Source organism: Streptomyces sp. NPDC028991, from assembly GCF_055564775.1.
On record NZ_JBVHVP010000014.1, the window covers coordinates 134810 to 191058 of the forward strand.

52 protein-coding genes (1 of these 52 cut by a window edge) are annotated in these 56249 nt (G+C 71.2%); 15 read left to right on the top strand and 37 right to left on the bottom strand.

Annotation, left to right across the window (positions count from 1 at the left end; translation table 11 throughout):
- Positions 1-164: 164 nt before the first annotated feature.
- Positions 165-1592 (bottom strand): hypothetical protein, encoded by a 1428-nt coding sequence (locus tag ACZ4V1_RS25355; protein WP_468339902.1) that lies wholly within the window; start codon positions 1590-1592, stop codon positions 165-167.
- 317 nt (positions 1593-1909) lie between these two features.
- Here ACZ4V1_RS25355 and ACZ4V1_RS25360 point away from each other — a divergent pair, with 317 nt between their 5' ends.
- A complete protein-coding gene (locus tag ACZ4V1_RS25360) occupies positions 1910-3736 on the top strand; it encodes an endonuclease/exonuclease/phosphatase family protein (RefSeq protein WP_468339904.1) in 1827 nt (608 codons plus the stop codon).
- A 22-nt stretch (positions 3737-3758) separates the two neighbouring features.
- On the opposite strand, the gene ACZ4V1_RS25365 is transcribed toward ACZ4V1_RS25360, so the two are convergent.
- From ACZ4V1_RS25365 to ACZ4V1_RS25375, 3 genes are all read right to left on the bottom strand, one after another.
- A complete protein-coding gene (locus tag ACZ4V1_RS25365; RefSeq protein ID WP_468339906.1) occupies positions 3759-4466 on the bottom strand; it encodes an antibiotic biosynthesis monooxygenase in 708 nt (235 codons plus the stop codon).
- A 196-nt stretch (positions 4467-4662) separates the two neighbouring features.
- Positions 4663-5193 carry a DUF3618 domain-containing protein gene (locus tag ACZ4V1_RS25370; RefSeq protein ID WP_468339908.1) on the bottom strand — a complete coding sequence of 177 codons (531 nt, stop codon included), beginning with the start codon at positions 5191-5193 and terminating at the stop codon, positions 4663-4665.
- Positions 5190-5609 carry a phage holin family protein gene (locus ACZ4V1_RS25375; RefSeq protein ID WP_375923385.1) on the bottom strand — a complete coding sequence of 140 codons (420 nt, stop codon included), beginning with the start codon at positions 5607-5609 and terminating at the stop codon, positions 5190-5192. Before ACZ4V1_RS25375 ends, ACZ4V1_RS25370 begins: the two co-directional genes overlap by 4 nt.
- A 155-nt stretch (positions 5610-5764) precedes the next feature.
- Between ACZ4V1_RS25375 and dapA the strand changes: the two genes are divergently transcribed.
- Complete coding sequence (gene dapA, locus ACZ4V1_RS25380) at positions 5765-6691, top strand: 4-hydroxy-tetrahydrodipicolinate synthase (RefSeq protein ID WP_468339911.1); 927 nt, start codon at positions 5765-5767, stop codon at positions 6689-6691.
- Here the strand turns inward: dapA and ACZ4V1_RS25385 are convergent.
- From ACZ4V1_RS25385 to ACZ4V1_RS25440, 12 genes are all read right to left on the bottom strand, one after another.
- Positions 6676-6906: a hypothetical protein gene (locus ACZ4V1_RS25385; protein WP_468339913.1), complete on the bottom strand. Its 231-nt coding sequence runs from the start codon at positions 6904-6906 to the stop codon at positions 6676-6678. The genes dapA and ACZ4V1_RS25385 overlap by 16 nt on opposite strands.
- Before the next feature lie 310 nt (positions 6907-7216).
- Positions 7217-8206, bottom strand: a complete 990-nt coding sequence (gene dapD, locus ACZ4V1_RS25390) for a 2,3,4,5-tetrahydropyridine-2,6-dicarboxylate N-succinyltransferase (protein ID WP_468339915.1) — start codon at positions 8204-8206, stop codon at positions 7217-7219.
- 109 nt (positions 8207-8315) lie between these two features.
- Positions 8316-8855, bottom strand: coding sequence for a TetR/AcrR family transcriptional regulator (locus ACZ4V1_RS25395; RefSeq protein WP_468339917.1), 540 nt, complete (start codon positions 8853-8855; stop codon positions 8316-8318).
- Positions 8855-9175 carry a DMT family transporter gene (locus ACZ4V1_RS25400; RefSeq protein WP_468339919.1) on the bottom strand — a complete coding sequence of 107 codons (321 nt, stop codon included), beginning with the start codon at positions 9173-9175 and terminating at the stop codon, positions 8855-8857. The genes ACZ4V1_RS25395 and ACZ4V1_RS25400 overlap by 1 nt, the downstream gene beginning before the upstream one ends.
- Before the next feature lie 111 nt (positions 9176-9286).
- Complete coding sequence (locus ACZ4V1_RS25405) at positions 9287-9619, bottom strand: metal-sulfur cluster assembly factor (protein ID WP_468339921.1); 333 nt, start codon at positions 9617-9619, stop codon at positions 9287-9289.
- Positions 9616-10086, bottom strand: coding sequence for a Fe-S cluster assembly sulfur transfer protein SufU (gene sufU / locus ACZ4V1_RS25410; protein WP_468339923.1), 471 nt, complete (start codon positions 10084-10086; stop codon positions 9616-9618). The genes ACZ4V1_RS25405 and sufU overlap by 4 nt, the downstream gene beginning before the upstream one ends.
- Before the next feature lie 17 nt (positions 10087-10103).
- Positions 10104-11360 (bottom strand): cysteine desulfurase, encoded by a 1257-nt coding sequence (locus tag ACZ4V1_RS25415; RefSeq protein WP_468339925.1) that lies wholly within the window; start codon positions 11358-11360, stop codon positions 10104-10106.
- Complete coding sequence (sufC, locus tag ACZ4V1_RS25420) at positions 11357-12121, bottom strand: Fe-S cluster assembly ATPase SufC (RefSeq protein ID WP_121746395.1); 765 nt, start codon at positions 12119-12121, stop codon at positions 11357-11359. The genes ACZ4V1_RS25415 and sufC overlap by 4 nt, the downstream gene beginning before the upstream one ends.
- A 7-nt stretch (positions 12122-12128) precedes the next feature.
- Positions 12129-12446, bottom strand: coding sequence for a non-heme iron oxygenase ferredoxin subunit (locus ACZ4V1_RS25425; protein WP_003976896.1), 318 nt, complete (start codon positions 12444-12446; stop codon positions 12129-12131).
- Positions 12443-13627, bottom strand: coding sequence for a Fe-S cluster assembly protein SufD (sufD, locus tag ACZ4V1_RS25430; RefSeq protein ID WP_468339927.1), 1185 nt, complete (start codon positions 13625-13627; stop codon positions 12443-12445). Before sufD ends, ACZ4V1_RS25425 begins: the two co-directional genes overlap by 4 nt.
- Before the next feature lie 60 nt (positions 13628-13687).
- Complete coding sequence (gene sufB / locus ACZ4V1_RS25435) at positions 13688-15109, bottom strand: Fe-S cluster assembly protein SufB (protein WP_121746398.1); 1422 nt, start codon at positions 15107-15109, stop codon at positions 13688-13690.
- Positions 15106-15864, bottom strand: coding sequence for a helix-turn-helix transcriptional regulator (locus tag ACZ4V1_RS25440; protein ID WP_468339930.1), 759 nt, complete (start codon positions 15862-15864; stop codon positions 15106-15108). Before ACZ4V1_RS25440 ends, sufB begins: the two co-directional genes overlap by 4 nt.
- A 160-nt stretch (positions 15865-16024) precedes the next feature.
- On the opposite strand from ACZ4V1_RS25440, the gene ACZ4V1_RS25445 reads away from it, so the two are divergent.
- The 4 genes from ACZ4V1_RS25445 (at position 16025) to ACZ4V1_RS25460 (ending at position 19827) form a co-directional block, all read left to right on the top strand.
- A complete protein-coding gene (locus tag ACZ4V1_RS25445) occupies positions 16025-16813 on the top strand; it encodes an AAC(3) family N-acetyltransferase (protein WP_468339932.1) in 789 nt (262 codons plus the stop codon).
- Positions 16814-17055: 242 nt separating this feature from the next.
- Complete coding sequence (locus ACZ4V1_RS25450) at positions 17056-17979, top strand: ABC transporter ATP-binding protein (RefSeq protein ID WP_468339934.1); 924 nt, start codon at positions 17056-17058, stop codon at positions 17977-17979.
- Entirely contained in the window at positions 17976-18749 is a 774-nt protein-coding gene (locus ACZ4V1_RS25455) for an ABC transporter permease (protein WP_468339936.1), read from the top strand. Before ACZ4V1_RS25450 ends, ACZ4V1_RS25455 begins: the two co-directional genes overlap by 4 nt.
- Before the next feature lie 55 nt (positions 18750-18804).
- On the top strand, positions 18805-19827 hold the full coding sequence (locus tag ACZ4V1_RS25460) for a COX15/CtaA family protein (protein WP_468339938.1): 1023 nt from the start codon (positions 18805-18807) through the stop codon (positions 19825-19827).
- Here ACZ4V1_RS25460 and ACZ4V1_RS25465 read toward each other — a convergent pair.
- From ACZ4V1_RS25465 to ACZ4V1_RS25480, 4 genes are all read right to left on the bottom strand, one after another.
- Complete coding sequence (locus ACZ4V1_RS25465; protein WP_468339940.1) at positions 19782-20519, bottom strand: nucleotidyltransferase domain-containing protein; 738 nt, start codon at positions 20517-20519, stop codon at positions 19782-19784. The two genes, ACZ4V1_RS25460 and ACZ4V1_RS25465, sit on opposite strands and share 46 nt — an antisense overlap.
- An 18-nt stretch (positions 20520-20537) precedes the next feature.
- Positions 20538-21644: an amidohydrolase family protein gene (locus tag ACZ4V1_RS25470; RefSeq protein ID WP_468339942.1), complete on the bottom strand. Its 1107-nt coding sequence runs from the start codon at positions 21642-21644 to the stop codon at positions 20538-20540.
- 99 nt (positions 21645-21743) lie between these two features.
- Positions 21744-22097, bottom strand: coding sequence for a hypothetical protein (locus ACZ4V1_RS25475; RefSeq protein WP_468339944.1), 354 nt, complete (start codon positions 22095-22097; stop codon positions 21744-21746).
- An 86-nt stretch (positions 22098-22183) separates the two neighbouring features.
- On the bottom strand, positions 22184-23152 hold the full coding sequence (locus tag ACZ4V1_RS25480; RefSeq protein WP_468339946.1) for a heme o synthase: 969 nt from the start codon (positions 23150-23152) through the stop codon (positions 22184-22186).
- Between the two features lie 359 nt (positions 23153-23511).
- Here ACZ4V1_RS25480 and tkt point away from each other — a divergent pair, with 359 nt between their 5' ends.
- From tkt to pgl, 5 genes are read left to right on the top strand one after another with little or no spacing between them, the layout of a single operon-like run.
- A complete protein-coding gene (gene tkt, locus ACZ4V1_RS25485; RefSeq protein ID WP_468339948.1) occupies positions 23512-25599 on the top strand; it encodes a transketolase in 2088 nt (695 codons plus the stop codon).
- A gap of 35 nt (positions 25600-25634) precedes the next feature.
- A complete protein-coding gene (gene tal / locus ACZ4V1_RS25490) occupies positions 25635-26753 on the top strand; it encodes a transaldolase (protein WP_468339950.1) in 1119 nt (372 codons plus the stop codon).
- A gap of 4 nt (positions 26754-26757) precedes the next feature.
- Positions 26758-28281 carry a glucose-6-phosphate dehydrogenase gene (gene zwf, locus ACZ4V1_RS25495; protein WP_468339951.1) on the top strand — a complete coding sequence of 508 codons (1524 nt, stop codon included), beginning with the start codon at positions 26758-26760 and terminating at the stop codon, positions 28279-28281.
- Positions 28278-29336 carry a glucose-6-phosphate dehydrogenase assembly protein OpcA gene (opcA, locus tag ACZ4V1_RS25500; RefSeq protein ID WP_468339953.1) on the top strand — a complete coding sequence of 353 codons (1059 nt, stop codon included), beginning with the start codon at positions 28278-28280 and terminating at the stop codon, positions 29334-29336. Before zwf ends, opcA begins: the two co-directional genes overlap by 4 nt.
- The gene (gene pgl, locus ACZ4V1_RS25505) at positions 29333-30115 is read left to right on the top strand and encodes a 6-phosphogluconolactonase (RefSeq protein WP_468339955.1); all 783 of its coding nucleotides are present in this window, start codon (positions 29333-29335) and stop codon (positions 30113-30115) included. The genes opcA and pgl overlap by 4 nt, the downstream gene beginning before the upstream one ends.
- Before the next feature lie 187 nt (positions 30116-30302).
- Here pgl and ACZ4V1_RS25510 read toward each other — a convergent pair whose 3' ends face one another.
- A complete protein-coding gene (locus tag ACZ4V1_RS25510) occupies positions 30303-31133 on the bottom strand; it encodes a helix-turn-helix transcriptional regulator (RefSeq protein ID WP_468339957.1) in 831 nt (276 codons plus the stop codon).
- Positions 31134-31253: 120 nt separating this feature from the next.
- On the opposite strand from ACZ4V1_RS25510, the gene ACZ4V1_RS25515 reads away from it, so the two are divergent.
- Entirely contained in the window at positions 31254-32318 is a 1065-nt protein-coding gene (locus tag ACZ4V1_RS25515; RefSeq protein ID WP_468339959.1) for an aldo/keto reductase, read from the top strand.
- Between the two features lie 69 nt (positions 32319-32387).
- Here the strand turns inward: ACZ4V1_RS25515 and ACZ4V1_RS25520 are convergent, their stop codons facing one another.
- The 5 genes from ACZ4V1_RS25520 to ACZ4V1_RS25540 form a co-directional block, all read right to left on the bottom strand.
- Positions 32388-33227, bottom strand: coding sequence for a carbohydrate ABC transporter permease (locus tag ACZ4V1_RS25520; protein ID WP_468339961.1), 840 nt, complete (start codon positions 33225-33227; stop codon positions 32388-32390).
- Between the two features lie 24 nt (positions 33228-33251).
- The gene (locus ACZ4V1_RS25525; RefSeq protein ID WP_468339963.1) at positions 33252-34616 is read right to left on the bottom strand and encodes a carbohydrate ABC transporter permease; all 1365 of its coding nucleotides are present in this window, start codon (positions 34614-34616) and stop codon (positions 33252-33254) included.
- Between the two features lie 6 nt (positions 34617-34622).
- Positions 34623-35951 carry an ABC transporter substrate-binding protein gene (locus tag ACZ4V1_RS25530; protein ID WP_468339965.1) on the bottom strand — a complete coding sequence of 443 codons (1329 nt, stop codon included), beginning with the start codon at positions 35949-35951 and terminating at the stop codon, positions 34623-34625.
- Positions 35952-35987: 36 nt separating this feature from the next.
- Positions 35988-37610 carry a glycoside hydrolase family 13 protein gene (locus ACZ4V1_RS25535; protein WP_468339967.1) on the bottom strand — a complete coding sequence of 541 codons (1623 nt, stop codon included), beginning with the start codon at positions 37608-37610 and terminating at the stop codon, positions 35988-35990.
- Positions 37611-37793: 183 nt separating this feature from the next.
- The gene (locus tag ACZ4V1_RS25540) at positions 37794-39065 is read right to left on the bottom strand and encodes an ABC transporter substrate-binding protein (RefSeq protein ID WP_468339969.1); all 1272 of its coding nucleotides are present in this window, start codon (positions 39063-39065) and stop codon (positions 37794-37796) included.
- Positions 39066-39212: 147 nt separating this feature from the next.
- On the opposite strand from ACZ4V1_RS25540, the gene ACZ4V1_RS25545 reads away from it, so the two are divergent.
- The 3 genes from ACZ4V1_RS25545 (at position 39213) to ACZ4V1_RS25555 (ending at position 43025) form a co-directional block, all read left to right on the top strand.
- Complete coding sequence (locus ACZ4V1_RS25545) at positions 39213-39728, top strand: PadR family transcriptional regulator (RefSeq protein ID WP_468339971.1); 516 nt, start codon at positions 39213-39215, stop codon at positions 39726-39728.
- Positions 39729-39760: 32 nt separating this feature from the next.
- Positions 39761-40516 carry an ABC transporter ATP-binding protein gene (locus ACZ4V1_RS25550; RefSeq protein ID WP_468340019.1) on the top strand — a complete coding sequence of 252 codons (756 nt, stop codon included), beginning with the start codon at positions 39761-39763 and terminating at the stop codon, positions 40514-40516.
- A 64-nt stretch (positions 40517-40580) separates the two neighbouring features.
- Positions 40581-43025: an FtsX-like permease family protein gene (locus ACZ4V1_RS25555; RefSeq protein ID WP_468339973.1), complete on the top strand. Its 2445-nt coding sequence runs from the start codon at positions 40581-40583 to the stop codon at positions 43023-43025.
- 32 nt (positions 43026-43057) lie between these two features.
- On the opposite strand, the gene pgi is transcribed toward ACZ4V1_RS25555, so the two are convergent.
- The 11 genes from pgi to uvrC all read right to left on the bottom strand — a co-directional run.
- The gene (gene pgi, locus ACZ4V1_RS25560; RefSeq protein WP_468339975.1) at positions 43058-44734 is read right to left on the bottom strand and encodes a glucose-6-phosphate isomerase; all 1677 of its coding nucleotides are present in this window, start codon (positions 44732-44734) and stop codon (positions 43058-43060) included.
- Positions 44735-44850: 116 nt separating this feature from the next.
- The gene (locus ACZ4V1_RS25565; protein WP_003976875.1) at positions 44851-45186 is read right to left on the bottom strand and encodes an RNA polymerase-binding protein RbpA; all 336 of its coding nucleotides are present in this window, start codon (positions 45184-45186) and stop codon (positions 44851-44853) included.
- A 208-nt stretch (positions 45187-45394) separates the two neighbouring features.
- The gene (gene secG / locus ACZ4V1_RS25570; RefSeq protein ID WP_468339977.1) at positions 45395-45631 is read right to left on the bottom strand and encodes a preprotein translocase subunit SecG; all 237 of its coding nucleotides are present in this window, start codon (positions 45629-45631) and stop codon (positions 45395-45397) included.
- Between the two features lie 136 nt (positions 45632-45767).
- Positions 45768-46544 (bottom strand): triose-phosphate isomerase, encoded by a 777-nt coding sequence (tpiA, locus tag ACZ4V1_RS25575; protein WP_468339979.1) that lies wholly within the window; start codon positions 46542-46544, stop codon positions 45768-45770.
- A 5-nt stretch (positions 46545-46549) separates the two neighbouring features.
- Entirely contained in the window at positions 46550-47761 is a 1212-nt protein-coding gene (locus ACZ4V1_RS25580; protein WP_468339981.1) for a phosphoglycerate kinase, read from the bottom strand.
- Between the two features lie 211 nt (positions 47762-47972).
- Entirely contained in the window at positions 47973-48980 is a 1008-nt protein-coding gene (gene gap, locus ACZ4V1_RS25585) for a type I glyceraldehyde-3-phosphate dehydrogenase (protein ID WP_386323045.1), read from the bottom strand.
- Between the two features lie 227 nt (positions 48981-49207).
- On the bottom strand, positions 49208-52162 hold the full coding sequence (locus ACZ4V1_RS25590; protein WP_468339983.1) for a M14 family metallopeptidase: 2955 nt from the start codon (positions 52160-52162) through the stop codon (positions 49208-49210).
- Between the two features lie 233 nt (positions 52163-52395).
- Positions 52396-53385, bottom strand: a complete 990-nt coding sequence (gene whiA / locus ACZ4V1_RS25595; protein ID WP_468339985.1) for a DNA-binding protein WhiA — start codon at positions 53383-53385, stop codon at positions 52396-52398.
- A complete protein-coding gene (locus ACZ4V1_RS25600) occupies positions 53376-54467 on the bottom strand; it encodes a gluconeogenesis factor YvcK family protein (RefSeq protein WP_468339987.1) in 1092 nt (363 codons plus the stop codon). Before ACZ4V1_RS25600 ends, whiA begins: the two co-directional genes overlap by 10 nt.
- Complete coding sequence (gene rapZ / locus ACZ4V1_RS25605) at positions 54464-55480, bottom strand: RNase adapter RapZ (RefSeq protein ID WP_468339989.1); 1017 nt, start codon at positions 55478-55480, stop codon at positions 54464-54466. The genes ACZ4V1_RS25600 and rapZ overlap by 4 nt, the downstream gene beginning before the upstream one ends.
- Positions 55477-56249, bottom strand: the end of a protein-coding gene (gene uvrC / locus ACZ4V1_RS25610) for an excinuclease ABC subunit UvrC (RefSeq protein WP_468339991.1). It continues 1339 nt past the right edge of the window; only the last 773 of its 2112 coding nucleotides appear in the window; the start codon falls outside the window, past its right edge; its stop codon occupies positions 55477-55479. The genes rapZ and uvrC overlap by 4 nt, the downstream gene beginning before the upstream one ends.

The window sequence follows — 56249 nt, forward strand, 5'->3', positions numbered from 1 at the left end:
AAACCACTGACATACACCCCCATCCCCTCCTCCCCCCCCCCCCCCCCTCCCCCCCCCCCCCCCCCCCCCCCCCCCCCCCCCCCCCCCCCCCCCCCCCCCCCCCCCCCCCCCCCACGCCCGAGGACCGGCGTCAACCGGGCTCCGCCCGGTGTGACTGCCCGGCGTCAGCCGCCCTGCTGCGACCGGGCCTTGAACGCCGCCTTGCGGGCTTCCTTCGCGACCTTCTTGTCGGGGTGCAGCCGCCCCATCGCCTCCAGCACGTCCGGCGTGGCCGGGTGGGCGACCCGCCACACCGTGTCGAAGAACCCGCTGTGCTGCCGCGCCAGCCCCTCCACCAGGGCACGCAGTTCCTCGGAGTTCCCCTCGGCCGCGAGCTGTGCCGCCACGGTGTCGATGGTCAGCCAGAAGACCATCTCCTGCGGCGGGGCGGGAACGTCCCGGGCGCCGTGCTCGGTCAGCCAGACCCGGGCCAGCCCGCCCAGCTCGGCGTCGTCGAGGACTTCCCGCAGCGCGGGCTCCGCCTCGGCGCCGACCAGGGACAGTGCCTGCTGGCAGCGCAGCCGGCGCAGGGGCGCCCCGGAGTCCGAGCCACGCGCCGCCGCCAGCAGTTCGCGGGCCGCGGTGAGGGGGCCCCGCCCGGCCAGCCACAGTTCGGTCTCGGCGTGGGCCGCGGCCGGCGGGAAGGGTGCCGTGCCGTCGAGCAGCGCGTCGGCGCCCTTGTCGGCGAGGTCGCCGACGGCGGGTGCCTCGAAGCCGGCCTCCAGGAGCCGGACGCGCAGTCCGTACAGGCCGAGCGGGGTGAGCCGCACCATGCCGTAGCGGGCGACGTCGGTCTCGTCGACGGGCGCCGCGGGCTCCTCGTCCGCGTCGGCCATCAGGTCCTCGTCGACCGGCTGGTACTCCACGAGGCCGATGGGTTCGAGCAGCCGGAACTGGTCGTCCAGCCGCATCATCGCGTCGGACACCTGCTCCAGCACGTCGTTGGTGGGCTCGCCCATGTCGCTGGGCACGATCACGGACGCCGCCAGTGCGGGCAGCGGCACCGCTGCGTCGCCGGGGCGGTCCTCGCCGACCGTGAGCAGGTAGAGGTTGCCGAGCACGCCGTCGAGGAACTCCGCCTCGGCCTCCGGGTTCCAGTCGAGGGAGGACAGGTCGACCTCGCCGCCCTCGGCCATCGCGTCGACCAGGTCGTCGAGGTCGGGCACGCTCGCGTCGGCGAGCACCGCCTCCAGGGCGGTGAGCCACAGTCCGAGCACGTCCTGCGGGGAGCCGCCGGTGAGCGCGGCGAGGTCCTCACCCGCCGCGACGGTGCCCGCCTCCTCGTCGGTGATCTCGACGAGGCCGGTGTCCACGGCGATCCGCCACGCCTCGCTCGCGTACGCGGCGGCGTCGTCCCCGCTCAGCCCGAGCTCCTCGGCCGCCGCCGGCAGTTGCTCCTCGACGAGCCCGCCCCCGGCGTCGACGCGGGTGTCCGGGCCGGCCCAGCGGGCCAGCCGGGCGGCCCGGGACAGCACCGGCGCGGACAGCGCGTCGCGGGCCAGCTCCGCTTCGGGACGCAGCCGTGCGGGCGGCAGGGTGGAGCTGTCTGACATCGGCTGTTTCTCCTCGCGCGCCTTGACCGCCGTACGGCCATCCGGGCGCCGTACGGCTCAACAGCTCAGCCTAGACGGGTTTCCACCCATGCCGCCCGGTTCATCTCCCCGACGGGTGGAGTACATGGCCGAAACCTTGACAACTGGTCTGGCCAGGCAGGAGATTGACGCGCGTAGAAAGCGGGGGGACAAGTGTTCACCCAGGCTCACAGTGCCCTGCGGCCCCTCGCGTCCCACCCCATTCCGTCGCGCCCGTCATCGCTCCATCCGCCCCACCCTCGTCCCGGCGCTCTGTACTCGTCCCCGGAGGGATCCCGTTGGCCAGCAAGTCCTCCGCGCGCCTCGCCGCGCTCACCGTCGCCGCAGTCTGCTCGGCGGCGTCGACCATCGTCCTCACCTCACCCGCGCACGCCGACTCGGTGCGCGTCCACGACATCCAGGGCAGCACCCGGCTGTCGCCGTACGCGGGCAAGCAGGTCACGGACGTGGCCGGAATCGTCACCGGAGTCCGCGGCTACGGCAGCTCCAGGGGTTTCTGGATCCAGGACCCGAACCCGGACGCCGACCCGGCCACCAGCGAGGGCGTCTTCGTCTTCACCGGCTCCGCCCCGAAGGTCGCCGTCGGTGACGCGGTCACGGTCTCCGGCACGGTCTCGGAGTACGTCCCGGGCGGCACCTCGTCCGGCAACCAGTCGCTGACCGAGATCACCCGCCCGACGTTCACCGTCGTCTCCGGCGGCAACGAGGTCCCGGCCGCGACGACCGTCTCCGCCCGGTCGGTGCCGCGCGCGTACGCCCCGGAGGGCGACGAGGCCGCGAACGGCTCGGTCAACGGTCTGACGCTGCGGCCCGGCACGTACGCCCTGGACTACTACGAGTCCCTGGAGGGCATGAACGTCCGGGTCGCCGACGCTCGCGTGGTCGGCGCCACGGACCCGTACACCGAGCTGTGGGTCACGGTGAAGCCCTGGGAGAACGCCAACCGCCGCGGCGGCACGGTGTACGGCTCCTACGACTCCCAGAACACCGGCCGGCTCCAGATCCAGTCCCTCTGCAAGCCGGCCGACTTCCCCGACGCCAACGTGGGCGACACCCTCGCCGGGACCACCGCGGGACCGCTGGACTACAACCAGTACGGCGGCTACACGCTCGTCGCGAGCGAGATCGGAGCCCTGGAGAGCGGGGGCCTGGAACGCGAGTCGACGCGCCGGCAGAGCAGCCGGGAACTGGCGGTGGCGACGTACAACGTCGAGAACCTCGACCCGTCCGACGACACCTTCGCCGCACACGCCGAAACGATCGTGCGCAACCTCAAGGCGCCCGACATCGTGTCCCTGGAGGAGATCCAGGACAACAACGGCGCCACGAACGACGGCACGGTGGCCGCCGACGAGACGGTCGGCAAGCTGATCGACGCGATCGTCGCGGCCGGCGGCCCGCGCTACGACTGGCGCGGCATCGACCCCGTGGACGGCGCGGACGGCGGCCAGCCCGGCGGCAACATCCGCCAGGCGTTCCTGTTCAACCCGGAGCGGGTCTCCTTCACCGATCGCGGGGCCGGCGACGCGACCACCGCGACCGGGGTGACGAAGGTGCGGGGCAAGGCGGCCCTCACCCACTCCCCCGGCCGCGTGGACCCGGCGGACCCCGCCTGGGAGGACAGCCGCAAGCCGCTGGCCGGCGAGTTCGTCTTCCGCGGCCGGACGGTGCTCGTCATCGCCAACCACTTCGGCTCCAAGGGCGGCGACCAGAGCCTGACGGCCCAGTACCAGCCGCCGTCGCGCAGTTCGGAGACACAGCGCCACCTCCAGGCGAAGGCCGTGAACACCTTCGTCAAGGACGTCCTCGCCACCCAGAAGAACGCGGACGTCATCACCCTGGGCGACATCAACGACTTCGAGTTCTCGCGGACCACCCGCGTCCTGGAGGACGACGGCGCCCTGTGGTCGGCGGTCAGGTCGCTGCCGCGCAGCGAGCGTTACTCGTACGTCTACCAGGGCAACAGCCAGGTCCTCGACCAGATCCTGGTCAGTCCGTCGGTCCGGTGGGGCGGGCACCTGTCGTACGACAGCGTGCACGTCAACGCCGAGTTCCACGACCAGATCAGCGACCACGACCCGCAGGTGCTGCGGTTCCGTCCGTAACCGGTGCCCGGTGGGGGCGGGTTCAGCGGGGCACGAGGCCGAGGGCGTGGTCGTAGCGGCTGACCCCGCCACCGCCGGTCAGACCCGGCCAGTTCCGCACCCGCTCCCACTGCGCCGTCGCCGAGCCGATGCCGTCGCCCGGTGCGGCGAGGGCGTCGATGTGGGCCCGGGCGCTCTCCCACTCGGCGTAGTTGAGGACACGGGTGCCGTCGGTGCTGAGGTGGAAGTGGGCGGAGATGCCGCCGGGGTGCGGCTCCGGCTCGCTCTCCAGGGCCTCGAAGACGGCGTCGACCCAGGCGCGCTGCCGCTCGGGGTCGGGTCCTTCGAATTCGACGTCGACGATCACGATGCAGCCCGGGACGGGCGCCGTCCCGTTCTCCCGAGTGCTACTGCGGTAGCGCCGGTACCTGCCGAGGCCCAGCCGTTCGATGCCCGGCACGGCGGTGTCGATCTCGTCGACGCGCTCCTGCCGGCGGGTCTTGACGAAGGCCTCGTACGCCTGCTCGCTCGCCCACTGCGAGTGGTGCAGCAGCGTGCTGCCGTCGTGGCCGGTGTAGACGTGGTAGCCGAGCAGGTCGTCGCCGGGCCAGGGACGACGCTCCCAGGTACGGGCGATGGCATCGACGGTCTGCCGCTGCCGTTCGGGCGTGCCCACCCGCCAGGTGCTGAAGAAGGGGGCCTGGACGTCGGGGCGGACGAGTTCGGGGTGGGCGTCGGTACGGCGGGTCATGCCGGTCTCCACTGATCGGTGGTCGTCGGGTGCACGCACCACTCTCCGACCTCGACCATGGTTGAGGTCAAGCCGGGTCAAGCCTTCTCGGGCGGCGGCCGGTCTCCGTTCCGGCGGTGCCGGTACGACGCCCGCGACGAGGGGCCCCGGGTGCCCGGGGCCCCTCGTCGCACCGCGTCGCCGGCCGACCGCGTCGTCAGCAGTACCCGTGATCGTGGCGGCGCCACAGCACGCCCGCCGCGACCAACGCGCCCGCCGCCGCCCCGACGGCCAGTACCGCGCGGGGATGCCTGAGCCCGGCCTGGACCGCACCGCGCGCCCGTCCCGGCACGTGCCGCTCCGCGGCGTGCCCGGCCCTGCCCGCCTTGTCCTGCACGGCGTGCCCGGCCCGGCCGGCCTTGTCCTGCGCGGCATGTCCCGCCCGACCGGCCTTGTCCTGCACGGTGTGCCCGGCCCGGCTCGCCTTGTCCTGCACGGTGTGCCCGGCCTGCGCGGCGGAACTGCGCAGCTGCACGGTCATGGCGCCGGCCTTGTCCCTGAGGTCGGCGGCCCGGGCTTTGGCACGGCCCTTCACATCCGCCTTCCCCGCCAGCTCCTCCACGGTGTCGCCGAGCTGGCCGCGGGTCTGTTCTATCTGCTGCCGCAGTTCGTCGGGCCCCTTGGCCCCGCCGACCGGCTGCGCGGTGGAGCCGGTCCTCGTACCGTCACCGCTTGTCGCGTCGGTCATCGATGCGCCCTTTCCCTGATCTGGTCCACGTCGGCCCTGACGCTGCCGAGGGTCTCCTCGGGTTTCGGCGGCACGGCGCGGCGGAGCTGGGCGCGGCCCATCATCGCCAGTACGCCCGCGATCACGAAGAGCACCGCCGTCACGATGAGCGCCGCGGCCCAGACGGGCAGCGCCAGCGAGAGCGCGGCGGTGGCCGTACCGGCCAGTGCGAACAGGCCGACGTACGCGATGGCGCCCGCGGCGCCGAGCATCCCGCCGCCGCGCCCGGCCCGCTTGCCCTTCTCGGCCAGCTCCATCTTGGCGAGGGCCACTTCCTGGCGCACGAGCCGGGAGAGCTGTTCGGTGGCCTGACCGACGAGTTCACCCACGGAGTGCTGTTCGTCGTGCACAGGCCTCGTGTGCATGGTCCCGGTCACGGTTCCGCCTCCTCTCGGTTCGGAGCACCCCGGGTACCCCCGGCCGACCGGCGCTACCCCTGTCCTCGCCCACCGCCGACGACGCAGCATCCCTTACACATACCTCGTAGCAGAATTAAGTGGAGCTACACAGTCGGGCCGCCGACACTACTCCCATGACCGCATTCGACGACCGCCCCTCCCCCGCGCCCTTCGGCCGCGCCCTGTGCGCCATGGTCACGCCCTTCACCGAGGCCGGCGCGCTCGATCTCGACGGTGCCCAGCGGCTCGCCGGCCGGCTGGTGTCGCGGGGCTGCGACGGCCTGGTGCTGTCCGGTACCACGGGGGAGTCGCCGACCACCACGGACGCCGAGAAGGCGGCGCTGGTCACGGCGGTGCGGGAGGCGGTCGGGGACCGGGTGCCGCTCGTCGCCGGGGTGGGCACGGCCGACACCCGGCACACGGTGGAGCTGGCGCTGGCCGCGGAGAAGGCGGGCGCGGACGGCCTGCTCGTGGTATCGCCGTACTACAGCAGGCCCCCACAGGACGCCCTGGAGGCGCACTTCCTGGAGGTCGCGGACGCCTGCGGGCTGCCGCTCGCCCTCTACGACATCCCGGGCCGCACCGGCACCCGCATCGAACCCGACACCCTCGTCCGCCTCGCCGGGCACCCGCGGATCGTCGCCGTCAAGGACTGCTCCTACGATCTGCTCGGCACCCAGAAGGTGCTCTCCCGGACGGATCTGGCGTACTACGCGGGCTGCGACGAGCAGGTCCTCGCCCTGTACGCGATCGGCGCGGCGGGGTACGTCAGCACGGTCGCCAACATCGTTCCAGGACTGTTCCGGACCGTCCTCGACGCATTCGACGCGGGCGACACCGGGCGGGCCGCCCTGCTCCAGCGGCGGGCGACCCCGCTCGTCGAGTCGATGACGGCGGCGGGCCTGCCCGGCACGGTCACCGCGAAGGCCCTCCTCGGTGCGCTCGGCCTGCCCGCGGGCCCGGTCCGCGCACCGCTGCGGCCGGCGGACGGCGCGACGACCGACGGGTTGCTGGCCGCGTACGAGGAACTGGTCGCCGCCACCGGTCAGCTCCAGGTGTAGCCGTCCCCGAAAAGCAGGGTGTGCTCCAGTACGTCCTCCGCCGGGTCGTCGATCTGCCCCACGTCGACGTTGAGGAGGCCGACCCGGGGACCGTTGTGCGAACCGGAGGTGATCTCGTCCGCCTGCGCGGCCCCCGCCGGGCCCCAGCACACCAGCACCGCGGCGCCCGCCCCGGCCAGCCAACGCGCCACGGTCCTCGCCCGTTCGTTCGTCATACCAGGCCCTCGTTTCGTCTGATCGGCGTCTGATCGGACTCTGCGTCCACCCGTTCATCCGCCAAGACCACCGGAAGGTCACGGTGAGTCATCCGTACGTGCGGGGGGCGCTCGCAGCACGCTCCCCTGTTCCGTTGGCGGAACGCACGCCCTCCGTCTACGGTCGCCGCGGTGAGCAGAAGACGTTACGTGGCCCGGGGCGTGCCGGGCGGCTACCGGTACCGGGCCCTGAAACGGTGAGCGCCCTCCCTACAGGCCCGGCAGGGGCGTGTCGGAAGGGCGGCTCGGCCGTCGGCGACCGACTACGGCGTCAGTTGTGGCTGTGCAGCACGTCGTTCAGGCCGCCCCACACCGCGTTGTTCGGGCGGGCCTCCACCGTCCCCGTGACCGAGTTGCGGCGGAAGAGGATGTGGGAGGCGCCGGAGAGTTCGCGGGCCTTGACGATCTGGCCGTCGGGCATCGTCACGCGGGTGCCGGCGGTGACGTAGAGGCCTGCCTCGACCACGCACTCGTCGCCGAGCGCGATGCCCACACCCGCCTCCGCGCCGACCAGGCAGCGCTCGCCGATGGTGATGCGCACGTTGCCGCCGCCGGACAGGGTGCCCATGGTGGAGGCGCCGCCGCCGATGTCGGAACCGTCGCCGACGACGACGCCGGCGGAGATGCGGCCCTCGACCATCGAGGTGCCGAGCGTGCCCGCGTTGAAGTTGACGAAGCCCGCGTGCATGACCGTGGTGCCCTCGGAGAGGTGCGCGCCGAGGCGGACACGGTCGGCGTCGGCGATGCGGACGCCCTTGGGGGCGACGTAGTCCGTCATGCGCGGGAACTTGTCGATCGAGGTCACCTGGAGGTGCAGGCCCTCGGCGCGGGCGTTGAGGCGGACCTTCTCGACGTCGTCGACGGCGACCGGGCCCAGCGAGGTCCAGGCGACGTTGGCGAGGTGGGCGAAGATGCCGTCCAGGCTCTGGCCGTGCGGCTTGACCAGGCGGTGGGAGAGCAGGTGCAGGCGCAGGTAGACGTCGTGCGTGTCGACCGGCTTCTCGTCCAGCGAGGCGATGACCGTGCGGACCGCGACCACTTCGACGCCGCGCCGGGCGTCCGGACCGACCGCCGCGGTCGCGGCGCCGCCGAGGAGTTCGGCGGCCTGTTCGGCGGAGAGGCGCTCGGTGCCGGAGGGGCCGGGCTCGGCGGAGAGTTCGGGGGCCGGGAACCAGGTGTCGAGGACGGTGCCGTCGGCGGCGATCGTGGCAAGCCCGGCGGCCACGGCGCCGGTGGTACGGGGAGCAGTCGTGTCGGTCATGAGGGCAACCTAACCGGCCCTCGCCCGCGGAAGCGAGCCGACCCCGCGGCCGTCTCGCGTGCCGGGCGGTGCGGGCCCGCTGCGGCGCCTCCCGCCAGGCTCGTCCCGGTCACCGGCCCAGTACCCGCCCCAGCATCTCCCGTGCGAATCCCTCGTCGTACGGCACCCCCGTCAGGAGCACCTGGATGCATATCCCGTCCAGCAGGGCGACCAGTGCCCGGGCCGTCACCGGGTCGGTGCGGGACGAGAGGAGGCCGGCGATGTCCTCGGCCCACTCCGCGGCGACCGGACGCAGGGCGGGGCGGCGCAGGGCGGCCAGGTACAGCTCGTACTCCAGCTCCACGCCGTTACGGTCGCCGGCCAGCCACTCGCCGAGGACGCGGGCGAGTTCGGCGGGCAGGTCGGCGTCCGGGTCGGACAGGCCCGGGTGCGCGGCGACCACCTTCGCGAAACCCTCGTTGGCCTGGCGCAGGGCGGCGACCAGGAGTTCGTCCAGGGTCGCGAAGTGATACGTCGTCGAGCCGAGGGGGACGTCCGCCTCGGCGGCGACGGTGCGGTGGCTGAGGCCGGCGATGCCCTTCCGCCCGACCACCCGGATCGCCGCGTCGATGATGCGCTGACGCCGCTCGGGGTCGTAGCGCCGGGACATCAGTGCGCGCCGCCCAGATTCAGGACCACCACGCCGATGATGATCAGTGCGATGCCGACGGCCTTGGCCACGGTCATCCCCTCGCCCATGAACGTCACCCCGATCACGGCGATGGCGGCCGTGCCGACGCCGGCCCAGATGGCGTACGCCGTGCCCACGGCGAGGACCTTCAGGGTCTGGGCGAGCAGCCCGAAGGAGAGCACGTACGCGAGCGCCGTCAGCAGGGAGGGGCCCAGCCTGGTGAAGCCCTCGCTGTACTTCATGGCGGTGGTCCCGGCGACCTCGGCGGCGATGGCTCCGGCCAGGAGCAGATATCCCATGTGTACGAGCGTACATAACGAAGACCGGGTGCGGACCCGGGAACGAGAACGGAAACAGGAAACGGCGACGCCCGATGGGCGTCGCCGTTTCGTGAAGCGGTGCGGGTGCGGTCAGACGTTGAACCCGAGCGCGCGCAGCTGCTCGCGACCGTCGTCCGTGATCTTGTCCGGGCCCCACGGCGGCATCCAGACCCAGTTGATCCGCAGCTCGTTGACGATGCCGTCCGTGGCGGACTTGGCCTGGTCCTCGATCACGTCCGTCAGCGGACAGGCCGCCGACGTCAGGGTCATGTCGACGGTCGCGATGTTCGCGTCGTCGACGTGAACGCCGTAGATGAGGCCCAGGTTGACGACGTCGATGCCCAACTCGGGGTCCACGACGTCCAGCAGGGCCTCGCGGACCTCCTCCTCGGAGGCCGGCTTCATTTCCACGGTCTCACTCATGCCGTCGTCTCCTTCTCGGCGTCGGCGCCGTCCAGTGCCTGGGCCGTCGCGTCCTTCCAGGCCATCCAGCTCAGCAGGGCGCACTTGACCCGGGCCGGGTACTTCGAGACCCCGGCGAACGCGACCGCGTCCTCCAGGACCTCCTCCATCGCCTCGTCCGGCTCGATCCTGCCCTTGGACTGCATCAGCTCCAGGAAGGTCTCCTGGATCCGGTGCGCCCGGGCGAGGTCCTTGCCGACCAGCAGGTCGTTCAGCACGGAGGCGCTCGCCTGGCTGATCGAGCAGCCCTGGCCCTCGTAGCTGACGTCGCTGATCGTCGTGCCGTCGTACTTCACGCGCAGCGTGATCTCGTCGCCGCAGGTGGGGTTGACGTGGTGGACCTCGGCGTCGCCATCCCGCAAGCCCCGGCCGTGCGGGTTCTTGTAGTGGTCCAGGATGACTTCCTGGTACATGGAGTCCAGCTTCATGCTCTTCGCTCGTCCCGTCAGCCGAAGAAGTTCCGTACGTGCTCCAGTCCGTCGACCAGTGCGTCGATCTCGGCCGGCGTGGAGTACAGATAGAACGACGCTCGCGTGGTCGCAGGAATTCCGTAGCGCAGGCAGACGGGGCGGGCGCAGTGGTGGCCGACCCTGACCGCGATGCCCTGCTCGTCGAGGACCTGGCCCACGTCGTGGGGGTGGATGTCGCCGAGCGCGAAGCTGATCGCCGCGCCGCGCTCCTCGGCCGTCGTCGGGCCGATGATGCGCAGGTCCGGGACCTCCAGCAGGCGCTTCACCGCGTACTCGGTCAGCGCGTGCTCGTGGGCGAGGATCTTGTCCATGCCGATCGAGTCGAGATAGTCGATCGCCGCGCCCAGGCCGACCGCCTGCGCGATCGGGGGCGTGCCCGCCTCGAACTTGTGCGGGGCCGGGGCGTACGTGGAGGAGTGCATCGAGACCGTCTCGATCATCTCGCCGCCGCCGAGGAACGGCGGGAGGTCCTCCAGCAGCTCCTGGCGGCCCCACAGGACGCCGATGCCCGTCGGGCCGCACATCTTGTGGCCGGTGAAGGCCACGAAGTCGGCCTGGAGGGCCTGTACGTCCATCGGCATGTGCGGCGCGGCCTGGGAGGCGTCGATGCAGACGAGCGCACCGACCTCCTGGGCGCGGCGCACGATCGCCTCGACCGGGTTCTGGGTGCCCAGGATGTTGGACACCAGCACGAAGGAGACGATCTTCGTCTTCTCCGTGATGACCTCCTCGATGTTCGAGAGGTCCAGGCGGCCGTCGTCCGTGAGGCCGAACCAGCGGAGCTTCGCGCCGGTGCGCTGCGCGAGCAGCTGCCACGGCACGATGTTGGAGTGGTGCTCCATCTCCGTGATGACGATCTCGGTCTCGTGGTCCACGCGGTAGGGCTCGTCGGCCCAGCCCAGCATGTTGGCCACGAGGTTGAGCGACTCCGAGGCGTTCTTGGTGAAGATCACCTCGTCGCGGGAGGGCGCGTTGATGAACTCCGCGACCTTGTCCCGCGCGCCCTCGTACAGTGCCGTGGCCTCCTCGGCGAGGACGTGCACGCCACGGTGGACGTTGGCGTTGTAGCGCTCGTAGTACTCGCCGAGCGCGTCCAGCACCTGTCGCGGCTTCTGGCTGGTCGCCGCGTTGTCCAGGTACACGAGCTTCCGCCCGTCGTGGACCTGGCGGTCCAGGATCGGAAAGTCCTTGCGGATCGCCTCGGTGTCGAGGAGGCCCGGCAGCTGTGTCACTCGGATGCGCCGCCCTTCGTGTATGCCTCGTAGCCCTCGGCCTCCAGCTTGTCGGCCAGCTCGGGGCCGCCCGACTCGGCGATGCGGCCGTTCGCGAAGACGTGGACGTGGTCGGGCTTGATGTAGCGCAGGATGCGCGTGTAGTGGGTGATCAGCAGGGTGCCGACCTCGCCGGACTCGTGGACGCGGTTGACGCCCTCGGAGACGACGCGCAGGGCGTCGACGTCGAGGCCGGAGTCGGTCTCGTCGAGGATCGCGATCTTCGGCTTGAGCAGCTCGAGCTGGAGGATCTCGTGGCGCTTCTTCTCACCGCCGGAGAAGCCCTCGTTGACGTTGCGCTCGGCGAAGGCGGGGTCCATGTTGAGGCGCTCCATGGTCTCCTTGACCTCCTTCACCCAGTGGCGCAGCTTGGGGGCCTCGCCGCGGACTGCGGTGGCGGAGGTGCGCAGGAAGTTGGAGACCGAGACGCCGGGGACCTCGACCGGGTACTGCATCGCGAGGAACAGGCCGGCGCGGGCGCGCTCGTCGACGGACATCTCCAGGACGTCCTCGCCGTCGAGCAGCACGGTGCCGCCGGTGATCGTGTACTTGGGGTGACCCGCGAGGGAGTAGGCGAGGGTCGACTTGCCGGAGCCGTTCGGGCCCATGATGGCGTGCGTCTCGCCCTGCTTCACGGTGAGGTCGACGCCCTTGAGGATCTCCTTCGTGGCGTTGTCGGCCTCGACGGTGACGTGCAGGTCTCGGATTTCAAGCGTTGCCATGGGTGCCTCAGGACTCCTGGGTGAGGGAGACGAGCACGTCGTCCCCTTCGATCTTTACGGGGTATACGGGGACGGGGCGCGTCGCCGGAAGACTGTCGGGCTTGCCGGAACGGAGGTCGAAGCGCGAGCCGTGCAGCCAGCACTCGATGTGGCAGTCGTCGACCTCGCCCTCGGCGAGGGAGACGTTCGCGTGCGAGCAGATGTCGTGGATCGCGAACAGCTCGCCCTCGGTCCGCACGACGGAGATCGGCGTGCCGTCGAGTTCCACCCTCTTGGGGGTGTCCTCCTCCAGCTCGTCCGCTCCACAGACGCGTACGAAGGTCATGCGACCGACGCCTCCAGCTCCTCGTCGATCTTGGCGAGCAGACGCTCCTCGATGTCCGCGACGCCGATCTGCTGGACCAGCTCGGCGAAGAAGCCGCGGACCACCAGGCGGCGGGCGTCGATCTCGGGGATGCCGCGCGCCATCAGGTAGAAGAGCTGCTCGTCGTCGAAGCGGCCGGTGGCGGAGGCGTGACCGGCGCCGACGATCTCGCCGGTCTCGATCTCCAGGTTCGGCACCGAGTCGACCCGCGCGCCGTCCGTGAGGACGAGGTTGCGGTTCATCTCGTAGGTGTCGGTGCCTTCGGCCGCGGCCTCGATGAGCACGTCGCCGATCCAGACCGCGTGCGCGTCGTCGCCCTGCAACGCGCCCTTGTAGACGACGTTGGACTTGCAGTGCGGGATGTTGTGGTCGACCAGCAGCCGGTGCTCCTGGTGCTGGCCCTGGTCGGTGAAGTACAGACCGAACAGCTCGGCCTCGCCGCCGGGGCCGGCGTAGGCGACGCGCGGGTGCAGCCGGACCAGGTCGCCGCCGAAGGTGACCACGAACGACTTGAAGGTCGCGTCCCGGCCGATCAGCGCGTTGTGCTGGCCGACGTGCACCGCCTTGTCGTCCCAGTCCTGGACGGAGACGACGGTCAGCTTGGCGCCGTCGCCCAGGACGTAGTCGACGTTGCCGGCGAGCACCGCGTCACCGGTGTGGTCGATGACGACCACGGCCTCGGCGAAGGCACCCAGCTCGACGACCTGGTGGGCGTAGGCGGTGCCGCCCTCGCCGTGCACGGCGATCCGGATCGGCTCGGTGAGGACCGTCTCCTTGGGGACGGTGATCACGCCGGCCTTCTCGAACGCCGAGTAGGCCTGGGCGGCGACCCGGTCCACCGGGGTGCCCGCCCTGCCGATGCGCGCGTCGTCACGGCCGACGGTCTCGACGACGACGCCCTCGGGCGCGTCGACGTCGACCTTCACGCCGTCGCCGGTGGCGACCGCGGTGCCGTCGTGCAGCCCGCGCAGCCGCTCCAGCGGGGTGAACCGCCACTCCTCCTCGCGGCCGTGGGGGACCGGGAAGTCCGCCACGTCGAAGGACGCGGGTGCGCTCATGCGCGTGGCGACGGTCGACTCGGCGGCCACCGCGATCTGGCCCGCGGTGGTGGACCCCACGGGGATGTTCTGAGCCTCAGCCATGGCTGTCGGTCTGCTCTCTTCCTGCGTCAAGAAATCTGGGACTGCTGCGAAGGGCGGGCGTCAGCCGACCGCGCCTTCCATCTGCAGCTCGATCAGCCGGTTGAGCTCGAGGGCGTACTCCATGGGCAGCTCCTTGGCGATCGGCTCGACGAAGCCGCGCACGATCATCGCCATCGCCTCGAACTCGCTCAGACCGCGGCTCATCAGGTAGAAGAGCTGGTCCTCGGAGACCTTGGAGACGGTCGCCTCGTGGCCCATGGACACGTCGTCCTCGCGGACGTCCACGTAGGGGTACGTGTCGGAGCGGGAGATGGTGTCGACGAGCAGCGCGTCGCACAGCACGTTCGACTTGGAGCCGTGGGCGCCCTCGCCGATCTCGACGAGGCCGCGGTAGGAGGTACGGCCGCCGCCGCGCGCCACGGACTTCGAGACGATGTTGGAGGACGTGTTCGGCGCCATGTGGACCATCTTGGAGCCGGCGTCCTGGTGCTGGCCCTCGCCCGCGAAGGCGATGGACAGGGTCTCGCCCTTGGCGTGCTCGCCCATCAGGTAGACGGCCGGGTACTTCATCGTCACCTTGGAGCCGATGTTGCCGTCGATCCACTCCATGGTCGCGCCCTCGTACGCCACGGCGCGCTTGGTGACCAGGTTGTAGACGTTGTTCGACCAGTTCTGGATGGTCGTGTAGCGGCAGCGGGCGTTCTTCTTGACGATGATCTCGACCACGGCGCTGTGCAGCGAGTCCGACTTGTAGATCGGAGCCGTGCAGCCCTCGACGTAGTGCACGTAGGCACCCTCGTCGACGATGATCAGGGTCCGCTCGAACTGGCCCATGTTCTCCGTGTTGATACGGAAGTAGGCCTGGAGCGGGATCTCGACGTGCACGCCCTTCGGCACGTAGATGAAGGAGCCGCCGGACCACACCGCGCTGTTCAGCGACGCGAACTTGTTGTCACCGACCGGGATGACGGTCCCGAAGTACTCCTTGAAGAGCTCCGGGTGCTCCTTCAGGGCCGTGTCGGTGTCCAGGAAGATGACGCCCTGCTCCTCCAGGTCCTCGCGGATCTGGTGGTAGACGACCTCGGACTCGTACTGGGCCGCGACACCGGCGACGAGGCGCTGCTTCTCCGCCTCGGGGATGCCGAGCTTGTCGTACGTGTTCTTGATGTCCTCGGGCAGGTCCTCCCAGGACTCCGCCTGCTTCTCCGTGGAGCGCACGAAGTACTTGATGTTGTCGAAGTCGATGCCCGACAGGTCCGAGCCCCAGTTCGGCATGGGCTTCTTCTCGAAGAGGCGCAGGCCCTTGAGGCGGAGCTTGGTCATCCACTCCGGCTCGTTCTTCTTCGACGAGATGTCGCGGACGACGTCCTCGTTGATGCCGCGCTTGGCAGAGGCGCCGGCCGTGTCGGAGTCGGCCCAGCCGTATTCGTACTTGCCCAGGCCCTCGAGCTCAGGGTGAGCAGTCTCCGTGGGGAGAGTCATGCGGGGTTCCTCCCGGCCGTGCTTGCAGATGCGTTAGCGGTGTTCGTGGGCGCTTGCGCCGTGGGTGGCGCGTGCGAAGTCTTCGGAATGAACGTGGTGCAGACCCCGTCGCCGTGCGCGATGGTCGCGAGCCGCTGTACATGCGTACCGAGCAGCTCGGCGAAAAATTCCGTCTCCGCCTCGCACAGCTGCGGAAACTGCTCTGCGACGTGGGCGACCGGGCAGTGGTGCTGGCACAGCTGCTCGCCCTGCTGGGGGTGGGGTGCGCTCCGCGCGGTTGCAGCGTACCCGTCCGCGCTGAGGGCCTTGGCCAGTGCTTCCGTGCGCTTTTCGGGGGCGGCGGACTCGACCGCCTTGCGGTACGCGCCCGCCTGGGCGGCGATCCGGGCACGGGCGAAGGCGGCGATCGCCTGCTCCCCGCCCTCCTGCCGGCCGATCCAGCGCAGGGCGTCCGCGGCCAGCTTGTCGTACGACTGGTCGAAGGCGTCCCGGCCGCAGTCGGTGAGCGCGAAGACCTTGGCGGGTCGCCCGCGCGTGCGCGTGCCGTAGACCCGCTGCTCACGGGCTTCGACCACGTCGTCGGCGACCAGCGCGTCGAGGTGCCGCCGGACGGCGGCCTGGGTGAGGCCCAGACGCCCGGCGAGTTCGGCGACGGTCGACGGCCCGTGGTCCAGGATGGAGCGCGCGACGCGGTTGCGGGTGGACCGCTCACCGGTCGCGAGTTCCTCCTGCGGAGCCTCGCCAACGTTTTTCACAACGCCATTGTTGCGTAATTCCTCCGGGGCGGGCAAGCCGGGTCCGGATCTTCGTGCGGTGCCCTGCGTCACTTAGGTACACCTAACCTGACCTGCGGAAACGATCTTTGATCGATCAATCCGGTGGCGCCCCGGACCGGCCTGCGGGACACTCCCGGGCATGCCCACACCCCCTCCCACCGGCCCACTCGTCACCCGGGGCACGATCGCCGCCGGGCTGCGCGAGCTGGGTGTGCGGACCGACGACACCCTCCTGGTGCACTCCTCCCTCAGCTCCCTCGGCTGGGTCTGCGGAGGCCCCGTCGCGGTCGTCCAGGGACTGCTCGACGCGCTCGGCCCGGACGGCACCCTGGTGGTCCCCACCCAGACCGGCGACCTCTCGGACCCGGCGCTGTGGCGGAGCCCGCCGGTGCCCGAGGAGTGGTGGGACACCGTGCGGGCGGCGATGCCCGCCTACGACCCGCTGATCACGCCCTCGCGCGGGGTCGGGGTGCTCCCCGAGACCGTGCGCACCTGGCCGGGCGCCCTGCGCAGCGCGCACCCGCAGACGTCCTTCGCGGCCCTGGGCCCGCGCGCCGCCGAGGTGGTCGCGGGGCACGCGACCGACTGCCGGCTGGGCGAGCGCAGTCCGCTGGCGGCCCTGGAGCGGCTGGACGCCCGGGTACTGCTGCTCGGCGCGGGCTTCGAGGCCTGCACGGCCTTCCACCTCGCCGAGTACCGGATTCCGTCCCCGCTGGTGGAGGTGGGCCGGCCGGGTCCGGTGGGCTGGGAGCGGGTGACCGAGGTGTCGATCACCTCGGAACGGTTCGACGAGCTGGGCCAGGACTTCGAACGGGACCGGCCCGTCGTACGGGGGCGGGTCGGCGCGGCCGTCACGCGGCTGTTCCCGCTGGCGGACGCGGTCGCCTACGCGGAACGCTGGCTGCCGGTGCACCGGCCGCGGGAGTAGCGGCGCGGGCGGGACCCTCGCCGACCGCGTCCCCATCGCGCGTGACCGACCGCGCGAAGGCCCGCGCACGGCCCGCACGCGCCCCCCGAACGCCCTCCGCGAGCACCGCCGTACGCCGAGCCCGTACCCGGCGGCCGCCCACCAGCCCGTACGCCTCCCTGAGCCCCGTACGCCCACCCCCGGGGAGGAGATCCCGCACCCCCGCGCCTGAGCCCCGGCCCGCGTACCTAGACTCGTGACCCATGCGAAGCGAGCCCGTGGTCCAGGTCCAGGCCCTGGTGAAGCGGTACGGCACGAAGACCGCGGTGGACGGCCTCGACCTGGCGGCCCGGGCGGGTGTCACCGCCGTACTCGGCCCCAACGGGGCGGGCAAGACGACCACGGTCGAGACCTGCGAGGGATATCGCAAACCGGACTCCGGCACGGTGCGCGTGCTGGGCCTCGACCCGGTGGGACAGGGCTCCGAGCTGCGGCCCCGGATCGGCGTGATGCTCCAGTCCGGCGGCGTCTACTCCGGCGCCCGCGCGGACGAGATGCTGCGCCATGTCGCGAAGCTGCACGCCCACCCGCTGGACGTCGACGCGCTGATCGAGCGGCTCGGCCTGGGCTCGTGCGGCCGTACGACGTACCGCAGGCTCTCCGGCGGCCAGCAGCAGCGGCTCGCCCTCGCGATGGCCGTGGTCGGGCGCCCCGAGCTGGTGTTCCTGGACGAGCCGACCGCCGGCCTGGACCCGCAGGCCCGCCGTGCCACCTGGGACCTCGTACGGGACCTGCGCGGCGACGGCGTCTCGGTGATCCTCACCACGCACCACATGGACGAGGCCGAGCAGCTGGCCGACGACGTCGCCATCATCGACGCGGGCCGGGTCATCGCGCAGGGCTCGCCCGAGGAGCTGTGCCGCGGCGGCGCCGAGAACACCCTGCGGTTCTCCGGCCGGCCCGGACTGGACGTCGCATCCCTGCTCAAGGCACTGCCCGCGGACTCCGCGGCCGCCGAGCTGACCCCGGGCTCCTACCGCGTCAACGGCAAGGTCGACCCCCAGCTGCTCGCCACGGTGACCTCCTGGTGCGCCCAGCACGGGGTGATGCCGGACCGCATCTCGGTGGAGCGGCACACCCTGGAGGACGTGTTCTTGGAGCTCACGGGCAAGGAGCTGCGCTCATGACGACGACCACCGGTACGTACACGCCGAAGCCCGGTGCCGCGCCGCTCGGCCGCATGATCGCGGCCCAGGCCGCGCTGGAGACGAAGATGCTGCTGCGCAACGGCGAGCAGCTGCTGCTGACGGTGATCATCCCGACGCTGCTGCTCGTCCTGTTCAGCTCCGTGGACATCATCGACACCGGCGCCGGGGAGGCCGTCGACTTCCTCGCCCCCGGCATCCTGGCGCTCGCCGTGCTGTCGACGGCCTTCACCGGGCAGGCCATCGGCACCGGCTTCGAGCGCCGGTACGGGGTGCTGAAGCGGCTGGCCGCCTCGCCGCTGCCGCGCTGGGGACTGATGACCGCGAAGACCGTGTCCGTGCTGGTCACCGAGGTGCTCCAGATCATCCTGCTGACCGTGATCGCCTTCGCGCTGGGCTGGTCGCCGCACGGCAACCCGTTCGCCGTGCTGCTGCTCCTGGTCCTCGGCACGGCCGCCTTCTCCGGGCTCGGGCTGCTGATGGCGGGCACGCTGAAGGCGGAGGCCACGCTGGCCGCCGCCAACCTGGTCTTCCTGCTGCTGCTCGTGGGCGGCGGGGTGATCGTGCCGCTGGACAAGTTCCCGGACGCGGCGCAGAGCGTGCTGGGGCTGCTGCCGATCTCCGCCCTGTCGGACGGCCTGCGGGACGTCCTCCAGCACGGGGCCGGGATGCCCTGGGGCGATCTGGGAATCCTCGCCGTGTGGGCGGTCGTGGGGCTCGCGGCGGCCGGGAGGTTCTTCCGCTGGGAGTAGGCGCCCGGGCCGGAGACGGGACCCTCGTGAAAGCGTGCACAAGCGGACGCCTACGATGGACGGCGTGCCAAACGTGACCCGCGCCGACGCCGCAGCCGCCGTGCGCAACCCGCTCGCCTTCATCGCCGCACGCTGGACCCCGGCCCCCCGGACGGTCCAGCGGGCGGCCCTCGTCGCACTCGCCATGTCGGTGGTCATCGTGATCACCGGTGGCGCGGTGCGCCTGACCGGCTCGGGCCTCGGCTGCCCGACCTGGCCCAAGTGCACCGACGACTCGCTGACCACCACCAGCGAGATGGGCTTCCACGGCGTCATCGAGTTCGGCAACCGCCTGCTGGCCTACGTGCTGTGCGCCGCGGTCGGCTGGGCGATCATCGCCGCGCGGTCGCAGAAGCCCTACCGGCGTGGCCTGACGCGGCTGGGCTGGGCGCAGTTCTGGATCGTGATGGGCAACGCCGTCCTCGGCGGCATCGTGGTCCTCGTCGGCCTCAACCCGTACACCGTCGCGGCGCACTTCCTGTTGACGAGCGCGCTGATCGCGGTCGCGACCGTGATGTGGCAGCGCACCCGGGAGGGCGACGCGCCCCCGCGCCCCCTGGTCGGCAGGTCCGTGCAGCAGCTGGCGTGGGTGATGATCGCCGTCTCCGCGCTGCTGATCGCGGTGGGCACGGTGGTCACCGGCGCCGGCCCGCACGCGGGCGACTCCAGCGAGGTCGAGCGGATGCCGATCGACTGGGAGACGGTGAGCAAGGCGCACGCCGTCCTGGCGTGGATCGTCGTGACGCTGACCTTCGCCCTGTGGTTCGTGCTGAAGGCGGTCAACGCTCCCAAGGGGCCCCTGGCACGCACCCGTGACCTGTTCCTGGTGCTGCTCGCCCAGGGCGTCATCGGCTACGTCCAGTACTTCACCGACCTCCCCGAGGTCCTGGTCGGACTGCACATGTTCGGCTCGTGCGTGATGTGGATCGCGGCGCTGAGGGTGCTTCTGGCGCTGCGCGAGCGGCCGGAGGAGCCGGCGGCCACGCTGCCGGCTCAGGAGTACGAGGCGACCAGCGTGTCGATGGCCGGTCCCAGGTAGCTCCGGGTCAGCTCCGCCCGGCGGGCGGGCCACTCGTCGGCGGGCCGCGCGGGGGGCCCGTAGCGCCGTTCCGTGATGTCCCGGACGACCTCGTCGGGCGCCCCCAGACGGGGCAGTTCGTCCAGGGCCTCGCGTTTGGTGATCAGGCGGCCGTCCCGCAGCGTGACGGTGGCGCGGGCGAAGGTGAGCAGGCCGAGATCGACCCAGACGTCCTGCCGCCACACCGCCGGTCGGCGCACGGTCGGCCGCCAGAAGTCCCGCTGGTCCCGGACGACGAACTCCGCCAGTTCGGTCTTGGGCACCGGCGGCAGCAGTTCCTTCGGCGGTGCGCCGTACAGGACGCGCCCGAAACCGTGGAGCTCGCTCCGGGTGACCGGGGTGACCGTCCGCTTGTAGAGCTCTTCGTGGGCCCAGGTCGGGTGGCGCCGCCCGGAGTCCTCGACGGTGCCGGGCGACAGATAGGTGCAGTGGAGCTTCGGGGCGAGCGGCTCGGCACGGAGCCGGGCGTGCAGCAGACCCAGCCGCCAGGCCGTACGCACCGTCACCGGGTGCTCCAGCACGGCGATCAGGTCGAGGTCGCTGCGGCCCTCCTGGTAGTCGCCGCCGGCCAGCGAGCCGTGCGCCCAGACGGCGACGGGGGCCAGTGGCATCAGGTCCGTCACGAAGCGGTCGAGCAGGGTGTCGGTCGGCATCCGCCCAGCTTGGTCCGTTCAGTGCAGTCCGTAAACCCGCCCCGCGTTCCCCGAAGCGATCATCCCCGCCACCCGCTGCGCGTCCCCCAGGGACCACGCCCCCTCGGCCACCCAGGTGCCCAGCACCCGTCCCAGGGCCTCGCGGAACAGGCGGGCGGCGACCACGTGCAGCTCGGGCAGGCCCTGGGCTCCGCTGGAGAAAAGGATCTTGCCGAAGGGAGCCAGTTCCAGGATCTCCGCGAGGACCGTCGCGGCCCGGGCGCCGGTGCGCACCAGGGCGGCGCCCGAGTCGGCGTAGACGTGCGGGAAGACGCCGGCGAGGTGGGCGGCGTGGCGGTGGTACGGGTAGCCGTGCAGCAGCACCAGGTCGGTGCCGAGTCCGGCGGTGGCCCGCACGAAGTCGGTCAGCAGCACCGGGTCGGTGCGGTCGATGCGCAGGCCCGGCTCGCCGAGCCCCGCGTGCAGTTGGAGCGGCAGGCCCGAGGCGACGGCGATCCACAGCAGGTGGCGCAGGAGGACCGGGTCGCTCAGTTCGCCCCCGACCTCGCGTCCCGCCAGCCAGCGGGCGGCGGCTCCGCGTACCTCGCCCGGGCCGGGTGGTTCCGGCGCGAGCGCCAGGCCGTGCCGTACGCCGGCGACGGAGGTGAAGGCCACCGCGTTCGCGGCGGCACCGTGCACCGCCTCCGCGAGGTTGGCGAGGAAGGACTCGACGGTGCCGGAGGTGTCGGCGACCTGCTCGGCCAGGAGTTCCAGGCGCACGATCTCGCGGGTCTCCGCGGCCGCGGCGGACGCCATCTCGTCGGGGCCGGTGAGATCGCCGGGCAGCCCCGCGTCGACCAGGTAGGTGGTGATGCCGCTCCCGCGCAGCAGCCTGCGGTCGGACTCCAGGACGCCGAGTTCGCGGCGCCGGGCCAGGTAGCGGGCGGGCGGGCAGTGCGGTTCCAGACCGAGCAGGGGCGGGCACCAGCGGCGTACCGCGAAGCCGGTCTGGGTGTCGAAGAGGGTGGTGCCCGGCGCGGGCGGGCCCTCGGTGCGGGCCAGCTGGGCCTCGAAGGTGCCGAGGCCCAGCTCTGTTCTCAGGACGCCGTGGCAGTACTGGTCCACCAGGGACGGCGTTTCGATCATCCGGACTCCCCGCGCTGGGACCGTGCGCCCTACGGCTCGCGCGCCCTACGGGCTCGCGCGCCTTACGGCTTCCTACGGTCCTAACGGGTGAACCCGGTCTCAGGTGTTGCTCGGGCCGCCCACCTGGATGCCCGCCATGCGCGACCACTCGTAGGGGCCGGTCTCCACCTTGGCCGCGAACTCGCCGTCGAACTCCTCGTGGACGGTGATCCCGGACTTCTCCACCGCCTGCCGAGCGGTCTCGTAGGAGCGCGCCACCAGGTCGCCCCAGGCGCCGTCCGCGCCGACGAGCACGATCCGGGCGCCGCGCTCACCGAGGTAGGCCACGTGGGCCTCGGCGCCGCCGTGCGCCTTGGAGAAGGCGTCGATCCGCCCGGTCAGCCGGGTCAGCCGGTGCCCGGCCCACCGCTCGGCCCACCCGGCCTTCGTGTCAACCTGCTGCGTGTCTGCCATGACCAGGATGCTACCGACGGGTAGATCAAACGGCGACGGGCGGGGTGCGTGGCCTTGACCACGCACCCCGCCCGCCGCGGAGACGCTCAGCGCAGGAAGGGATCCACCGCGATCGCGAGGAACAGCACCGACACATAGGTGATCGACCAGTGGAAGAGCCGCATCTCCTTCAGCTTGCCGCCCGTGACCTCGGCCTTGGCGCGGTTCTGCAGCCCGTGCGCCTCCCACAGCCACATGCCGCCGGCCAGCAGGGCGACCGCCGTGTAGAACCAGCCGGTGTAGCCCAGCGGCTGCAGCAGCAGCGACACCACGACCATCACCCAGCTGTAGAGGACGATCTGCCGGGCGACGACCTTGTTGGAGGCGATGACCGGGAGCATCGGCACGCCGACGCGCGCGTAGTCCTCCTTGACCTTCATGGACAGCGGCCAGTAGTGCGGCGGCGTCCAGAAGAACATGACACCGAAGAGGATGATCGGCGCCCAGGACATCGAGTTGGTCACGGCCGACCAGCCGATGAGCACCGGCAGACAGCCCGCGATGCCGCCCCAGACGATGTTCTGCGAGGTACGGCGCTTGAGGATCATCGTGTAGACGACGACATAGAAGAGGAGTGCGCCGAGCGAGAGCCAGGCCGACAGCCAGTTGACGGTGAAACCGAACAGCAGCGTCGAGACGACGGCCAGGGTGATGCCGAAGACGAGGCACTCGGCCGGGCTGACCATGCCGGTCACCAGCGGGCGCTGCGAGGTCCGGTCCATCAGCGCGTCGATGTCGCGGTCGATGTACATGTTCAGCGCGTTGGCGCCGCCGGCCGACAGGTAACCGCCGACACAGGTCAGCAGCACCAGCTTCAGATCCGGAACACCCTGCTCGGCGAGGAACATCACCGGAACGGTGGTGATCAGCAGAAGCTCGATGATCCGCGGCTTGGTCAGCGCCACGAACGCCTTGACACGGGCCCCGAACGGCCGGTGACTCGGGCTCTGGCTCGTCCCGATTACCCCCGCAGGACGGGATTCAACGGCCGTCACGCACACCCCTGACAGAGACATCCCAGCAAGCCCGACCGTGTGAAGTGGCGGTAAAGGCTCGCGCGTACCACGCCACTTTAGACGTTGCCCATACCTCGGCCTTCGCGGGGGTGGGGTCGTGTTGAGGGGGGTGCTCCGACGTGCGTTCGGGGAGTCGATTGAGCGGTCAGATGAGCGGCTCCGTATTCACTTGCCGAATGCGGTTTCGCCCAGTCGACAGGCGGATCCAAGAGAGTCCCGGCAGTCTGGTTTCCAGCGGAAAAACGCACGTACTTACGGGGGTAGGCTCAACAACGGCCGGCCGACTCAGGACGCGCCGGCAGCCGGTGGGCGCCCACGTGCACCGGCATCCGACATGTGGAGAGGAGCCCTGACTCAGGGTGAGCACCAAGCCGACCACCACAGACCTCGAGTGGACCGAACTGGACCAGCGGGCCGTGGACACCGCCCGCGTCCTGGCCGCCGATGCCGTACAGAAGGTTGGCAACGGCCATCCGGGTACGGCGATGAGCCTGGCGCCCGCCGCCTACACCCTCTTCCAGAAGGTGATGCGGCACGACCCCGCCGACGCGAACTGGGTCGGACGCGACCGTTTCGTGCTGTCCGCCGGCCACTCGTCCCTGACCCTCTACACGCAGCTGTACCTGGCCGGCTTCGGCCTGGAGCTGGCGGACCTGGAGTCCTTCCGGACCTGGGGCTCCAAGACCCCGGGCCACCCCGAGTACGGCCACACCACGGGCGTGGAGACGACGACCGGCCCGCTCGGCCAGGGTGTCGCCAACGCGGTGGGCATGGCGATGGCCGCCCGCTACGAGCGCGGCCTGTTCGACCCGGAGGCCGCCGAGGGCGAGTCCCCGTTCGACCACTTCGTCTACTGCGTCGCCGGTGACGGCTGCCTCCAGGAGGGCATCTCCGCCGAGGCCTCCTCCCTCGCGGGCCACCAGAAGCTCGGCAACCTGGTCCTGCTCTGGGACGACAACCACATCTCGATCGAGGGCGACACCGAGACCGCCGTCTCCGAGGACACCTGCAAGCGCTACGAGGCGTACGGCTGGCACGTGCAGCGCGTCGCCCCGAAGCCGGACGGCGACCTGGACCCGAACGCGCTTTACGACGCGATCGAGGCGGCGAAGCAGGTCACCGACCGGCCGTCCTTCATCGCCATGCGCTCGATCATCGCCTGGCCCGCCCCGAACGCCCAGAACACCGAGGCCGCGCACGGCTCGGCGCTCGGCGACGACGAGGTCGCGGCGACCAAGCGGGTCCTGGGCTTCGACCCGGAGAAGTCCTTCGAGGTCTCCGACGAGGTCATCGGCCACACCCGGCAGGCGCTGGAGCGGGGCCAGGCGGCCCGTGCCGTGTGGGAGAAGTCCTTCCAGCAGTGGCGGGACAACAACCCCGAGCGCGCCGCCGAGTACGACCGTGTCGCCCAGGGTGAGCTGCCCAAGGGGTGGGAGGAGAAGATCCCGGTCTTCGAGACGGGCAAGGGCGTCGCCACCCGCGCCGCGTCCGGCAAGGTCCTCCAGGCGCTCGGCGCGATCATTCCCGAGCTGTGGGGCGGCTCGGCCGACCTGGCCGGCTCGAACAACACGACGATCGACAAGACGTCGTCCTTCCTCCCGGCGGACAACCCGCTGCCCGAGGCGGACCCGTACGGCCGCACGATTCACTTCGGCATCCGCGAGCACGCGATGGCCGCCGAGATGAACGGCATCGCGCTGCACGGCAACACCCGCATCTACGGCGGAACGTTCCTCGTCTTCTCCGACTACATGCGCAACGCCGTGCGGCTGTCGGCGCTGATGCACCTGCCGGTGACGTACGTGTGGACGCACGACTCCATCGGCCTGGGCGAGGACGGCCCGACCCACCAGCCGGTCGAGCACCTCGCCTCGCTGCGCGCCATCCCGGGTCTGAACGTGGTCCGCCCGGCGGACGCCAACGAGACCGCGATCGCCTGGCGCGAGATCCTCAAGCGCTGGACGAAGGAGTTCGGCAAGGGCCAGCCGCACGGTCTGGCGCTGACCCGTCAGGGTGTGCCGACGTACGAGGCGAACGAGGACGCGGCCAAGGGCGGCTACGTGCTGTTCGAGGCGGACGGCGGCGACGCCGAGGTCGTCCTCATCGCCACCGGTTCCGAGGTGCACGTCGCCGTGGAGGCGCGCGAGCGGCTCCAGGCCGACGGTGTGCCGGCCCGCGTGGTGTCCATGCCGTGCGTCGAGTGGTTCGAGCAGCAGGACCAGGGGTACCGGGACAGCGTCCTGCCCCCGTCCGTGAAGGCCCGTGTCGCGGTCGAGGCCGGGATCGGTCTCACCTGGCACAAGTACGTCGGGGACGCCGGCCGCATCGTTTCCCTGGAGCACTTCGGTGCTTCGGCGGACGGCAAGGTGCTCTTCCGCGAGTTCGGCTTCACTGCCGAGAACGTCGCATCCGCCGCCCGGGAATCGATCGCCGCAGCCCAGCGCTGACGCCCGTAATACGACACGTAGGAGATGCATTTTCCATGACAGACGCACTCAAGCGCCTCTCCGATGAAGGCGTCGCGATCTGGCTGGACGACCTGTCGCGCAAGCGGATCACGTCCGGCAACCTCGCCGAGCTGATCGACCAGCAGCACGTCGTGGGCGTCACCACCAACCCGTCGATCTTCCAGAAGGCGATCTCCCAGGGCGACGGCTACGACCAGCAGCTCTCCGACCTCGCCTTCCGCAAGGTCACGGTCGAAGAGGCCATCCGCATGATCACCACGGCGGACGTCCGCGACGCCGCCGACATCCTGCGCCCCGTCTTCGACGCCACCGGCGGCAAGGACGGCCGGGTCTCCATCGAGGTCGACCCGCGCCTCGCGCACAACACCAAGGCGACGGTCGCCGAGGCCAAGCAGCTCGCCTGGCTGGTGGACCGGCCCAACACGCTGATCAAGATCCCGGCGACCGAGGCCGGTATCCCGGCGATCGCCGAGACCATCGGCCTGGGCATCAGCGTCAACGTCACGCTGATCTTCTCGCTGGAGCGCTACCGCCTGGTCATGGACGCCTTCCTGACCGGCCTGGAGAAGGCCAGGGAGCGCGGCCTGGACCTCTCGCAGATCCACTCCGTGGCGTCCTTCTTCGTGTCCCGCGTGGACACCGAGATCGACAAGCGGATCGACGCGCTCGGCACCGACGAGGCCAAGGCCCTGCGCGGCAAGGCCGCCGTCGCCAACGCCCGTCTCGCCTACCAGGCGTACGAGGAGGTCTTCTCCTCCGACCGCTGGAACGCCCTGGACAAGGCCGGCGCCAACAAGCAGCGTCCGCTGTGGGCGTCGACCGGCGTCAAGGACAAGGCGTACAGCGACACCATGTACGTCACCGACCTGGTCGCGCCGAACACGGTGAACACCATGCCGGAGGCGACCCTGTTCGCGACCGAGGACCACGGCGAGATCACCGGCAACACCGTCGCCGGCACCTACGAGCAGGCGCGCGCCGACCTCGACGCGGTCGAGAAGCTCGGGATCGGCTACGACGAGGTGGTCCAGCTGCTGGAGAAGGAGGGCGTCGACAAGTTCGAGGACTCCTGGACCGACCTGCTGAAGTCGACCGAGGCGGAGCTGAAGCGCCTCGCCCCCTCGGAGGGCTAGGACATTGTCAAGCAGCAATCCGCTGCGTGACCCCGCAGACCGACGGCTCCCGCGTATCGCGGGGCCGTCGGGTCTGGTCATTTTCGGCGTCACCGGCGACCTCTCCCGCAAGAAGCTCATGCCCGCCGTGTACGACCTCGCCAACCGGGGTCTGCTGCCACCGGGCTTCTCGCTCGTCGGCTTCGCCCGCCGCGACTGGGAACACGAGGACTTCGCCCAGGTCGTGCACGACGCCGTCAAGGAGCATTCGCGAACCCCCTTCCGTGAGGAGGTCTGGCAGCAGCTCAGCCAGGGCATGCGCTTCGTCCAGGGCACCTTCGACGACGACGAGGCGTTCGAGCGGCTGCGCGGCACCATCGACGAACTGGACAAGGCGCAGGGCACGGGCGGCAACTTCGCCTTCTACCTGTCGGTGCCGCCCAAGTCCTTCCCCGTGGTCATCCAGCAGCTGAAGAAGCACCGGCTGGCCGACCAGTCGAGCGGCTCCTGGCGCCGCGCGGTGATCGAGAAGCCGTTCGGCCACGACCTGAGGTCGGCCGAGGAGCTCAACGGGATCGTCCACGAGGTCTTCGCCCCGGACCAGGTCTTCCGCATCGACCACTACCTGGGCAAGGAGACCGTCCAGAACATCCTGGCGCTGCGCTTCGCCAACACGATGTTCGAGCCGATCTGGAACCGGTCCTACGTCGACCACATCCAGATCACGATGGCCGAGGACATCGGCATCGGCGGCCGGGCGGGCTACTACGACGGCATCGGCGCCGCCCGCGACGTCATCCAGAACCACCTGCTCCAGCTGCTCGCGCTGACCGCGATGGAGGAGCCCGCCTCCTTCGACGCGGACGCGCTGGCCGCCGAGAAGACCAAGGTGCTCGGCGCGGTCCGCCTCCCCAGGGATCTGGGCCGGGACACCGTGCACGCCCAGTACGCGGCGGGATGGCAGGGCGGCGCGAAGGCCGTCGGCTACCTGGAGGAGGACGGTATCGACCCGAAGTCGAAGACCGACACCTACGCCGCGATCAAGGTCGGCATCGACAACCGCCGCTGGGCGGGCGTCCCCTTCTACCTGCGCACCGGCAAGCGCCTCGGCCGCCGTGTCACCGAGATCGCGGTCGTCTTCCAGCGCGCCCCGCACTCCCCCTTCGACTCCACGGCCACCGAGGAACTCGGCTCGAACGCGATCGTCATCCGCGTCCAGCCCGACGAGGGCGTCACCGTCCGCTTCGGCTCCAAGGTGCCGGGCACGTCGATGGAGATCCGGGACGTGTCCATGGACTTCGCGTACGGCGAGTCCTTCACGGAGTCCAGCCCGGAGGCGTACGAGCGCCTCATCCTCGACGTCCTCCTGGGCGACGCCAACCTCTTCCCGCGCACCGAGGAGGTCGAGCTGTCCTGGAAGATCCTCGACCCGATCGAGCAGTACTGGGACCAGCACGGCACTCCGGCCCAGTACCCGGCCGGCACCTGGGGGCCCGTCGAGGCGGACCACATGCTCGAACGAGACGGACGGAGCTGGCGCCGCCCATGAAGACAGACCTCACGGACACCACGGCCAGCAAGATCAACAAGGCGCTGGTGCTGGGCCGCCGGGCCATCGGCACGCCGGCCGTCGGCATGGTGCTCACGCTGGTCATCGTCACCGACGAGGAGAACGCCTACGACGCGCTGAAGGCCGCGAGCGACGCCGCGCACGAGCACCCCTCGCGCACGCTCGTCGTCATCAAACGCGTCTCGCGCTCGCCCCGGGACCGCACGAAGTCCCGGCTGGACGCCGAGGTACGGCTCGGCGCCGACGCGGGCACCGGCGAGACGATCGTGCTGCGGCTGTACGGCGACGTCGTCGACCACGCCCAGTCGGTGGTCCTGCCGCTGCTGCTGCCGGACGCGCCGGTCGTGGTGTGGTGGCCGGTGAACGCGCCGCTGGACCCGGCCCGCGACCCGCTGGGCGCCCTGGCCCAGCGCCGGGTCACCGACACCTACGCCTGCGAGGAGCCGGTACGGGAGCTGGCCGCCCGCGCCGACGCCTACGCGCCGGGCGACACCGACCTGTCCTGGACCCGCATCACGCCGTGGCGTTCGATGCTGGCGGCGGCCCTGGACCAGGTCGACTGCCGGGTGCAGGCGGTCGAGGTGGAGGGCGAGGAGTACAACCCGAGCTGTGAGCTGCTCGCGATGTGGCTCGCTGACCGGCTGGACGTACCCGTGAAGCGCTCGGCGTCGAACGGTCCGGGCCTGACGGCGGTCCGGATGGACACCGACTGCGGCCCGGTCGTCCTGGACCGGGCGGACGGCTCGCTGGCGAACCTGTCCATCCAGGGCCAGCCCGCCCGCGCGGTGGCGCTCAAGCGCCGCGAGACGGCCGAGCTGATCGCGGAGGAACTGCGCCGCCTGGACCCGGACGACACGTACGCCTCGGCGCTGCGGTACGGGGTGAACAGGCTGAACACCCCGGACGGCTCCGGCAAAGGGGGTTCCGCCGACGGCGGCGCCGCGGTCGCCGCTCCCGTCGAGACGGCTGCGAAAGCACCCGCGAAGGACGCGGCGCAGGAGAAGACACCGGTGAAGAAGGCGGCGGCGAAGTGAGCACTCCCCAGTTGGCCGTGCACCGCGACAAGGAGCTGATGGCCGAGGCCGCGGCGGCGCGGCTGATCACGAAGATCGTGGACGCGCAGGCCTCCCGGGGCAGCGCGTCCGTGGTCCTGACCGGCGGACGCAACGGCAACGGCCTGCTCGCGGCACTCGCCGGGTCCCCGGCCCGGGACGCGATCGACTGGGCCCGCCTGGACCTGTGGTGGGGCGACGAGCGCTTCCTGCCGGAGGGCGACCCGGAGCGCAACGACACCCAGGCGCGCGAGGCGCTGCTCGACTCGGTGCCGCTGGACCCGAGGCGGGTGCACACGATGCCCGCGTCGGACGGCCCGCACGGCTCGGACGTGGAGGCCGCCGCGGCGGCGTACGCGCGGGAGCTGGCCGAGGCGTCCGTCCCCGAGAACCACGCCGAGGTGCCGTCCTTCGACGTCCTGCTGCTGGGCGTCGGCCCGGACACGCATGTGGCCTCGCTCTTCCCGGAGCATCCGGGCGTACGGGAGACGGAGCGCATGGTGATCGGCGTCCACGGCTCTCCCAAGCCGCCGCCCACCCGCGTCTCCCTGACCCTGCCGGCCATCCGCACGGCCCGTGAGGTGTGGTTGCTCGCGGCGGGCGAGGACAAGGCGAACGCGGTCGCGATGGCCCTCTCGGGCGCGGGCGAGATCCAGGCCCCGGCGGCCGGGGCACAGGGCCGCGCCCGCACTCTGTGGCTCCTGGACACGGCGGCGGCTTCGCGGCTGCCGAGGTCGCTGTATCCGCCGGCGTCGGCATAAGCCCTGCCGGCTTCCCGCCCGGCGGCGCCCGCCCGGACCGGCGCCCGGGCCTGTCCGGCGGATCAGTCCGGACAGGCCCGTGTGCCGGCGGGGCTCAGCGCTTGAGCGTGAAGGCGAGCCCGGCAGCGGTGCGCAGCGGCGCCGCTCCACCGGTTTTCGAGCGCCGGTGCGAAGGGAGCGCTCGACGTCACCGAGCGCGCAAGCGGTCCAGCGCCGACCGGCTCTCGTCGTCCGCGGCGCGGTAGATGACCAACTGCTGGTCCGGATCCTGTAGTGGCGTGAGCACTTCGAAGTCCACCGTGATCGCGCCGACGCCGGGATGCCGCAGCACCTTGCGCCCGCGGCCGTTGACCTTGACGTCTCGCTCGGCCCACAGTCGCGCGAATTCCTCGTCTCGGACGATGAATTCGGCGATGCGGCCGGTCAACTCCTGATCGTCCGGATACGCGGCCCACGCGGCGCGCAGGTGAGCGATTCCCTCTCGCACCACGCGTTCACGGTCGGCGTAGAACTCGCGCATCTCCGGATGCATCAGACACAGCCACATCGCGTTTCGCTGCGCCGGCGGCAGGGTGTCGAAATCCAGTAGCAGCCTGGCCATTTCGCTGTTCCAGGCCAGGATGTCGTAGCGGTGGTTCATCACCATGGCCGGCAGCGGCGACAGATCGGCGACCAGCCGGGCCAGCGGCGGCGCCGCGGCGGCGGCGGGCTTGTCGGCGTCGCGGGGGCGCTGCCGGGCCAGGTCGAAGAGGTAGGCGCGTTCGTCGGGGGCCAGGCGCAGGGCCCGGGCCAGCCCCTCCAGTACGTCCGCCGAGGGCCGCAGCCCGCGGGCCTGCTCCAGCCGCACGATGTAGTCGATGCTGACCCCGGCCAGTTCGGCGACCTCTTCCCGGCGCAGCCCCGGGGTCCGCCGGGACCGCCGACGCGCCGGCAGTCCGAAGTCGTGCGGGTCCAGGCGTTCACGCCGGGTCCGCAGGAACGCGGCCAACTCCTGTGTCGTGTCCAGGATGCGGGTCATCGCGTTCGACCCTACAGCAGGGTAGGACTGGCGTTCCCAGGAACTTCTTTCCCTTATCCCCGGCTCGCGGCGGTCACAGACTTGCTTTCCGGCAACGGATCACAAGTACGGGAGACCACCATGTCGCTCACCCTCGACACCTACCGGCTGCTGGGCCGCTCAGGGCTGCGGGTCTCACCGCTGGCGCTGGGCGCGGCGACCTTCGGTACCGATTGGGGCTGGGGCGCCGAGCGGGACGAGGCGCGTAAGCTGTTCGACCGCTACGTCGAGCGCGGCGGGAATTTCATCGACACCGCCAGCACCTACACCAATGGCAATTCCGAGCGCCTGCTGGGCGAATTCGCGCGCGACATCCGCGAAAGCCTGGTCTTGGCAACGAAATACACGACGCTGCGCCGGCCCGGCGATCCGAATTCCGGGGGTCCGCACCGCAAGAGCATGTTCGCGTCGGTGGAAGCCAGCCTGCGACAGCTGAACACGGACTACATCGATCTGCTCTACCTGCACGTGTGGGATACCACGACGCCGGTCGAGGAGGTCCTGCGCGGCATGGACGATCTGGTCCGGCAGGGCAAGGTCCTGTACGTGGCGATCTCCAACGCCCCGGCCTGGCAGGTGTCGCGCATGCAGGCGATCGCCGACCTGCGCGGCTGGTCGCCGCTGGTCGCGCTGCAGATGGAGTACAACCTGATCGAGCGTACCGGGGAACGTGACCTGATCCCGATGGCACGGGAGATGGGGTTGGGGGTGATCCCGTACTCACCGCTGGCCGGCGGAGTGCTCACCGGCAAGTACAGCCGGGACGACCTGACCGCGCCGGACGGCGCACTCGACGACGGCACCCGCAGGAGCTTCAACATGGCCATGGGCACGCTCACCCAACGCAACTTCGCCATCGCGGACGTGGTGAAGGAGGTCGCCACGGAACTGGGCCGCACGCCCGCCCAGGTGGGACTGGCCTGGACCCTGCGCAACCCGGATGTGACGGCGCCGATCATCGGCGCCCGCACCCCCGCGCAGCTGGAGGACAACCTGGGCGCCCTGGAGGTCGGCTTCACCGCCTCCCAGCTGGCCCGCCTCGACGAGGCCGGCGCGATCGAGCTCGGCTTCCCGCACGACCTGCTCGCCGGCGACCACATCCGCAAGGTCACCAGCGGCGACCTGAAGGTCGAGACCCGCCGCTGACACCCGTTCGAGCGCCGTTGTCCGACGGGAGGGCGGCGGGGGACGAGGGGCCCCCGCCGCCCCAGGCCCTCACTTCACGGAACCCGCCATGACCCCCTGGACGAAGTGCCGCTGGAACGCGAAGAACACCACCACGGGAACGACCAGCGACAGGAACGCCCCCGGCGCCAGCACGTCGATGTTGCTGCCGAACTGCCGTATCTGCGATTGCAGTTCCACCGTCAGCGGCTGCGACGAACTGTCCGCGAACAGCAGCGCCACCAGCATGTCGTTCCACACCCACAGGAACTGGAAGATGGCGAGGCTGGCGATGGCCGGCCGTCCCACCGGCAGCACCAGCCGCGTGAAGATCCGCCACTCGTTGCCGCCGTCCATCCGCGCCGCCTCCAGCATCTCCTTGGGCATCTCGGCGAAGTAGTTCCGCAGCAGGAACACGGCGAACGGCAGCCCGTACGCGACGTGGAAGAGCACGACACCCGGGATCGTCCCGAACAGCCCCAGCTGCCCGAAGAGCTTGGCGACCGGCAGCAGCCCGATCTGCACGGGCACCACCAGCAGCGCCACGACGACCAGGAAGACCGCCTCGCGCCCCGGGAAGTCCAGCCAGGCGAAGGCGTACCCGGCGAGCGCCCCGACGACCACGACCAGCACGGTCGTCGGCACGGAGATGAGCACCGTGTTCCAGAAGGCCTGGGTGATACCCGAGTTGCCGAGCAGCGCGGAGTAGTTGTCGAGGGACAGCTGCCCGGGGCGGGCGAGCGCGGTCCACCAGCCGCCCTCGGCCGTGTCCTCGGCGGACCGCAGTGAGGACAGGAACAGCCCCGCCAGCGGCGTCATCCACACGAGACCGACGAGCACGAGGAAGGCCTGGACGATCCCGTTGCCCAGGTAGCGCCGCACGGCGTTCATCGCTGACTCCTCATCGCTGACTCCTCATCGCTGACTCCTCTTGAAGCGGCGGACGTTGAAGACCATGGCCGGGACGACGAGCAGCAGGAGCAGCACACCCAGCGCACTGCCGAGCCCCTGGTTGTTGCCGCCGCCGAACGACACCAGCCACATCTGCGTCGCGAGCACCGTCGCGTCCTCCTGCACGGGTCCGGGCGCGATGATGTAGACGAGGTCGAAGACCTTCATCACGTTGATCACGAGGGTGATGAAGACGACCGTCAGCACCGGTGCCAGCAGCGGCACGGTGATCCGCCGGAAGATCTGCCACTCGTTCGCGCCGTCCATCCGCGCGGCCTCCAGCGCGTCGCGCGGCAGCGACGACAGCCCGGCGCCGATCAGGACCATCGCGAAACCGGTCCAGATCCACAGGTACGCCCCGATGATCGCGGGCGTGACCAGCGCGGGCCCGAGCCAGGAGACGCCCTCGTAGGGCGGGGCGAAGTTCGACGCGGGCAGCTCGACGGCGTACGAGCCCTCGGCCAGGTCCTCGAAGCGGAAGGAGCCGTCGGCCGCCGTGGTCGTGGTGGCGACCGTACGGCCGTCGCGCACGGCCTCGACCGTCATCTCGGGCAGTCCGCTCTCGCGCCGGTCGACCCGGCCCTGCTCGCCTCCCCCGCCGGGCGTGAAGTCCAGGTAGACGACACCGCTCACCTCACCGGCCGCCGCCTCGCGGCCCGCCGCGCCGTAGGCGGGCTTGGTGCCGGACGGCAGGTCGGCGGGGAGCACGCCGACCAGGCCCAGCGCCACGGTGTCGCCGGGTGACACGCCGGCACTCGTCCGGTACGAGCCGTCGCCCGCCTTGGTCAGGCCGCCGCTCTGCCCCTCGCGCGCCCGTGCGGTCGGATAGGTCGACGTGCCGGCGAAGGCGTCGTGCACGCCGGTCACGGCGGCGTTGAGGACGCCCTTGTCCGGGTCGTGGTCGTAGGCGAGCCGGAAGATGATGCCGGCGGCGAGGAAGGACACCGCCATCGGCATGAAGAGGAGCAGCTTGAAGGCGGTGGCCCAGCGCACCTTCTCGACCAGGACGGCCAGGATCAGGCCGAGGCCGGTCAGCAGGGTGGGCGCCACGACGACCCAGACGGCCGTGTTGCGGACGGCTTTGAGCGTGGCCGGGTCGCGGAACATCTCGGTGTAGTTGTCACCGCCCACGAAGCGGGTCCCCGAGGCGTCGAAGAAGCTGCGCCCGACGGAGAACAGCACGGGGTAGACGACGAGCGCGCCCAGCAGGAGCAGCGCGGGCAGGACGAAGAGCAGGGCGACGGCCGCCCGGCGCCGCCGGGGGCGCCGTACGCGCGCCGGACCGGGGGCGGTGGGCGGGCTCGCCTCTTTCACCAGGGTCGAGGTCATGACCGGTCAGCCCTTGTAGGCCTTGGCCGCCGCGGCCTCGAGCTCGGCGGCGGTGGCCTTCGGGGCGGAGGGGTCGCGCAGGAAGTCCTGGAGGATCTTCCACTCGCCCGTGCCCTTGGTGCCGCCGAAGGCCGCCGGTGCCTGGTCGGACATGTCGAAACGGACCGTTTCCCCGGCGTCCACGAGGGACTTGGCGGTGGCCCGCGTGACGTCGTCGCCGTAGGAGGCCGGGTCGAGGTTCTTGTTCGGGGAGAGGAAGCCGCCCGCCTCGGCCCACACGGCCGCGGCCTCCGGCGTCGCGAGGAACTCCAGGAGCGCCATGCCGGCCTCGGCGTTCTTGCCGTCCTTCAGGACGACGGCCGCGTCGCCGCCGCTGACCACCGGCGCCTTGCCTCCGTCGACCGCGGGGAACGGGAAGAAGTTCGCGTCCTTGCCGATCTCCCTGCCGAACTGGTCCTTGGCGACCCCGGCGACGAAGTCGCCCTCGTAGACCATGCCGGCCTCGGGCTTCGGACCGAAGACCTTCTCCACCGAGCCCGGGAAGTCGGTGTTCAGGGCGCCCTTCCGGCCGCCCTCGATCAGCTGCTTGTCCTTGAAGAGCTTGCCGAGGGTGGTGAGCGCCTCGACCACGCTGGGGTCGGTCCACTTCAGTCGGTGGGCGGCGAGGGCGTCGTACTTCTCCGGCCCGGCCTGGGAGAGGTAGACGTTCTCGAACCAGTCGGTCAGCGTCCAGCCGTCCTGACCGGCTACCGAGAAGGCGGCGAGCCCGGAGTCGGAGAGGGTCTGCCCGGCCTTCAGCATTTCCTCGTACGTCTTCGGCGGCTCGACCCCGGCCTGGTCGAGTGCGTCGGGGCTGTACCAGACGGTCGACTTGTGGGCGGCCTTGAAGTACAGGCCGTACAGGGTGCCGTCGACGCTGCCGTACGACTTCCAGACGTCCGCGAAGTTGGTGTCCACGGACTTCCGGGCCGACTTGGACAGCGGCTTCAGCCAGCCCTTGCCGGCGAACTGCTCGAGCACGCCGACCTGCGGGACCATCACGACGTCGGGGGCGTTGCCGCCCTCGATCTTGCTGCCGACGACGGTGGACACGTTGTCGCCGGTGGAGACGAAGGAGGTCTTGGCGCCGGTCTTCTCGGTGAAGGCGTCCAGCACCTTCTGGAAGTTCTCCTGCTCGGTGCCGGACCAGACGCCGGCCACGGTGACGGACTGTCCGCCGAGCGCCTTGTCACCGCCGCCGGCCGTGACGGGTCCCGAGCCGCCGCAGGCGGTGGCGCCGAGGGCGAGTACGAGGGTGGTGCAGCCGGTGAGCAGGGGGGTACGTCGTCGCATCATCGTTGATGTCCCTTCGGAGGGTTGGGTCGGGGAAGGTCAGAGGTCGGCGATCCACCAGGCGGCGGTGGAGCCGGGCAGGACGCCGGGCGGGCAGGGCCCGCTGGTGAGCAGCGGGGTGCCCGGGGCGGGCGCGGGCGTGGGGGCGGTGCCGAAGTTGACGGCGCAGACCAGGCCGTCGCCGCGGACGAAGGCCAGCACGCCGGGCGGGGTCTGGAGCCAGCGCAGGGTGCCCTCGCCGAGCTGGGGCAGATCGCCCCGGAGCTGGAGGCCGTCGCGGTACAGGTGCCAGAAGGAGCGGGTGTCGGCGAGGGCGCGGTCGGTGGCGTACTCGGCGAAGTACTCCGGCTGCGGCAGCCAGGGCTTGGCGCTTCCGTCTTTGGAGGTGAAGCCGAACGGGGAGGCCTGTCCGGACCAGGGCAGCGGCACCCGGCAGCCGTCGCGGATACGGGCGCGGCTGCCGGTGCGGTGGAAGATCGGGTCGGTGAGCACGTCGTCGGGCAGGTCGACGACCTCGGGCAGGCCCAGTTCCTCGCCCTGGTAGATGTACGCGGCGCCGGGCAGCGCCAGCATCAGCAGCGCGGCGGCGCGGGCGCGGGCGGCGCCGAGGCCGCTGCCCTCGGTGGCGGGTTCGCCGTAGCGGGTGACGGTGCGGACCTGGTCGTGGTTGTTGAGGACCCAGGTGACCGTGGAGCCGGTCCCGGCGATGTCCTGCATGGCCTCGGAGATGACCTTGCGGAAGGCGTCGGGGTCCCAGGGCGCGCCGAGGAGGTCGAAGAAGAAGGCCTGGTGGAGTTCGTCGGGGCGGACGTAGCGGGCGTGCTCGCGGGCGCTGGGGACCGACACCTCGCCGACCAGGAGGCGCTCGCGGCCGTCGCGGCCGGCGTACTCCTCGCACACCGCGCGCCACTGCCGCCACACGTCGTGCACCTCGGGCTGGTTCCAGGCAAGCGGGTTGACCGAGTCGCGGGTGCGGGCGTCGGCCTCCGGGTCCGGGGAGTCGGGCAGGCCGGGGTGCTTGAAGAGGCCGGCGGCCACGTCTATGCGGAAGCCGTCGACGCCCCGGTCCAGCCAGAAGCGGAGTGTCCGGTCGAACTCGGCGGCGACCTCGGGGGTGCGCCAGTTCCAGTCCGGCTGCTCGGGCGTGAACATGTGCAGGTACCACTGGCCGGGGCGGCCGTCGGACTCCGTCACCCTGCTCCAGGCCGGTCCGCCGAACATGGCGTGCCAGTTGTTGGGCGGCTCGTCGCCGTCCTGGCCGCGGCCGTCGGCGAAGTGGAAACGCGCGCGGGCCGGGCTGCCGGGCTCGGCGGCGAGGGCCTCGCGGAACCACGGGTGCTCGCTGGAGCAGTGGTTGGGGACGATGTCCAGCAGCACCCGGATGCCCAGGCGCCGTGCCGCGGCGACCAGCGCGTCGAACTCGTCGAGATCCCCGAAGAGCGGGTCGACGCCCCGGTAGTCGGCGACGTCGTAGCCGTGGTCGTGCTGCGGCGAGGGGTAGAAGGGGCTCAGCCAGATCCCGTCCACGCCGAGCTTGCGCAGATACGGCAGTCCGGCCCGGACGCCGGCGAGGTCGCCGACGCCGTCGCCGGTGCTGTCGAGGAAGCTTCGGACGTAGACCTGGTAGATCACCGCGTCACGCCACCAGTGGTGCCTGTTCACCCCGTGGACCTGTCTGTTGAGAGCCGCCGCTGTTGTGCATGCATGTTAGGTAGCGGTGTCGCGAGGGTGTCAACGAACAGAACAGAAGCTACTCAGCAGTTGGGGGTTTATATATGGACTTTTCACCGCAGTGACGGCGCAGATGAGATGTCGGCGTTACCTAACACGTAACTAGAGCGGGATTCAGTGCCGCGAGATGGCGGCCAGTTCGCGCGCCAGCCGGCGCACCGCCGCCTCGGGCGTCTGCCGCCCGCTCATCGCATCGTGCACGACCGCCTGCACGGCCAGGCTGACCTGGTCGTAGCGCGGGCTCTTGGGACGCGGCGCGGCGGCGAGCACGCTCTCGCGCAGGGTCGGCAGATACGGGAACGCCTCGGTCAGTTCGGGGTCCTCGTAGAGGTCGGCCCGTACGGGCGGCAGCGCGCCGCGGGTGAGGACCTGGCGCTGGACGGGCTCGCTGGTGAGGTACGCGATGAGGCGCGCGGCCGAGTCGGGGTGCCGGGCGTGCGCGCCTACGGCCAGGTTCGAGCCGCCGAGGACGCTCGTCCCGGGCCCGTGGGGTCCCGGCAGCGGCACGGCGCCGACCTTCCCGGCGACCTTGGAGCCCGGGGCCGAGGCGCCGACGTAGGCGTAGGGCCAGTTGCGCAGGAAGAGCAGACGGCCGTCCTGGAAGGCCTGCTTGGACTCCTCCTCCTTGTAGGTCAGCGCGTCCCTCGGGATCCAGCCCTCGCGCACCCCGCGCACCAGGAATCCGATGCCCTCACGGGCCGCCGCCGAGTCCACGGTGACGCGTTCGCCCTCGTCGCCGAGGATGCTGCCGCCCGCCGAGTAGACGGCCTCGGCGGCGTTGACGGTGAGGCCCTCGTAAGGCAGGAACTGGCCCGCGTAGCCGTCGAGTCCGTGCTCCGGCGCGAGGGTCTCGGCGTACCGCTCCAGCTCGGCCCAGGTGCGCGGCGGCGGGACGCCCTCCGCGGCGAGCACGTCCTTGCGGTAGAGGAGCAGACCGGCGTTGGTGACGTACGGGACGGCGTACAGCCGTCCGTCGTATGTCGCGGTGTCGACGACCGGCGGCAGGAGCGTGCCGAGCGGGAACCGGTCGCGGGGCAGCGGGCGTATCCACCCCGCCGCGGCGAACTCCGGGGTCCAGTTGACGTCGATGTTCAGGACGTCGAAGCGGTGCCGGTCGCCGTCCCGCAGGTCGGTGGCCATCTGCGCGCGGGTCTCGTCGGCGGAGTCGGGCAGTTCGACGAGGGTGACCCGCTCGTCGGGATGGTCGCGGTTCCAGCCCTCCAGCAGTGGGCCGAGGTAGCCGGTGAGGTCACCGGCGGTGGCCAGGGTGAGCGGCCCGCGCCCGCGCCCGGCGCCTTCGTCCGCGCGGGCGCCGGACGCGACGTAACCGGTCAGGACCACGACGAGGACGAGGAGGCCCCTACCGGCGGCGTGGATCCACCGCATAGGTTCCTCCCTGTACAACCTCGTACACCGGCCGGCACGCGCCCGCCCGCACCGGGCTTCCTCGCCCGGGTCAGGGGCCATGTATACCTGTTAGGTATGCGCGATACTAGGGCCTGGAGCACATGACCAGAAGGGAAGGACGGCTGAGTGCGCCTGCACCTTCTGGCCCTTCTGGCCCGCGGACCGGCCCACGGCTACGAGCTCAAGCAGGGCCTTGAGCAACTGCTGGGCTCCGCGTACCCTCAGCCGAACGTCGGCCAGGTCTACGTCACCCTCGGCCGCCTCGAGAAGACGGGGCTGATCGAGGGCGAGGACATCGAGCAGTCGAGCCGGCCCAACAAGAAGGTCTACCACCTCACCGACGCCGGGCGGGACGAACTGCGGGCCTGGTACGAGGAGACGGCGGACGAGCCGCGGGTGCGGGACGAGTTCTTCATGAAGCTCGCCCTGGCCCCGCAGACCGGGCTCGCCGACCAGGTCGCCCTCATCAACAGACAGCGGCGGCAGTACCTGAACACCATGCGGCAGCTCTCCAGGCTGGCCGCCGCCGAAGACCGCGACAACCGCATCGCCCACCTCCTCATCGAGGGTGCGATGCTGCACCTGCAGGCCGACCTCGACTGGCTGGAACGGTGCCAGGAAGAGCTGGAGGAGCTGGAGTGAGTGCTGGGGTCGGCTCTGCGGTGATCCCCGAGGTGGGCGAGGACCCGGCTCCCGTGCTGCGCGCCGAGGGCCTGGTCAAGACGCACCACGGCGAGGGTGCTCCGGCGCACGCCGTGCGCGGGGTCGACCTGCGCGTGCGGCGGGGCGAGTTCGTGGCGATCACCGGGCCGTCCGGCGCCGGGAAGTCGACACTCCTGCACCTGCTCGGCGGCCTCCAGCGGCCGGACGCCGGCAGCCTGTGGCTGGACGGCGCGTGCACGGACGCGTACAGCGAGGCGCGCTGGGCGGTCGAGCGCAGGAAGCGCATCGGGATCGTCTTCCAGTTCTTCAACCTGGTCTCCGACCTGTCCGTCGCAGACAACGTCGAGCTGCCCGCCCTGCTCGCCGGTCTGCCGCCGAAGCGGGCGCGCGCGGAGCGGGAGGCGCTGCTCGCGGAGCTGGGCCTGGCGGGCAAGGAGCGCGGCATGCCCGGTGAGCTGTCCGGCGGCGAGCAGCAACGGGTGGCACTCGCCCGGGCACTGGTCAACCATCCGCCACTGCTGCTGGCCGACGAACCGGCGGGCAGCCTGGACAGCAAGGGCACCCGCGAGGTGATGCGGCTGCTGTCCCGCTTCCACCAGCGTGGCCAGACCATCCTGCTGGTCACCCATGACGCACGGCTCGCGAGCGCCGCGGACCGGGTGATCAGCTTCTTCGACGGACGCATAGCCGACGACGCCGAACTGGACACCGGTACGCCACCTCGCCGCCGGTCCGGGGCCTCCGCCGTGCTGGAACTCGAGGACTGACAGCGGTGACCGGCATGCGGACGTACGACCACCGCGCGCACCGCGCGCCAAGGGGCTGAGGCCCGTGCGAGCCACCCTGCGCTGGGCCCACTCCGATCTGCGCACCCACCGGGGCGAAGCGCTGTTCCTCGTCCTCGCCACCGCGGGCATCGTCGCCTCGCTGCTGCTGGCCACGGCCCTGTTCGGGTACGCGACCAACCCCTGGCAGCGGGTCTTCACGCAGGCCCGCGGCGCCCACGTCTGGCTGCACACCGACACCGCGGCCGACACCGGCGAGCTGACCGGCCTGAGCGGCGTCCAGTCCGTCGCCGGCCCCTACCCCACCGCCTCCGCCACCGTCGCCGTGCGCGGTACCCGCGCCTCCGTCGAGCTGCGCGGCACCGCCGACGAGCCCGACGTGGGGCGCCCGCTGCTCACCGCCGGGCAGTGGCTCGACCCGGCCGATCCCGACGGGGTGGTCCTGGAGAGCCGCCTCGCCCGCGCGCTGCTGGCCCAGCCCGGCGACACCCTCACCCTGCCCGGCACCAAACGGACCCTGACGGTGCTCGGCCTCGCCGACAGCCCCGAGCGCCGCTACCGGCCCGGCGAGCGGCCGGGACTCGTGTGGGCCCCGCCGGCCGCCGTGCCGGACCCGAGTGGCCAGGTGATCGGGCTGCGGCTGGCGGATCCCGGGGACACGGACTACGCCGTGCAGCGCGCGGTGACCGCGCTGGGTGCCGGTGCGATCGGGCAGGTGTCCACCTGGCAGCAGGCCCGCGCGGAGGCACAGGGCGACAACCGGCTGCTCGGCCAGGTCCTCGGTCTGTTCGGGCTAGGCGCGCTGCTCGCCGCCGGACTCGCGGTGCACGGGGCGATCGGCACCCGGATCCGCGGCCACCTGCGGGACATCTCCGTGCTCAAGGCGATCGGCTTCACGCCGGGCCAGGTCGTCCGGGTCTTCCTGCTCCAGCACCTCGCCTACGCCCTGCTCGGCGCGGTGGCCGCCGCCGCGCTCACCCAGGCCCTCGGCAGCCGCGTCCCCGGGCGGCTCGGAGACGCGGTCGGCGTGTGGCAGGGCCTGCCCGGACACACCGTCGCGCTGTTCGCCGTACCCGCGGGCGCGGTGCTGTTCATCGGCGCCACCACCGGGCTCGCGGCCTGGCGGGCGGGACGGGTACCGCCGGTTCCGGTGCCGCGTCCGGCGGCGGCACAGGGCAGCCGGCTGTCCGGCGCGGCACGGAGGGTGCTGGGGCTGCGGGTGCTCAGGGTGCCGGTGTGGGGCCGGGGACGGGGTGTCGAGGGGTCCGGCGAGCGTGGCGCGGTTCGGCTCCGGGCCGGCGCGGCGGGCTCCGGTGAACGAGGATCCCGCGGGCGCGGCCTCGGTCCGAGAGAACGCGATGTACGGGAGTTCGAGGTGCGTGTGCCACCCGCGCTCGTCCTCGGCTGGCACAAGGCGTTCACGCGCCGCCCGCGCTCGCTCGCCACGGTCGCCCGCCTCACGCTGCCGCTGCTGCTGATCGTGGTGGCGATGAGCGCGTGGACCACCATCGACCGCTTGCAGAGCCGGCCCGAGCGGATCGGCCTGCCGACCGCCCTGTCCGTCCGCGCCGACGCCGGTCTCGGCGACCGCGGCACCCGTGCCCTGCTGGAACGCGACCCACAGGTCGCCACCGCCTACCCGGGCGTCGAGGTGGCCGCCCTGGTGCCGGGCCAGACCGCGACCATCGCGCTGCGCGGCCTCGGCACCCACGAGGACCCCTACCCGTACGCCCTGGCCGACGGCCGCCGCGCGCACGGACCGGACGAGGCGGTGGCCGGGCAGGGGCTGCTCGACCTGCTGGAGGTGCGGGTCGGCGACTGGGTGCGGATGACCGTCGGCGACCGGCCGCAGATCCTGCACATCGTGGGCCGCAGCATCGAAGCGGAGAACGCGGGCCGGGTCGTCTCGACCTCCCTCGACACCCTCAGGGAGAACGACCCCGGCCTGAGCCCGACCCTCTACCAGCTCCGTCTGCACCCCGGCGCCGACCCGGACGAGGTCGCGGAACGGCTCGCCGAGGCCGGAGACGGCAGGCTCGACGTGCACACCGTGGCGAACCCCGCCGACGGTCTCTCCCCGCTGCGCGGGGTCGTCCTCGGGCTGATCGCCGTACTCGCGCTGATCGGGCTGATCGAACTGCTCACCGCGATCGGCGGCACCGTCCGCGAGAGCGAACGGGACCTGCTCGCCCTCAAGGCGATCGGCCTGTCCCCGCGCCAGATCACCGGCATCACCGTCACGGCCACCGGTTACACCGCCCTGGCCGCCGTTCTCCTCGCCACCGCCCTCGGGCTGCCGCTCGCGCACTGGCTGATCGACGCCCAGGCCGCCTCCAGCGGTATCGGCGCGGGCATCGCCCAGGCCCCCTCCCCCGTCTTCCTCACGCTGCCGGGCACGACCGCGGTGCTGAGTGCCTGCGCGCTGGCCGCCGTACCGTCGGCACGGGCGGCCCGGCGCCGCCTCGCGGACACGCTGAGCGCGGTGGCCTGACCGGACCGGCCGGGCCACCGCGCCCCCGCCGTTCACCGCCGGCCGCGCAGCTCCCGGTAGGCGGCGACCAGTGCCTTGGTGGAGGCGTCCAGACCGGGGACCGAGCCCGCCGCGACAGCGGCTGACGAGAACGTCTCGGTGAGGGCGGGTTCGACGCGCTTGGCGAGCACCTTGCCGAGTTCGACGCCCCACTGGTCGAAGGAGTCGATGTTCCACACCGCGCCCTGCACGAACACCTTGTGCTCGTAGAGGGCGACGAGCTGGCCGAGTACCGACGGGGACAGCTCACGGGCGAGGATCGTGGTCGTCGGGTGGTTGCCCCGGAAGGTCTTGTGCGGGACCAACTCTTCGGGCACGCCTTCGGCCCGCACCTCGTCCGGCGTCTTGCCGAAGGCCAGGGCCTGGGTCTGTGCGAAGAAGTTGGCCATCAGCAGGTCGTGCTGGGCCTTCAGCTCGTCGCTCAGCTCGGCCACCGGCTCGGCGAAGCCGATGAAGTCCGCCGGGACGAGCTTGGTGCCCTGGTGGATCAGCTGGTAGTAGGCGTGCTGGCCGTTGGTGCCGGGCGTGCCCCACACGACCGGGCCGGTCTGCCAGTCCACCTCGCGTCCGTCCCGGTCGACGTATTTGCCGTTGGACTCCATGTCGAGCTGCTGGAGGTAGGCGGTGAACTTCGACAGGTAGTGGGAGTACGGCAGTACCGCGTGCGACTGGGCGGCGTGGAAGTTGCCGTACCAGATGCCCAACAGGCCCATCAGCAGGGGGGCGTTGGCCTCGGCGGGGGCCGTGCGGAAGTGCTCGTCGACGAGGTGGAAGCCGTCGAGCATCTCGCGGAAGCGGCCGGGGCCGATGGCGATCATCAGGGAGAGCCCGATCGCCGAGTCGTACGAGTAGCGACCGCCGACCCAGTCCCAGAACTCGAACATGTTGGCCGTGTCGATGCCGAACTCGGCGACCTTCTCGGCGTTCGTCGACAGGGCGACGAAGTGCTTGGCGACGGCGGCGGCGTCACCCAGCGCGGTCAGCAGCCAGGTCCGGGCGGAGGTGGCGTTGGTGACCGTCTCGATGGTGGTGAAGGTCTTGGAGGCGATGACGAACAGCGTCTCGGCCGGGTCCAGGTCGCGGGTGGCCTCGTGCAGGTCGGCGCCGTCGACGTTGGAGACGAAACGGACCGTCAGTTCACGGTCGGTGAAGGCGCGCAGTGCCTCGTGGGCCATGGCCGGGCCCAGGTCGGAGCCGCCGATGCCGACGTTGACGACGTTCCTGATGCGCTTGCCGGTGTGGCCCTTCCACTCGCCGGAGCGGACACGGTCGGCGAAGCCGGCCATCTTGTCGAGCACCGCGTGCACCTTGGGCACGACGTTCTCGCCGTCGACCTCGATCACCGCGTCCCGCGGGGCGCGCAGCGCGGTGTGCAGCACCGCCCGGTGCTCGGTGGTGTTGATCTTCTCGCCGCGGAACATGGCGTCGCGCAGCCCGAACACGTCGGTGGCGGCGGCCAGCTCACGCAGCAGCCGCAGGGTCTCGTCGGTGACGAGGTGCTTGGAGTAGTCGACGTACAGGTCTCCCACCCGGAGCGTGCAGCCGGTGCCGCGACCCGGGTCGGCGGCGAACAGCTCGCGCAGCCGCACCTCGCCGAGTTCCTCGCGGTGCTTGGCCAGCGCGGCCCATTCGGGCGTCTGGTTGAGCCTGGTACGGCCGTCTGTGTTCATGTCGGACTTCAGCCTTCTTCCTTAGGTGTCCCAGCTGTCCCGGCTGTTCCAACCTAATTGATCAGCCCGCGAGGAGACTGGCCGAAGAAGACCGAAGGGGCCTGACGGAGGCCGGTCTAGATCTCGCCCCGCAGTTTGGCGAGCGCCTCGGCGAGGATCGCCTCGCCGTCCGCGTCGCTGCGACGCTCGCGCACATAGGCGAGATGGGTCTTGTACGGTTCGGTGCGCGGCGGGTCCGGCGGATTGTCCCGGTCCTGCCCGGCGGGGAAGCCGCATCGCGGGCAGTCCCAGGTCTCCGGGACCTGTGCGTCGCTCGCGAAGCTCGGCTGCGTCTCGTGTCCGTTGGAGCACCAGAAGGAGATGCGCAGGCGCGGCGCGGACTCGCCACGCTCGGCCTCGCCCATCGGCCCCGCCCCGACCCGGCTTCCCCGGATCGCGTTGCCACTTGCCACGGTCGTAACTCCCTGCGTGATGGTGCCGCGAAGCGAGTCGGCGTTTCGCTTCGCTGCGAGCGCCTCAGTCTACGTAAGGCCCAACGCGCGTCCAGTGATTCGAGTTACAAGCCCAAGCGCCCAGACGCAAGCCCCATGATAGGCGGCGCCGTCGGGCGTGTACCGAACATGGGGCTTTACGTGCTCGAGTGCGGGGTGTGTCAGTTGTTCAGTTGTTCGCCTTCATCATCAGGCCGAGCACCATGATGCACGCGAACCACATGAGACCGACCACCACGGTGATCCGGTCGAGGTTGCGCTCGGCGACCGAGGAGCCGCCGACGGACGACTGCATGCCGCCACCGAACATGTCGGAGAGGCCGCCGCCCTTCCCCTTGTGCATCAGCACCAGCAGCATCAGCAGCAGGCTGAAGACGATCAGGGCGATCGAGAACCCCAAAACCACGGCTGGACCAACTTCCTCGGATTCGGATGAACGACGGGGGCACGGTGACAGTGGGCCACCATGCCCCCGCCAGGGTACGACGTATCTCCGCTACCGCATACTCACCGGTCGACCTGCTGACCGACCTGGTGGCCTGCTACTGGTCGCGGAAGCGGACGATCTTGACGAACTCGTCCGAGTCCAGCGAGGCACCGCCGACCAGCGCGCCGTCGATGTCGGCCTGCGACATGATCTCGGCGACGTTGCCGGACTTGACCGAGCCGCCGTACTGGATGCGGACCTTGTCGGCCAGCTCCCCCGAGTACAGCTCGGCGAGCTTGCCGCGGATCGCCGCGCAGACCTCCTGCGCGTCCTCGGCGCCGCAGACCTTGCCGGTGCCGATGGCCCACACGGGCTCGTAGGCGATCACGACCGTCTCGGCCTGCTCGGCCGGGAGGTCCTTCAGGCCGCCCTCGACCTGGGCGAGGGTGTGGGCGACGTGGTTGCCCGCCTCCCGGACGTCCAGCTCCTCGCCGACGCACAGGATCGGGGTCAGGCCGTGCTTGTAGGCGGCCTTGACCTTGGCGTTGACCAGCTCGTCGGTCTCGGCGTGGTACTGCCGGCGCTCGGAGTGGCCGATCGCGACGTAGGTGCAGCGGAGCTTGGCGAGCATCGGGCCGGAGATCTCACCGGTGTAGGCGCCGCCGTCGTGGGCGGAGACGTCCTGGGAGCCGTACTTGATCTTGAGCTTGTCGTGCTCGACCAGGGTCTGCACCGAGCGCAGGTCGGTGAAGGGGACGAGGACGGCGACCTCGACGGCGTCGTAGTCCTTGTCCGCGAGGGCGAAGGCGAGCTTCTGGACGTGTGCGATGGCCTCGAGGTGGTTGAGGTTCATCTTCCAGTTGCCCGCCATCAGCGGCGTGCGGGTGGTCATTGAGGTCAGTCCTCCAGTGCGGCGAGGCCGGGGAGCGTCTTGCCCTCGAGGTATTCGAGGGAGGCGCCGCCGCCGGTCGAGATGTGGCCGAATGCGTTCTCGTCGAAGCCGAGGGTGCGGACGGCCGCGGCGGAGTCGCCGCCGCCGACCACGGTGAAGCCCGGGGCGTCGAGGAGGGCCTGGGCGACCGCCTTGGTGCCCTCGGCGTAGTCGGGGTGCTCGAAGACGCCCATGGGGCCGTTCCAGAAGACGGTGGCGGCGTCGGCGAGCTTCGATGCGTACAGCTTGCGGGTCTCGGGACCGATGTCCAGACCCTCCTGGTCGGCCGGGATGGCGTCCGCGGCGACGGTGGCGGGGTTGGCCGGGGCCTTGGTCTTCAGGTCCGGGAACTCGGACGCGATCAGGACGTCGACGGGGAGGACCAGCTCGACGCCGTTCTTCTCCGCGCGCTCCATGTACTCCTTGACGGTCGGGATCTGGTCCTCCTGGAGCAGGGAGATGCCGACCTCGTGGCCCTTGGCCTTGAGGAAGGTGTACGCCATGCCGCCGCCGATGAGGAGCCGGTCGGCCTTGCCGAGCAGCTGGTCGATGACGGCGAGCTTGTCGGAGACCTTGGCGCCGCCGAGGGCGACGACGTACGGCCGCTGGACGTCGTCGGTGAGCTTCTTCAGGACGCCGACCTCGGTGGCGATGAGGTAGCCGGCGTAGTGCGGCAGCCGCTTCGGCAGGTCGAAGACGGAGGCATGCTTGCGGTGCACGGCGCCGAAGCCGTCGCCGACGTAGACGTCCGCGAGGCCGGCCAGCCGGTCGGCGAAGGCGGCGCGCTCGGTGTCGTCCTTGCTGGTCTCGCCCGCGTTGAAGCGCAGGTTCTCGATGACCGCGACCCGGCCGTCGGCGAGGCCGGCGACCGTGGACTCGGCGGCGGTGCCGACCGTGTCCTCGGCGAAGGCGACGTCGGCGCCGAGCAGCTCACCGAGGCGGGCGGCGGCCGGGGCGAGGGAGAAGACCGGGTCCGGGGCGCCCTTGGGGCGGCCCAGGTGCGAGGCGACGATCACGCGTGCGCCCGCGTCGGCCAGGGCCTTGACGGTGGGCACCACGGCGCGGATGCGGCCGTCGTCGGTGATGGTGGTGCCGTCCAGCGGCACGTTCAGGTCGGCGCGGACGAAGACTCGCTTGCCCGCGACGCCTCCGGAGAGCAGTTCGTCGATCGTCTTCATGCAGAGGGCTCCTGGGTTCTCGTGATCGCTCGTGATCCTACGAGGGCTGGTCGCCGCGGACGCGACGCAGGGCTCGGGCAGCACGGCCTCGCGGACGCGACGCAGGCCGGGACAGCGCGGCTTCGCGGACGCGACGCAGGGCTCGGGCAGCGCGGCCTTGCGCTGTCCGAGCCCTGCCACCGCATCGCGGTGCCTGCTGAGTCCGAGTCGATCAGAGCTGGTTGCCGACGAAGACCGTGAGGTCGACGAGGCGGTTGGAGTAGCCCCACTCGTTGTCGTACCAGCCGATGACCTTCACGTTCTTGCCGTCCTGGACCATGGTCAGGGACGAGTCGAAGGTGCAGGACGCCGGGGCGTTGACGATGTCCGAGGAGACGATCGCGTCCTCGGTGTACTCGAGGATGCCCTTGAGCTCGCCCTCGGCGGCCTTCTGGAAGGCGGCGTTGACCTCTTCCTTGGTGACCTCGCGGCCGAGCTCCAGGACGAGGTCGGTGACCGAGCCGGTCGGGACCGGGACGCGCATGGCCATGCCGTCCAGCTTGCCCTTGAGCTGCGGCAGGACCAGCGCGGTGGCCTTGGCGGCGCCCGTGGTGGTCGGGATGATGTTCTCCGCGGCGGCACGGGCGCGGCGCAGGTCCTTGTGCGGGAAGTCCAGGATGCGCTGGTCGTTCGTGTACGCGTGCACCGTCGTCATCAGGCCCTTGACGATGCCGAAGTTCTCGTCGAGGACCTTGGCCATCGGCGCCACGCAGTTGGTGGTGCAGGAGGCGTTGGAGATGACGTGGTGGTTCGCGGGGTCGTACGTGTCCTGGTTGACGCCCATCACGATGGTGACGTCCTCGTCCTTGGCCGGGGCCGAGATGAGGACCTTCTTCGCGCCGCCCGCGATGTGCTTCTCGGCGTCGGCCTTCTTCGTGAAGATGCCGGTCGACTCGATGACGATGTCGACACCCAGCTCGCCCCACGGGATGTCCGCGGGGTTGCGCTCGGCGAGGACCTTGATGGTCTTGTCGCCGACGGTGATGGTGTCCTCGGTGTGCGAGACCTCCTGCTTGAGGCGGCCGAGGATGGTGTCGTACTTGAGCAGGTGGGCGGTGGTCGCGGTGTCACCCAGGTCGTTGACAGCCACGATCTCGATGTCTGCACCCTGCTCCAGCAGCGCGCGGAAGTAGTTACGACCGATGCGGCCAAAGCCGTTGATGCCTACGCGGATCGTCACGAACCGATCTCCTCGTTGGTACGCCGGCCCGATGTGCCGGCGAGCTGTATTTGGGATGTCCCCGACCACCCCCGACCCTACCTCTCCGGGGCCCCGGGGGTGACATCGAGACGCCCCATACCCGGCAGGGCGGTCCGTACCCGTCAGTAGGGGTACGGACCGCCCCGGGCGACGGGGACCGATCACCCGATTTCGCTACACCGTGTCAGTCCCCAGAGACGCGGATTTCACTCGTCCAGGGCACGCAGCGCCTGCCGGACCAGGGCCGCCCGGGCGGCCGGCTCGGTGAGGTGCTCCAGGCCGAAACCCAGCAGGACCGTGTCGTCCGTGGTGACCGCGCCGTACGTCTGGAACAGGGTCCCGGTGCGGGCCCAGTCCTTCAGGACGGCGGGGCTGCCCGCGGGCGGTCCGGAGACCTGCCAGGCACCGAGCGAGGTCTCGAAGCCGTCGGTCGCGGTCGCCGTGCCGCCGACGACGAGCGAGGCCTCGTCGGCGAGGACGCCGCGTCCGCCGCTGCCGGGGTCGGTGACGTAGGCGATCGACACCTCGACGGACTTCCCGGCGTAGGCGCTCAGGTCGAACGCGACCTGCCGCCAGCCCCCGGAGGAGCCGGTCAGGCTGTTCCACTGCCCGGTGGTGCCGGTCGCGGTGCAGCCGTCGTCGGACAGGGTCAGGTAGTGCTCCAGCCAGGGGTGCTCGCCCATGTAGAACCCGGCCGCGCACTCCGCCGGTACGGCCGTGCCAGTGGCACCGCCCGCCTCGGGGAGCGTGGTCCAGTCGTCGGCGCCGGTGGTGTGCGCCTCGACCAGGGCGTGGTCGTAGCCGCTCTCGGTGTCCCACAGCAGCTGGGTGCGCAGGGTGGGGCGGTCGGCGGCGGTGACGCCGGTGAGGTCGACGGTGCGGGTGAGGCGCTTGTAGGCGTCGTCGGTGTGGACGGCGGCGGCCATCCACTCGCCCGCGTAGGGCCCGTACGGGTTGACCGTCCCGGCGAACTTCCCGGCGCCCTCGCTCGCGAACTGCGGGTAGGTGTCGGCGGGCAGCTGGTCCGAGGTCACGCTGTAGGTGCCGGCGGCGTCCAGCGGGTTGCCGGGGGCGTCGCCGAGGATGCCGGTGGTCCCGCCGAGCTTGCCGGAGCCGGAGAAGCCGGTGGCCCCGGGGGTCGAGGTACGGGTGTACGCGCCCAGGTAGTACTGGCTGAAGTCGTCGGACAGCGTGCCGCCGCCCAGGTCGACCCTGCCGCCGGCCCGCTCCCCCGCCTCGATCAGCCTGCCGCCCTCGTTGAGGAAGGCACGCAGCTGGAGCTGGGTGGCGTTGCCGGGCACCGCGGCGCCGGTGTAGTGGACGACCGTGTGGAAGTGGCCGAGGACGCCGAGCGCGTCCGGCGCGCCCTGCGCGGCGACGTCCCAGACCGCCGCCCGCCTGCCGTTGGCCCTGAGGGCGTCCACGTACGTCTGGGCCTGCGTGGCCTTCGCGCCCTCCTCCGCGACGACCAGGACGTCCGCGCGGGGCCGCTCGGCGATCGTGTACGTGAAGTGCTCGCTCTCGGTCCGCTTGCCCTTCTTCGTCTCGCCGGTGAACCAGACCTCGACCCGGTCGCCGCGGTCGCCGTCCTTGACCTTGGCCCGGTACTCGTCGAAGTAGAGGTTGTCCTCACCGCCGTACGTCTCACCGCCGCGCCAGGGCCGCAGGGCCATGTCGTGGACGCGTCCGCCGTTGACGCGGTACTTCAGCTCCTTGTCCCGCACCGACTTGCGTGCGACGACGGAGACCTCCTGGTCGGCGCCGCGCGAATAGGACTCGGTGAACTCGGCCGGGGTGAAGTCGGCGGCCTCCAGGCCTACCGCGGAGGACGGCCGGTCGGGGTGCGCGGCGCTCTCGGCCACGGAGAACGCGAAGGGGATGTTCTTCGCGAACTCCTGCTGGATCAGCTCCTCGTCGTCGGGGAAGTTGAAGCCCGACTGGCAGTCGCGCGGGTCCCACTCGTCGTCGGGGTCCTGCTGGGAGATGGTCTGGCAGGTCGACATCTCCGGGGTGAACATCGCCATGCCGTTGACGTTGGCCGCGTGGCCGTCCGCCTCGCCGTTGGTGGTGTACAGCTCCGAGGAGACCTGCGGATGGTAGCCGGGGATCGCGGGGTTGCCGGGGGTGCCGGCGAGCGCCTTGTAGAGGACGTCGTCCGGGGTGTCCGTGGCCACCTGCCAGCCGACCCCGTAGAGGAGCAGCTCGGCGGCGGAGTGGTAGTTGATGCCGTACGTGAAGCCGATCCGCTTCTGGAAGCGGTCCAGGGCCTTGGTCTCGGGCTCGGAGTTCGGACCGGCGCCCCGGTAGGTCTGGCTGGTGGGGTTGGGGGACGAGCCCTCGTCGTCGTAGCCCCACTTGTAGGCGAAGTTGCGGTTCAGGTCGACGCCGTCGCCGGTGGTGATGGTCCCGTCGCCGTTGACGTCGCGCAGGTTCTTGCGCCACAGGCGGTTGTCGGTGTCCTCGAACGTGTAGTCGTAGCCGTCGGGGTTGGCCGACAGGAGGAACCACAGCTCGGTGGAGTCGACCAGCTTCTTGATCCGCCGGTCCTTCTTGTAGTTGTCCAGGTAGTGGTGCATCAGCCGCCGGGTCATCTCCGGGGTGATCCACTCGCGCGCGTGCTGGTTGGACATGTAGAGGACGGCGGGCTTGGAGCCGTCCCGGGTCCGGTCCGCGTGTCTGGTGAGCTTGAGCGCCAGGATGTCCTGGCCGTTCACCGTCTTGCCGATGGAGACGACCTTGGTGAGGCGGGGGTGCTCGCGTGCGGTACGGAGGATCTCCTCCTTGAGCCCGCCGCTGCCGCCGTACGGCCGGAAGACGCCCTCGGCGGCGTCCTCGACGCGCTTCTCGGCCCGGGTGGAGAGGGTGTGCTCCTCGAGGCCGACACCCTGTTTCTCCAGCTTCTCGGCCTGCTGGTCGGTGAGGTAGACCTCGACGGTGGCCGTGCCCTCGTCGGGGACCTGCTCACCGAGTTCGTGGCCGTCCTGGCCGGCGGCCAGCAGCAGGGGTACCTGCTCCTGGGTCACATCGGCACGGAAGACCTTCACCTCGTCGGCGTCCGCGGTCGCGGAGCCTGCGGGTTGTGCCTGGGCGATGGGTGCGAAGCCCGCTCCGCCGATCAGGAGCGCGCCGACAGCGAGGATCGATCTCGCTCTTCGTCTCATGAACCCCCCTAGATGGGGCCTGTCCGACAGGCCTGGGTTCGCCACAGCAGCGAACAGATGCCAGGCTCATGACAGCTCATGATCGAGTCAAGAGTGCGGCACGGACACGCGGAAGCCGGTGCGGGTCACCCAAGTGGGCGCCCGCACCGGCTCGTTGTCGCCCCGCGTGCGGTGGGCCGGCGCGCGTCCGGTCGGCCGACGGGCGCGCGTTCGGTCGACGAGCGCGCGTTCGGTCAGCCGACGAGGTTGTCGGCGAGCTCCTCGCCGAGGTTGGCGTCCGTGCCGGGGATGCCGAGGTCCGAGGCCCGCTTGTCCGCCATGGCCAGCAGGCGGCGGATACGGCCGGCGACGGCGTCCTTGGTCAGCGGCGGGTCCGCGAGGGCGCCCAGTTCCTCCAGGGAGGCCTGCTTGTGCTCCATGCGGAGCCGGCCGGCGGCGGCGAGGTGCTCGGGCACGTCGTCGGCGAGGATCTCCAGGGCGCGCTGGACCCGGGCCCCCGCGGCGACGGCCGCGCGGGCCGAGCGGCGCAGGTTGGCGTCGTCGAAGTTGGCGAGGCGGTTGGCGGTGGCGCGCACCTCGCGCCGCAGCCGCCGCTCCTCCCAGGCCAGTACCGAGTCGTGGGCGCCCAGCCGGGTGAGCAGGGCACCGATCGCGTCGCCGTCGCGGACCACGACCCGGTCCACCCCGCGCACCTCGCGGGCCTTGGCGGGGATCGACAGCCGGCGGGCGGCGCCGACCAGGGCAAGCGCGGCCTCGGGGCCCGGGCAGGTCACCTCCAGGGAGGAGGAGCGGCCCGGCTCGGTGAGGGAGCCGTGCGCCAGGAAGGCTCCGCGCCAGGCGGCCTCGGCGTCGCAGGTGGCCCCCGAGACCACCTGCGGCGGCAGGCCGCGGATCGGACGTCCCCGGCCGTCCACCAGGCCGGTCTGGCGGGCCAGCTGGTCACCGCCCGCTACCACCCGTACGACGTAACGCGAGCCGCGGCGCAGCCCGCCCGGCGCCATCACGATCAGCTCGGAGGCGTGCCCGAAGATCTCCAGGATGTCCTGCTTGAGCCGCCGGGCCGCTCTCGCGGTGTCCAGCTCCGCCTCGATCACGATCCGCCCGCTCACCAGGTGGAGGCCGCCGGCGAACCGCAGAATGGCGGAGACCTCCGCCTTTCTGCAGCAGGTCCGGGTGACGGGGAGCCGGGAGATCTCGTCCTTCACCGCTGCCGTCATCGCCATGGGCCGATCCTTCCATGCATCCGAAAAATACGGTCGTACGCGGCGGCCAGCAGCTCCGGGTCGTGCCTCGGGGTCCCGTCGGTCCGGGCGACCGGAGCCAGTTCGACCGCGGCGCCGAACCGTTTCGCGGCGTCGGTGAGCGAGTCACGGTCGGGCACGGCGGCCTCGTCGGCCAGCACCACGTCCAGGGCGAGTTTAGGGGCGTGTCGTCCCAAAACCTCCAAATGACGCTGCGGTGAGAAGCCCTCGGTTTCTCCGGGCTGCGGAGCGAGGTTCAGCGAGAGCACCCGGCGGGCCTTCGTCTCGACGAGCGCGTCCAGCAGATCGGGCACGAGCAGGTGCGGAATGACCGAGGAGAACCAGGAGCCGGGGCCGAGCACCACCCAGTCCGCGTCCAGGACGGCGTCGACCGCCTCGGGTACGGCCGGCGGGTCGTTCGGCACCAGGTGCACGGACTGCACCTCGCCGGGCGTGAGCGCCACGGTCGCCTGCCCGCGCACGGTGTCCACCTCGTCGGGCCGGTCCGGGTCGTGCCCCTTGACCAGGGCCTGGAGCTCCAGCGGCACGGCGGACATGGGCAGCACCCGCCCGTGCGCGCCGAGCAGCTTGCCGACCAGGTCCAGCGCCTGGACGTGGTCGCCGAGCTGCTCCCACAGGGCGACGATCAGCAGATTGCCGACCGCGTGTTCGTGCAGGTCGCCCTGGGACTGGAAGCGGTGCTGGATGACGCGGGCCCAGGTCTGGCCCCAGTCGTCGTCGCCGCACAGCGCGGCCAGCGCCTTGCGCAGGTCGCCGGGCGGCAGGACGCCCAGCTCGTCGCGCAGCCGCCCGCTGGAGCCGCCGTCGTCGGCCACGGTGACGACGGCGGTGAGGTCGCCGGTGATCCGGCGCAGTGCGGCGAGCGAGGCGGACAGGCCCATGCCGCCGCCGAGGGCGACGACCTTGGGCTGGGCGCCCCGGCGGCGCGGCTTGCCGCCGCGCGCCTGTTCGGGCCGGGCGGCGCGGGCGTCGGCGGGCCTGCCGCCGCGCCCTTCGGGCACCACCCGGCGCAGCCTGCTCAGCCGCGGAGTACGTCCTGTCATTCCCGTCCCATGTCCCGGTGGACGACCACCGTCTCCACGCCTTCGGCGGCGAGCCGGGCGGCGAGCTTCTCCGACATGGCCACGGACCGGTGCTTGCCGCCGGTGCAGCCGACGGCGACGGTCACATAGCGCTTGCCCTCCCGACGGTAGCCCGCGGCGATCATCTGGAGCAGCTCGGTGTAGCGGTCGAGGAACTCCTTGGCGCCGGGCTGGTTGAGGACGTACGAGGAGACCTCCTCGTTGAGGCCGGTGAACGGGCGCAGCTCCGGGACCCAGTGCGGGTTGGGCAGGAAACGCATGTCCACGACCAGGTCGGCGTCGACCGGAAGGCCGTACTTGAAACCGAAGGACATGACGGTGGCCCGCAGCTCCGGCTCCTCGTCGCCGGCGAACTGGGCGTCCATCTTGGCGCGGAGCTCGTGCACGTTGAGGCTGGAGGTGTCGATCACCAGGTCGGCGTCGCCGCGCAGCTCGCGCAGCAGTTCCCGCTCGGCGGCGATGCCGTCGACGATGCGGCCGTCGCCCTGGAGGGGGTGCGGGCGGCGCACCGACTCGAAGCGGCGTACCAGTGCCTCGTCGGAGGACTCCAGGAAGACGATCCGCCGGGTGACGCCGCGGGAGTCGAGGTCCGCGAGGGATTCTCGCAGGTTGTCGAAGAAGCGCCGGCCTCGGACGTCGACGACGACCGCGATCCGGGCCACGTTGCCCTGGGAGCGGGCGCCGAGCTCCACCATGGTGGGGATCAGCGCGGGCGGGAGGTTGTCGACGACGAACCAGCCCAGGTCCTCCAGACACTTGGCCGCCGTCGAGCGGCCTGCTCCGGACATGCCGGAGATGATCACCAGCTCGGGGATGGCCGCCTCGTGCGCCCCGGCTGTTTCCTTGCCCGTACTCACCTGTGCTCCGTCGTCCTGGCGCCGTTCGGCAGCGGCCGTCTGCGGGCCCGCCTCCTCGCCGGTCGTGCCGTGGGCCTGTTCTCGCCCTGCTGTGGGCTGTGCCTCGTGTTCGGTCATCTCTCCTGCCCCCGTCGTTCGTCCGGGGTGCCCGCGGGCACGGGCTCCCCCGGGGCATCCGCCGTCGTCTCGGGTGCCCCGTCCTCGTCATCCATGATCTCTCCGGTCGCCGTGTTCACGGCGGGCGCGGCCGGGATGGACCGGGCGAGGGCCACGGCGACGGTCTCCGCCGTCTTGCGGCCTATGCCGGGCACCTCGCAGATCTGGTCGATCGTCGCCGACCGCAGCTTCTTCACCGAACCGAAGTGCTTGATCAACGCCTGTTTGCGCGTCTCCCCGAGGCCCGGCACGTCGTCCAGCGGGCTGGAGCGGAAGCGCTTGGCCCGCTTGGCCCGCTGGTAGGTGATCGCGAAGCGGTGGGCCTCGTCGCGGACCCGCTGCAACAGGTACAGGCCCTCGCTGGTGCGGGGCAGGACGACCGGATCGTCCTCCCGGGGCAGCCAGACCTCCTCCAGACGCTTGGCGAGTCCGCAGACGGCGATGTCGTCGATGCCGAGCTCGTCCAGCGCCCGCTGCGCCGCCGCGACCTGCGGCTGTCCGCCGTCGACGACGACGAGCTGGGGCGGGTAGGCGAAGCGCTTGGGTCGGCCGTCGTCGTCCTTCAGCGCCGGGCCGTCCGTGAGCTGCTCCTCGGCGTCGGAGGCGGCACCGTCGGCCCCATCTGCCCCTTCTGTCCCGTCTGCCCCGTCTGCCCACTCGCCGGTCTTCTCCTTCTCGGCGAGATACCGGCGGAAGCGGCGGGTGATCACCTCGTGCATGGAACGGACGT

Excerpts from the sequence above, each read along its gene's own strand:
- ACZ4V1_RS25355 (WP_468339902.1), bottom strand. The coding sequence starts at position 1,592 with ATGTCAGACAGCTCCACCCTGCCGCCCGCACGGCTGCGTCCCGAAGCG.
- ACZ4V1_RS25365 (WP_468339906.1), bottom strand. The coding sequence starts at position 4,466 with ATGACCCGCCGTACCGACGCCCACCCCGAACTCGTCCGCCCCGACGTC.
- ACZ4V1_RS25370 (WP_468339908.1), bottom strand. The coding sequence starts at position 5,193 with ATGACCGACGCGACAAGCGGTGACGGTACGAGGACCGGCTCCACCGCG.
- dapA (WP_468339911.1), top strand. The coding sequence starts at position 5,765 with ATGACCGCATTCGACGACCGCCCCTCCCCCGCGCCCTTCGGCCGCGCC.
- ACZ4V1_RS25385 (WP_468339913.1), bottom strand. The coding sequence starts at position 6,906 with ATGACGAACGAACGGGCGAGGACCGTGGCGCGTTGGCTGGCCGGGGCG.
- dapD (WP_468339915.1), bottom strand. The coding sequence starts at position 8,206 with ATGACCGACACGACTGCTCCCCGTACCACCGGCGCCGTGGCCGCCGGG.
- ACZ4V1_RS25395 (WP_468339917.1), bottom strand. The coding sequence starts at position 8,855 with ATGTCCCGGCGCTACGACCCCGAGCGGCGTCAGCGCATCATCGACGCG.
- ACZ4V1_RS25400 (WP_468339919.1), bottom strand. The coding sequence starts at position 9,175 with ATGGGATATCTGCTCCTGGCCGGAGCCATCGCCGCCGAGGTCGCCGGG.
- ACZ4V1_RS25405 (WP_468339921.1), bottom strand. The coding sequence starts at position 9,619 with ATGAGTGAGACCGTGGAAATGAAGCCGGCCTCCGAGGAGGAGGTCCGC.
- sufU (WP_468339923.1), bottom strand. The coding sequence starts at position 10,086 with ATGAAGCTGGACTCCATGTACCAGGAAGTCATCCTGGACCACTACAAG.
- sufC (WP_121746395.1), bottom strand. The coding sequence starts at position 12,121 with ATGGCAACGCTTGAAATCCGAGACCTGCACGTCACCGTCGAGGCCGAC.
- ACZ4V1_RS25425 (WP_003976896.1), bottom strand. The coding sequence starts at position 12,446 with ATGACCTTCGTACGCGTCTGTGGAGCGGACGAGCTGGAGGAGGACACC.
- sufD (WP_468339927.1), bottom strand. The coding sequence starts at position 13,627 with ATGGCTGAGGCTCAGAACATCCCCGTGGGGTCCACCACCGCGGGCCAG.
- sufB (WP_121746398.1), bottom strand. The coding sequence starts at position 15,109 with ATGACTCTCCCCACGGAGACTGCTCACCCTGAGCTCGAGGGCCTGGGC.
- ACZ4V1_RS25445 (WP_468339932.1), top strand. The coding sequence starts at position 16,025 with ATGCCCACACCCCCTCCCACCGGCCCACTCGTCACCCGGGGCACGATC.
- ACZ4V1_RS25450 (WP_468339934.1), top strand. The coding sequence starts at position 17,056 with ATGCGAAGCGAGCCCGTGGTCCAGGTCCAGGCCCTGGTGAAGCGGTAC.
- ACZ4V1_RS25455 (WP_468339936.1), top strand. The coding sequence starts at position 17,976 with ATGACGACGACCACCGGTACGTACACGCCGAAGCCCGGTGCCGCGCCG.
- ACZ4V1_RS25460 (WP_468339938.1), top strand. The coding sequence starts at position 18,805 with ATGGACGGCGTGCCAAACGTGACCCGCGCCGACGCCGCAGCCGCCGTG.
- ACZ4V1_RS25465 (WP_468339940.1), bottom strand. The coding sequence starts at position 20,519 with ATGCCGACCGACACCCTGCTCGACCGCTTCGTGACGGACCTGATGCCA.
- ACZ4V1_RS25470 (WP_468339942.1), bottom strand. The coding sequence starts at position 21,644 with ATGATCGAAACGCCGTCCCTGGTGGACCAGTACTGCCACGGCGTCCTG.
- ACZ4V1_RS25475 (WP_468339944.1), bottom strand. The coding sequence starts at position 22,097 with ATGGCAGACACGCAGCAGGTTGACACGAAGGCCGGGTGGGCCGAGCGG.
- ACZ4V1_RS25480 (WP_468339946.1), bottom strand. The coding sequence starts at position 23,152 with ATGTCTCTGTCAGGGGTGTGCGTGACGGCCGTTGAATCCCGTCCTGCG.
- tal (WP_468339950.1), top strand. The coding sequence starts at position 25,635 with ATGACAGACGCACTCAAGCGCCTCTCCGATGAAGGCGTCGCGATCTGG.
- opcA (WP_468339953.1), top strand. The coding sequence starts at position 28,278 with ATGAAGACAGACCTCACGGACACCACGGCCAGCAAGATCAACAAGGCG.
- ACZ4V1_RS25510 (WP_468339957.1), bottom strand. The coding sequence starts at position 31,133 with ATGACCCGCATCCTGGACACGACACAGGAGTTGGCCGCGTTCCTGCGG.
- ACZ4V1_RS25515 (WP_468339959.1), top strand. The coding sequence starts at position 31,254 with ATGTCGCTCACCCTCGACACCTACCGGCTGCTGGGCCGCTCAGGGCTG.
- ACZ4V1_RS25520 (WP_468339961.1), bottom strand. The coding sequence starts at position 33,227 with ATGAACGCCGTGCGGCGCTACCTGGGCAACGGGATCGTCCAGGCCTTC.
- ACZ4V1_RS25525 (WP_468339963.1), bottom strand. The coding sequence starts at position 34,616 with ATGACCTCGACCCTGGTGAAAGAGGCGAGCCCGCCCACCGCCCCCGGT.
- ACZ4V1_RS25530 (WP_468339965.1), bottom strand. The coding sequence starts at position 35,951 with ATGATGCGACGACGTACCCCCCTGCTCACCGGCTGCACCACCCTCGTA.
- ACZ4V1_RS25540 (WP_468339969.1), bottom strand. The coding sequence starts at position 39,065 with ATGCGGTGGATCCACGCCGCCGGTAGGGGCCTCCTCGTCCTCGTCGTG.
- pgi (WP_468339975.1), bottom strand. The coding sequence starts at position 44,734 with ATGAACACAGACGGCCGTACCAGGCTCAACCAGACGCCCGAATGGGCC.
- tpiA (WP_468339979.1), bottom strand. The coding sequence starts at position 46,544 with ATGACCACCCGCACGCCGCTGATGGCGGGCAACTGGAAGATGAACCTC.
- ACZ4V1_RS25580 (WP_468339981.1), bottom strand. The coding sequence starts at position 47,761 with ATGAAGACGATCGACGAACTGCTCTCCGGAGGCGTCGCGGGCAAGCGA.
- ACZ4V1_RS25590 (WP_468339983.1), bottom strand. The coding sequence starts at position 52,162 with ATGAGACGAAGAGCGAGATCGATCCTCGCTGTCGGCGCGCTCCTGATC.
- whiA (WP_468339985.1), bottom strand. The coding sequence starts at position 53,385 with ATGGCGATGACGGCAGCGGTGAAGGACGAGATCTCCCGGCTCCCCGTC.
- ACZ4V1_RS25600 (WP_468339987.1), bottom strand. The coding sequence starts at position 54,467 with ATGACAGGACGTACTCCGCGGCTGAGCAGGCTGCGCCGGGTGGTGCCC.
- rapZ (WP_468339989.1), bottom strand. The coding sequence starts at position 55,480 with ATGACCGAACACGAGGCACAGCCCACAGCAGGGCGAGAACAGGCCCAC.